This is a genomic window from uncultured Roseobacter sp. (assembly GCF_947499265.1).
GTDB lineage: Bacteria > Pseudomonadota > Alphaproteobacteria > Rhodobacterales > Rhodobacteraceae > Roseobacter.
In genome coordinates, this window is the sequence record NZ_CANMNK010000014.1 from 1 (window position 1) to 57209 (window position 57209).

Sequence of the window (57209 nt, forward strand, 5' to 3'; positions counted from 1 at the left end):
GCTGAGACTGCTGAGACTGCTGAGACTGCTGAGACTGCTGAGACTGCTGAGACTGCTGAGACTGCTGAGACTGCTGATCGGACAGCCTCCCACACAAACTCAAAAACACGCTCCGAAAACTCGCCATCCTTGGCCGAAACGCGACCACGCAACCCAGTGGTCGATACGCCTGAACCGACTGCGCCAACGGCGGAAGATACAAGGCTGGCCGGTGATGGCGCTGGCCCCCGGCCCGGCAAGCCAGGCGACGGCAAGGGTGACGGATCTTTAGACAGTGCGCCGCGCAAAACTTTGGATCACTCCGGATCAGAAGAGGCCCCCACAGCTCTGAATGAAACGAGCCCCAGTTTAGGCAAATCGGGAGATTTGGAACACCCGGAGGCTTATGGCGACGACACCCAGTCTATGGCGCGAGGGGCATCAGAGGATACAGCCCGCGATGATCGGCGAACCATCGCAACGCGCGATCTCAATCCAGGAGATACTGTTCCACCTAACCAATCTGTGGGTGCCTCGGCTCTGCGTGCCGTCGCGCCGACACTCAAGGCTGTCGCGGATGGTCTCGACGCAGAAAGTGGCCTTCACTGGCGCGCATTGTTCGATTTGGTTTGGCAAGCCTTGCCAAGGGCTGATGTGGGGGCGCCGGAAGCCTCATTCGGGTACTCACCGTCAAGCGTCGCAACACCGCATCGCACGGGCAGCGAAACCGAAGAGGCTTCGCCGATGTCTGAACCATCCATTGGGCCTCTAAGCGATCAAAACCTGGCACCGAAGGGCGACGCGCTGGGGACTGCGGATGATGCGGAAAATCGGCCCGCCGCGCAGCAAGCTGACCCTAAGACAAACCGCGAAGCGACCGCTTCGGACTCTGAACCCCAAAGCGCACCACTTGCGAAACCCGACTTGTCCTTCGAACAAGACGGGGAGGACCCCAGTCCCCTTTCGGGTTCAGAAACAGAGCCGCGCACGTTGGATCCTGAGCAGGAATTGCCGGGCAGCGGGATGTCTTCTCCGACCCATACCCCGGATGCGAAGGCTCTAGATGGGGCGGAGACAGCCCATGACACCGCAGTCGAAGACACCTCAAGGGGCGCTAGATCCGAAAGCCACATTCACCCGTCTCATTCTGAAATGGAGCGCGCATACGCACAGGCGATTATGGCTCTGGTGACCGCCCCGCGCGGCCCTGACGATACGTTTGAGGCGTTCTTGGCGCAGCGATTGAGTGTCCTGTTTCCAGACACGCGCAATTTGCGCAAGGCGTTGCGGCAGGTCGCAGTACGGTTGAGCTACGCGGATGGTACGTATTCTCCAGCCTTGCGACACAGAGCGCTGTCTACGGTGGAAGCCCTTCTTGTGAACGCAAAGCGCGACAGAGCAAAAAGTGGCAGCGAATCCAACGTTACAGACCCTGTAAAGCCCGTTTCGACAGAACCCGGACTAAGCTACCTTTCACAGCGCGGCGGTCTGGTTTTATTCCACCCGTTCCTGCCGCTTCTATTCGAACGTCTGGACCTCTTGGATTCCAAACGACGGCTTCCAAAGCAGCATGTGCCCATCGCCAGACGCGCGCTGCAGTTGATTGGCGATCCGCAAGCCGTCGAAGATCAGCCCACCGATCCTGTTGAGAAACTGCTTTTGGGTCTGCCGCAAAACTGGGCGGCGCCAACAGGCAAGGTGGCGGAACCGCCTGACCTGGCTTTGATCAACAGCCTGCTTGCCTCGGTGATTGAGCGTTGGGGTGCGCTGGGGCAGACGTCACCAGACGGGTTGCGGGAGGCGTTTATCCGGCGCAACGCGACGCTGCGCGCGCAGGAAGCCTCTTGGGTGCTGCGTGTTGAACGTGGCCCGTTTGATATGTTGCTTGATCAGTTGCCATGGAGCTTTGGGACAGTTGCCCTGCCCTGGATGCCTGAGCCCTGCACCGTGAATTGGAGGGAGCAAGATGGCTGACGCCCAGGTACACCGCTTGCCTGACGCCGCACAGGTGACAGATCACGCCCGGGCCATCAGCGCGGAGCTGTCATGGCTGGCGCAGGTGATCGATGGTCGGCTGAAGCATTTTTTCGCCGGAACAGAGACTGAATTCGCATTGCAGTCCCCGCCCGATTTGCCGCCCGCATCGGCGTTGGCGCAGCTGATCAAACGCGCAAAGCTATCTCTGGAGGCGCGGTTGATATTGGCGCTGGCGATCGCGCCACATGTGCATTCCTCCATTCTTGATCCCTTTTTTGTCAAAAACACGCCCATTGATCGCGTGTTTTCGCAGTTCGGGGGCATCATCAATGAAAATGCCTTCCACCCCACGGCAGAAACGGCCCTGTTTCTGGTGGCCGGGTCGGACCCGACACAACGCATTCATGCGATGCATTATTTTGATGTCGATAACCCCTTGCGACAGGCGGCGGGGCTTGATCTTGGCACCACCTCCACCACGGTTTTTTCGGCCACGCTCCATCTTCCGGTGCACCGCGTTGTCGCCCTGTGCGAAGGATCCGCCCCAAAACCTGATTTTTCCCCAAGCTTTCCCGCCAAACGGCTCAAGACCGGGCTGGAGTGGGACGATCTCGCCCTGCCCCGTGATCTGCAACACAACCTGGGCCACATCATCGCCTGGTTGGAGAACAGGGAGCAGATTTTGGGTGACTGGGGCCTGTCGCGTCAATTGGGGGATGGCTTCAAGGCGCTTTTCTATGGTCCGCCCGGCACCGGCAAAACCCTGACCGCGTCGCTTTTGGGCAAACGCACCGGGTTGGACGTCTACCGCATCGACTTGTCGATGGTTGTCTCCAAATACATCGGCGAGACCGAGAAAAACCTCGGGCTTGTCTTTGACATGGCGGCGGAACGCGAATGGATCCTGTTTTTCGACGAGGCTGACGCGCTTTTTGGAAACCGTACCGCGACGACCTCTTCCAACGACCGATATGCCAATCAGGAAGTCTCCTATCTGCTGCAAAGGATCGAGGATTGTCGCAGCCTTGTGATCCTTGCAACCAACCTGCGTGGCAATATCGATGATGCGTTTTTCCGGCGCTTTCAGATGGCTCTGGGGTTCACCAGACCGGATCCGGAGCAGCGTCACAAGATCTGGTCAGGGCTGCTCGCACGCGTTCCCCTGGCCGACGACGTGGATGTGGACAAGATTGCGCAGGAACATGCGCTGGTTGGCGGATCAATCACCAATGTGGTGCGGCACGCAGCGATATCCGCCTTGCGGCGCAAGTCAGCGACGGTTTCCGCCAAGGATATCCGCAACGCAATCACAAGCGAAATGCGCAAAGAAGGACGTACAGCATGACCCCGTTGATCCAAAGGCTGTTGGCTGTCTTTGCCCTTTTGATCAGCCTGCTCCCGATGGGAGCAAGCGCGCAGGAGCAGGAGAGCGACCAGAGCTTTTGCCAGGCCTTGTTCAGTTCCCTCTCCGCCACCGATCTGTTCGACATCAAGACCCGAACGGTTTTGCCTGAGACCCTGAAAGATGCGGATCAGGTCACGCTTTTTGCAACGATGCAGCGGGGGTTGGCAACGTCGCTGCAGGACGCCAACCCCTTGCTGACCGATAGTACCTGGGGAAGCTACACCAGGGGTGGTCTGGCCCGACTGTGCGCCGAGATACCCGGTTTGACGACGGAAAACGGCGCTGCTGAAACGGTGAAACTGGCCGTCGAATTTGGTGATTTGACCTCCTATGCGCCGCTTTGGCGCGGACGCTTGACGGCGGTTGATAATTTCGTCTCGCTGACACCGGCCGAGACCCCCGATCTGACGCTCCTGCGCCTTGCAGGCACGCCTGCCATGACGGCAGTGGTGTTGCGGCCAAGCCTGAACGTTTCCTGTACCGGTCTTGCGGATGTTGCGCTGACCGATGATGCACAGGTGGCCTTTGACATTCTGGGGTTGGACGAGACACCAGAGGAGCTTTGTCAGGTCATTCCTGTTACGGGCGCGGGGACAAATTTTGTCGATGCGCTGGAGGCCTTTGGGCGGTTGGAGGCCGCCTTCCCCGGCGCGTTGGAGGATCTGCAAGACCCGGCTTTTGCGCGGTGGATGGCCAAGGATTTGCAGCGGCGCTTGTTCCTCTTGGCGGGCACAGAGCACACGGTTTTGTCTCTGTTGCAGGAATTTGAGACGGTGAAAACCCCTGACGCGGTGGCCGGTGTCGCGGAAGATCCGCCATCCTGCACGGTGGTATCTCAGCCCAGCACTCAGACCTTTTTCAGCTTCGATCAGCCGCAACTGGATCTTCTGGTGCAGACCGTGGACATCGCCGGATTGCTGGCGCCCCTCGCCGAACAAAGCTTTACCAATGCAGATCTGCTCAACACGGCGATCCGCGATCTGCTCAAGGATGCGCTGGACCTCTGCGGGCTGGATAGGATCAGCCAGCTTGTGTTGAGCCCTGAACAGTTGGGCCTCAGGTATCAGCTTGATCCGGAGCGGGTCGCCGGGTTCCAGCTGAACCCAGATCTGATCGATAGCGCCCCCATTCTGGCGCCCCTCACCGGCGTCAAGGTGGCCAATCGCGATGATCTGATCGCCGGGCTTGAGGTGAACCTGTCCAATGCGCTGACCGACGCATTGAACGCGCAGATCGAGGCCGCGGCAGATTTGCTCAGCGGTGCGGCGGAGGAGGTGACGGATACGCTGGATGTGGCACGCGTCGATCCGGAGAACTTCGAACCACTTGAATTGCCGCCGCTGCTTGGGATCACCGATGCCAGTGTAACCGCCGCCTTGCAGACGCTGACCAACGAGGTCTTTGCCCAGGCCATCTATGACGGTCCCTTCATCGTTGGGACAAATGTGGAACTGCTGAAAGCGGATGTCCGCGAACTGCTGCGCCCGCTTGTGCCCGATCAGGTCAATGAAATCGTGGCCCGCGACATGGCGCTGATCGATGCGGCGATCAGCAGTGACTGGCAGCTCACACAGGATTTGCTAGACGGGATCGTCGCGCTGCCCGACGTCATTCGCGCCGCGGGCGATGCCACGGCGGTAAATCTCGAAGCGCGCATGCAAACCCTCTTGGGCATAACCTATCCGACCGAAAGGCTTTTTCGCGCAGCACTCGATACCATCCCGCCTGCGACCGGCCAGACCGAAGATGCGCCACTTTCCAAGGAACTGGCGGCCCGGACTGTGGCCCTGGCCACGACACGGATCGAAAACACCGCGGATCCGCGTCTGACGGGCGATTTTGCCATTCCGAACTGCAATTGCATGCCTGAGCGGAACCTGCCCGGCAACAGCAATGTCTACGGCTTTTACCCCTTCTGGTTCTCTCCCCTTGCAGATGCTCCCGCTGAAAGCGAGGAGGTGCCGCCCGCCCCTGCCCCCATCGATTTCGGGCTGATCAGTCGGGTGGCATTCTACGGCTTGGAATTCAATTTCGAGTTTCCGGATGCTGCCGCGGGCGACCGGAACCTGCAGCTGAAAAATGTGACGCATTGGGTGAAGATGAAGCGCGACTTCATCAACAGCGCACACCGGCACCGCGCCGAAGTCGATCTCGCCTTTGATCTGCGCAACTGGGCGGAGTGGTCGGAGCGCGAGTTGTCTTATGCAATCGAGCGCATTGTGGATCAATCGGAGCCCATCGAGCGGTTTCGCGACCACTCACTCAATGGCATCAGGGATGCAATCCCGACGCTTTTTGACACGATGCAACCGGATGGCGTCACCCTGATTTTCGAGGATTATTCCGGTCGGCCCAATGACGATGTAAACGCCAGCAAAATGATCAGCATCATTGAGCAGGTGCAGAATGAAGTCAGCCAGCGCGGTCAGTCCGTGAACGTCGCTTTCGACTTCTCCCTGATCGATGTCTCCCCGAGCGAAGCGCTGATGAACGATCTGCGCGAATTGCTGATTGCCGGCGAAGATGGCGAGAAGACGGTCAACAAGATCCTCGTTTTCCTTGAACGGCCCACCACGGAGACCAAAAAGAACCTGCGCGCGCGCATGGACCACGGCGATTTTCGCGGCACGGAACGGTCCACCGTGTTGCGCAGCATCATCCCGGTTCTGCCCCCTGCCGCGCATGAATTCGTGAAACAACGCCCGCTTGACGATCAGGACCCAGATCCGAACAAAGAGGCCTTCAGCCAGTTTGTCGATGACGTGGTTTATTTTCAGGATAACTTTGCAGGCATCGGTTTCTGGCCTGTCCCGCTGGTTGATGCGCCTGAAACGCCCAGACTGGCCGAGATCATCGCGTCTGAATGGAACGCGCCGACCCTGCCCGCGGAACTGGCGATCATACAAGGCACCTTTGATCAGGTCTGCACCTGGTCCTGCCCAAGACGCGCCTATATCGCGTTGGTCACGATGGCCGTTTTTGCGGTGGTTGCCTTGCTCACATGGCGGTCCTTCTACAGCGGATTGGTGGATAAGATCGCGTTCCGTCTGGGGTTTGTGCGCATTGGGGTGGCGGGTATTCTGGCGATGCTGGTCATCCTGACCGTCTGTGACCATAAGGCGGTCTGGCCCCAGGTCTTCCTGATTGCGCTGATCCTTCTGCTTTTGCTCACGCTGTTGTTCAATTTCATCCAACGTGCCCGCAACGGTCCCAAACCCTAGCTTTAGTGGCCTAGCAGCGCGCAATCCCTGGCGGGCAATGCCACGCTCGCGTGTCATCGAAAATCTGCTAGCCTGATGGTGTCCGGATGTTTCGAACCGCTGGAGAGCCGCATGTCGCTGACAGAAAAACCCGCAATCACGCCTGAACGCCTCGCGTTTTATGAGAAGATCGACAAGGAAGCCTTCACCCCGCTCTGGGAAGTCATGTCGAGCATCATCACCCCGGAGCCCAAGAGCGATTGCCATCCGCATCTCTGGAGGTTCGCCGATGCGAAAGCGCATTTACTGGAAGCAGGTGGCCTGATCAGCGCCAAGGAGGCGGGGCGGCGCGTTCTGATCCTCGAAAACCCCGGGCTGCGCGGGACCTCAAAGATTACCACATCGCTTTATGCTGGGCTGCAACTGGTCATGCCGGGGGAGGTTGCGCCAGCACATCGTCACAGCCAGACGGCATTGCGGTTCGTGCTGGATGGGTCCGGCGCGCATACCGCCGTCAACGGAGAGCGGACCGAGATGCGGTACGGCGATTTTGTCATCACGCCGCCCAATGCATGGCATGATCACGGAAACGAAACGCATGAACCGATGATCTGGCTCGATGGGTTGGACATTCCGCTGGTGTCCTTTTTCGATGCGTCTTTTGCGGAAGGGTTCGAGGCAGAGGCACAACCGGTAACGCGGGAAACGGGTGACAGTCTGGCGCGATTTGGAGCTAATATGCTGCCGGTCGACTTCGAGACAAAATCCGCGGCCTCACCACTCTTCAACTATCCTTACGAACGCTCTCGGGCAGCTTTGGAAAAGATGAAAGAGCAAGCGGATTGGGATCCCTGCCACGGGTTGAAAATGCGCTATGTGAACCCGCTTGATGGTGGGTATGCGATGCTGACGATGGCAACCTTCCTGCAGCTTCTGCCGAAGGCATTCCAAACGGCGGCCTATCGCGCCACGGATGCAACCGTCTTCACTGTTGTCGAAGGGACCGGGCGCAGCACCATCGGTGACAAGACCTATGAATGGGGTCCAAAGGACATCTTCGTTGCGCCCTCGTGGCACTGGATCAGGCATGAAGCCGATGAAGAGACGGTAATTTTCTCCTACTCGGACAGGGCCGCGCAAGAGAAGCTGGGCCTTTTCCGCCAGGATCGCGGCAACAATTGACGATAGGACTACCTTATGAGCAGCGCGCCCGTTGTTATTCTGCACACGGAAAATCCGGACCCGGCATTGCAGATCGCCACCGCCGCGCATCCTGATCTGGAGATCCATACCTGCGATTCATACGCCGCTTTGCCGCAGATGATTGCGGATAATGCTGCCGAGGTGGTCTATTCCGTGCGCTTTGCCGGCACGCCTGGCTTTCCCCGCGACGCCACTGTGAACAGCGCGACGATCCGCTGGTTGTCTGTTGGGGGGTCGGGCACGGATCATCTGGGCACATGGGACAGCAAACGGCTGACCGTGACCAATGCAGGGGGGGTCGCGGCGGATATGATGGCCGAATACACGCTAGGCGCGATGCTGCATTTCTCACTGGACCTACCGGGGTTCAAGCGCGCGCAAAAGGAACGCCATTGGAGCGCTGGAAAGGTTGAACCCATTGCAGGCAAAACCATTCTCATCGTTGGTTTGGGAAGGACCGGGCAGGCTATTGCGCAGCGGTGCAAAGCCCTCGGGCTGAGGGTTTTAGGGGTGCGTGCACGCCCCGCGCCGCTCGACCACGTTGATGTGGTGCAGGGCATGGCAGATCTGCCAGATCTTTGGCCGCAAGCGGATTTTATTGCGGTGTGCGTGCCGCTACTGGACAGCACCCTTGGCATGATTGACGCCACAGCGATCAAGATGATGAAACGCAACGCGGTTCTGATAGATGTATCCCGCGGGGGCGTTGTCGATCAGAAGGCACTGGCGCAGGCGCTTCAGAAAAACGCGCTCAAAGGAGCGGCCCTGGATGTATTCGAAACAGAACCATTGCCCGAGGACAGCCCGTTCTGGGAGATGCCGAATGTCATCGTAACCCCGCATTGTGCCTCCGTGTATGACGGCTGGGATCTGAAGTCGGTGCGCATGTTTTGCGACAACCTGACGAGATACCGGCGCGGCACACCGCTATTGAACATCGTTGATCCCGTACGCGGGTATTGAGCCTGCGCCACGCGCTTAGCGTCCTTTACAGACGATCAAACAGCCGCCCCGGCGCGTTAGAATGACAAGGCAGGTCCAACGCCTGCGTGATCGCGAAGATCATCGCCTGGTTGGAAGTGACCACCGGCTTGGCGAGCCTTGCTTCGATCCGTGCAATTGCCTCAACCGACCGCATATCGGTGCAGGAGAGAACAATCGCCTGCGCCTGTGGGTGATCTGCCTGCAGGGCAAGGTCATAGACCTCCGAGGGTGTCAGCGCACCCTGCCCGTAGTTTCCAAGATCGCGCCCGATATCGACACGCTGAACAACGTCGACGCCCTCTTGAGCCAAAAATGCAATCGCCTGATCGTTGATGTCGCCGACGTAGGGCGATGCAAAACCAACCCGCGTGATGGCCAGAGCGTTCAGCGCGATGATCAGCGACCCCGCAGCTGTAAAGGACAGCGCACCGGAGAGCTCCGCGATCCGTGTCGCAAGTTCGCGATCAAAGGTACGCCCGTGTGTCAGCGTCGCCGAGGTGCAGCCATAGAGCACCGCCGCCGGGCGGACACCGGAAATCAAGCGCAGGTTTTCCGAAATATCGGAAGCGCCGAGCCCAGCCATCTGATCGGAACCGGGTATTTCATTGATGTCGTACCCCCCCATTCGTTCGAAATGCACGGTGCAGCCGGGCGGGCACAGCGCCATCATATCCGGCTCCAGATTGCAGTTGGTAAAGGGCACAAGCACCCCGATTTTTGGCCCGGTGCGATCACTTTTCATCCGTGGCCTCCCGCACCAGAATATCGGCAACGGTCGCCATCACATCCTGCGTTCCGATCGTGACGCGCAAACAAGACCCAAGACCGTATCCACCCATCGCGCGCAGAACATATCCTTCGGCACGCAGGAGGGTATCCGCCCGGGTGGCGCGCTCGGCAGTGGCATAGGCGATCAGCACGAAATTCGTATGGCTCTCTGGAACGGTCAATCCGGCCTGCCGCAGCTGCTCGGAAAAACCATCCCGAATTTGCGCGGTCCGGCTCACGATCCCGCGCATATGCGCCTGATCGCGCATCGCTGCCGCGGCCATCTGTTGGCTGACACGCGGGACGTTGTTCGGGTTCAGGAGTTTGCGCACCTCTAGGGCGATTGTGCCGGGAAACAGCCCCCAGCCAACACGGGCAGATGCTAAACCGTAGGCCTTGGAAAAGCTGCGGATCACAATGGTATTCCCGCGCGCTACCAGCGCAAAGACCTCGCGCGGGTCCTGATCGTCAAATTCACCGTAGGCCTGATCCACCACCAACAGCACCGTGTCGGGCAAGCCATCGCGCAACCGGGAAATTTCCGCATTGGCGATCCGCGTCCCCGTGGGATTGCCGGGGTTGCAAATGAAAACGACACGCGTTCTGGCCGTGACTTTTTCCAGCATATGGTCAACCGAAACGGTGAAATCCGTTTCCGCAGCTGCAATATATGTTGCGCTAGCCTGTTGCGCGGCGGTGGCCGCAAAGAGATAGCCATATTGCGATCCGAGAACCTCATCCCCTGGTCCGGCGAAGGCGCGAATGACACATCCGATCAATTCCATCGATCCCGCGCCACAGAGAACCTGCTCAGGCGGGACTGCGTGCACCTCTGCAATGGTGCGGCACAGGTCCCCCCAATCCGGGTCGGGGTAAAGTGGTCCGTCACGCAGAGCCTGCGTTCCTGCATCAATCGCTGTCGGGCTGGGAGCGAAAGCGCATTCGTTTTGCGCTAGTGAGATCGCGGTGCTGCTGCCGACGTCGGCAAGCGCATAGGCGGGCATGTCCGCCACGGATTTTACCGCGCGGATCATGTCCTGACCCCGTAGAGCGCTTGCGCGGCCCCCGGTGTGACAACGCCACACTTCACATCAGATTGTATCGCCGCCCGGTCGCGCTGCGCAGGATCGCCAAAACCCCCGCCACCCGGCGTCTCGAAGATCAATCGTTCCCCAGCATCAACCCGCAGCTCGCATTTGCCCGGAATGTCATCCACACGACCGCTGACGCGGATACGCCCCGGTGCGCCGGATCGCCCGCCCTGTCGCCCCGCCGCCGGGTTTTCAAGACGTTCGACGGATAGGAAGACCAGAAAGGGCTGATCGATTGCGGAGGACAATTCGATCACCTGACCCAGACCCCCCCGATATTGACCGGCACCGCCTGAGTCGGGACGTAACTCGCGCCTCCAGATGGTGATGGGCGCAACGGCTTCGGCGATTTCGACCTGGCTGCCGAAGACGCCAGAGGGAAACGCGGTCGCCGACAGCCCGTCTGAGGTCGGGCGCGCGCCCGTACCCCCGTTGTGCACCAGTTCAATGGCAAATCTGCGCCCACCATCACGCGCCGCGTCAGCCGTGTGACGCATTGGCAAATCATACATGCAGGAAGCCCCTTCGGCGGGGATCAGATCGGGCAAGGCCTGATGCAAACACCCCAGCACAAGGTCAGGTGTCATTTGGCCCAGCGTATGGCGCATCGCTACCGGCGCGGGATGCTCTGCGTTCAGAATGCATCCCGGCGGCCCGGTCACCACGAAGGGGGCCAATGATCCTGCGTTGTTTGGAATATCCGGCCCGATGATACAGCGCATCGCAAATACCGAATAGGCCGCAGCATAGTTCAGCGGCACATTGATGCCTTTGGATGAACAGGGCGATGTCCCGGCGAAATCCAGATGCAGGCCGTCCTTGCGCACGGTCAGCGTCGCACGCAGGGTTAGGGGGACATCATAGCCATCCATCGTCATTTCATTGATGTATCGCCCCTCCGGAACCTGGCTGATGGCATCCAGCGTCCCCCGTCGGGAGGTTTCAATGATATAGTGTGACAGGCGATCAAGATCGCTGAGATCGAATTCATTCATCATCGCCGCCAGCCGGGCCGCACCCGCTTCACAACAGGCGATAAGCGCATAGATATCGCCCTCGTTGGCGATGGGTTCGCGTGAATTGGCCTGCACGATGTCCATCAACAAGGTGTTGACGGTACCCTGATCCACCAGTTTGCAGGGCGGGATCAACAGACCCTCATCGTAGACATCTGAGCCTTCAGGGCCCATCCCGAGCCCTCCCAAATCCACCAGATGTGAGGTGCATGACGTATAGCCAACCACATGCCCTTGCCGGAACACCGGCATCATCAGCAAAAAGTCGTTCAGGTGCCCCGACGCCAACCAGGGATCGTTCGTCATGTAGATGTCACCGGGTTTCATGGTCTCCGCCGGGAAGCGCGCGCGCAGGTGTTTCACCGCCTCCGCCATCGTGTTGATATGCCCCGGGGTGCCGGTGACGGCCTGCGCAAGCATCTCGCCGCGGGCGTCGAAGATACCAGCCGAAATATCACCGCATTCCCGCACAATCGGCGAAAATGCCGCGCGGATCAGGGTCTGCGCCTGTTCTTCGACAACGGCCACCAGGCGGTTCCACATCACTTGTAGGTGGGCGGGCGAGATATCAGTCACTTTGGGTCTCCCGGGTCAGAATGAGGGTGCCGCGCATGTCCACGTCCAGGGTGAAATCCGCACCCACAAATGTGGTTGTTTGCGGCTCTGCGATCAGCGCGGGCCCGGACAGATGGTCACCCGGTCTGAGCACCTCTCGCGGCACAAAAGCCGCTTCGCGAAAAACCCCGCTGACGTCGCAGAAGATGCGCTTTGTCCGGGTCGGCTGGATATGTCGCAAGCGGGGTTGCGCCGTGATTTCGGACAAGGGCCGCATGGGTGTCGAAAGATGCACCGACCAATTCAGAATCTCGATGTTCATACCGGGCACGGGCCGGGAAAACTGAGCGGAATAGGCGGTTTCAAACGCAGCAGTCAGCGATTTCAGATCTTCCGCTGAGATCGCGCGATCCGGCAGCGCGATTTCGATCTCATGCCCCTGCCCGTGATAGCGCATGTAGGCTGATCTGCGGGTGGTGATTGGTGCTTCGGCGTCACCCTGACGCACCACTGCAAGGGCTTCACGGCACATGTCCCCCAGCAACCTGTTGATCGCCGCAATGTCCATTTCTGCCAATAACGCGTAGCGGCTGCGCACGATCTCGAAGGACACAGGCGCAAACAGAAACCCCAACGCGGAGCCGACACTGGGGTTGGCCGGGATCAGAACCCGTGACACCCCGGCGCTGCGGGCCACGCGACATGCATGCAGCGGCCCGTTACCACCAAAGGCGATCATCGTGCGCTGGCTCAACACCTTACCGGATTCCACCGCATGAGTGCGCGCGGCACTGGCCATGCTTTCATCGACTATACGGCTCACCCCATCCGCCGCGCCGCAAGCATCCAGACCCAGCGGCATGCCAAGTGTTGTCAGAAGCACCTCCTCCGCTGCCGCCGTTTCGATTGCAAACTGACCTTCGGCAAAATTTTCCGGCTGAATATAGCCGAGGACCACATCCGCATCTGTAACGGTCGGATCACCCCCACCCCGACCAAAAGCCACCGGTCCAGGTTCTGATCCGGCGCTTTTGGGTCCGACCGTCAAACGCCCCAGCCGGTCCACTGCGGCAATGGATCCGCCGCCAGCGCCGATCTCGATCATGTCAATCACGGGGATGCGTACCGGCATGCCGGATCCCTTGATGAACCGGGCCGCCCGACCAATTTCGAACTGCCGGGAGGTTTGCGGCGTCGCATCATCGATCAGGCACAGCTTGGCCGTCGTGCCGCCCATATCAAATGACAGCACCGCGCCAAGATTGTTTTCCCTGGCAATCCGGGCCGCCAGGATCGCGCCACCTGCAGGACCGCTTTCAACCAGCCGGATCGGGAACTGGCCTGCCGTGTGCAATGTGGTCATGCCACCCCCCGCCGTAATCATCAGGATCGGGCACCGCAGCCCTTTTGATTTGAACGCAGAGGCAAAGGCGTCAAGGTAACGGGCCATCAGCGGCTGGATATAGGCATTGGCCACAGTGGTGCAGAGCCGGTCAAACTCCCGCGCTTCGGGGCTGACCTCGGAACTGATGGATATCCGCAGATCCGGGCGCACATCCTGTAAAAGGCGCCGCAACCGCTGCTCATGCGCGGGGTTTGCATAAGCATGCATCAAGCAGATTGCCACCGCTTCGGCCTTGCAGTCATCCAGCTTGGCGATCAGATCCGCGATGCTGGCCTCGTCCAGGGCGATCAAAACCTCTCCCGAGGCGGACATGCGTTCGCGCACCGTCAACGCGCGATCCCGGGGCACCAGGAAATCGGTCTTTTGCAAATTGATATCATATTGGCTGTAGCGCCGTTCGTAGCCAATTTCGAGGATGTCGCGAAATCCTTCGGTCGTAATCGTCGCAACCCGCGCCCCACGCTTTTCGATCAGCGCATTGGTGGCCAGGGTGGTGCCGTGGATGAACCCTATGATGTCCGTCATGCTTGCAGTGGCGTCCGCCAACGCCCGCGTTGCGCCAAGGAGGGCACCTTCTGCCGGATTGTCATGCGTGGTCAGTGTTTTGGTCGAAGCGATGACCGCATCCGCCGCGTCAACCAGCACGGTGTCGGTGAAGGTACCACCAATATCGATGGCAAGCCGCAAGGGCGCAAGAAATGTCATGTGGGATGGTCCGGAGTACGTTCAGGGGGGATCGGCGTTCAACCCGCCCTAACTTGCGACGAGATCACACCCCGTGACCCGACGCATCATCGGTGCGTAAACAAAAACTGTTTTGGCGGCGCTGTTTGTCATGCAATCAGTCTTTTTATGCTACGCCGATTAACGATGCCCAAGCTGGTATCTGTCAACAATAATCTGATGTCGGGGTGTTCAGCAGCTAAAGCACATGTCTAGTGCGTCAGATCTTTGGCATAGATGTCGTGCACCCATCGCGGTACGTGGCTCAAGACAAAAGACACCTGACCGTTTTTGAACGACAGCACCCGTTTTGGTGGTTCGTTCAGGGCTGAATTGTCAAATACATGGCCCACATCGCTTAACAGCACCGCCTGGCGGATCAGTGGCCCGTTGCGATCGTATCGTCCCCTGATCTTCTCCTCCGGTACGGCATGACCGCCTTCCCTGACCCGCTCGGTGACACGCGCCACAGACAAATCAGGATGTGCGACGCCCACATGAAACAGCATGATCCGGTAGCCAAGCGCCTTTGCCTGCTGGATCAGTTCCAGTTTGGAAGGGTGCGAAAAGACAGATTCCGTGGCGAAGCTCTTGCCCGCTTTGAGCAGTTTATCCCGCCGTTCCGCCGCCAATCGGGCCGCTTTGTAGGCGGCATCCAGATCGTCCTGCTGCAATTCATTGCGATGAATTTCATCGGCATTGATGAATGGCGCTGCAAAACCCGGTTGCACGCGCGTCTCGAAAAGAGTCGATTTGCCCGCGCCATTTGGTCCGGCAAGCATCACCAGAGTGGGTCGCTTGTTTGGGGTCACTCTTTGGCGGCGGATGCCTGATGCACCAGCTCACCCGCATCTGTCATACCGACGCCACGACCGAGCTGTTTGCGGTTTGCAAAAAACGCATGTTCCGCATCGCCGGGTTCTGCCATGTCCTCGGCAAATTGCGCAAACCAGACCTCCTGCTCTTCAGCAGTCAGATCATCCGGGGACAGCGCGGCCTCCAACGCGGCGCTGACATGCGCGTAGTCAAAGGCCGGTGATTGCTCGATCGCGCGACCGATGTTGATCCAATGGGTAATCTGCCCGGCCACAGACCGGCTTTGCAGGCTGGATTCTTTGCGCACATACCGCATCACATCATCGGCAAGCTTCACTGACTGGGCCATTGTGGTTCCTCCATCCAAGAGGTGGCAAAATGCTACCTTCTCTATATATGGCACCTAAATTACAAATGTCCAGTTAATGCCCCAAGCGTCTGTGCGCTCACGCTACCCACCTTAAATGACCGAACTCCGCTGGCTTTCCATCCCCATGGAGGCAAGCAGCGGCACCTGTTTCTGTCGTTTCTGAAAATCCTGCTTGCTGCGCATGCCGCGCCACTCCGCGAGAATCAGAGACTGTGCAACAGCGCCGCCAAGCGTTGATCCCGGTCCTGTGATGATAAAGAGGTCCGGCGCAAATTCACGGGCAGCCACTGAGACCGCGCGGGTGAAATCATAGCTTTCGGTCACCTGATGCCCCAGCGTGTAGTCCCAAAGCGCCCCGGTATTGGTGGCCCCCGGCCACCAGATGGCACCGCGCCCGTCGATCATGGGTATGGCCGGTTGTCCAAAACCGGTGACGTCGATCTGATCCCTGCCCTGTTTTGCGACGTCGGACTGCAAACCTGTGTGGAACGCCGCGTGGTTGGGCAAACGCATCGGAAAGCGATCCTGCGTGCGGGGCACTGCAGCTTCGAAGGCGGAAAGCCCCGCCGCGTTTCCGGCCAGAACCAGCATCCCACCCAGATCAATGGACAGGGCAAGAACATGGTCCGCTTGTGCGTTGATCTCATGCACCTGCGCCATCAGATCTGCCTTGCGCGCAGGATCGGCGCGCCAATCCTCACCAACAAAGGGATAGATCAATTGCCCACCGATCATCGCCGCCTGCATCAATGTGCCCATGGTATTGGCTAGATTGAAGCCAGTGTTCGCCGACACCGCCCCAGCGCAAGCCAGAGCGGAATACCACCCCATGGAGTTGCCAGTAACCGCAACAATCTCGATCCGGTCCCGGTCGATTGACAGGAAATCGCCAAGCGTGGCGGCATAAATCAACCCGGATGCATTGTCGCCACGGCTGTGCCGGGCGCTCGAATAGCGCGGCGCGCTGTCCAGTTCCGTCAACGTCGTTTGCCCCGCGTTTTCACGCAGCACATCAAAACCGGCCAGCATGTCCGCATCCGGGAAATGCTGTCCGAGGTAGCCAAGTTCGGCCTTGTTATAGGTCCCGCGACCCGGGCAGATCACCACAGCTGTTGTCATTGCGCGCCCTCCCAAAGCGCGTGCGCCGCCGCGATGATGCTGTCCGAGGACGGCATTGTCGCCGCATAGGCAGGTCCGGTTGCAATGAAGCTGTCTTCTGCCGCCAGACGGGCATGGGGCATTTCCGTACGCTCGCTCAGCAAAGCCATCAGCGCTTCAGACACCCCCCCCGTTCTGCGGGTTTCATCCACGATCAACGCATGCGAGCAGCCTTTCAATGCTGCCAGCAGCGCCTCCTCCGGCAAGGGGGACAGCCACCGCAGGTCAATCACCCGCGTATCAATCCCATCCTGATCCAGTACCGCTTGCGCCTGTCTGGACAGCAGATGCCCATTGCCAAAGCTGATGATGGCCAGTGGTCCGTCGCCTGTCACACCAACCTCCCCAAGGGCGATGCGTTCATCTTGCGGCGGATAAAGCTGCATCCACGCCCCGTCTCCAGCCGCTTGCAGATCACGCATGGGATAAAGCGCAATGGGCTCCAGAAATACCACCACGCGCTGCTCTTCGCGGGCCAGTCGCACGCATTCACGCAGCATCCTTGCCGCATCTGCCCCATGCGAGGGACAGGCCAGAATCAGGCCGGGGATGTCGCGCAGAACGGCGACCGAATTGTCATTGTGAAAGTGACCGCCAAAGCCTTTCTGGTAGCCCAGACCCGCAATCCGCACCACCATCGGGTTGGTGAATTGCCCGTTCGAGAAAAACGGCAAGGTGGCCGCTTCGCCTCGCAGCTGATCCTCAGCATTATGCAGATAGGCCAGAAACTGAATCTCCGGGATTGGCAGAAACCCGTTCTGAGCCATGCCGATGCCAAGGCCCAGAATGGATTGCTCGTCCAGCAAGGTATCGATGGCGCGGTCCGGACCAAACCGGGAGAGGAGCTTTTGCGTCACCCCGTAAACGCCGCCTTTGCGCCCCACGTCTTCGCCCAGCAGGACGACTTCGGGATGGGTCAGCATCAGATCGGTCAGGGCCCAGTTGATCAGGCGCGACATGATTTGCGGCTCCTGCATCGCTTTGAGGTCACCGCCAAACGCTGCGGCGCGCGCCTCAGGCGTCGGCCCATTTGTCGGACGGCAGGCCCGTTTGGGCGGGATCAGCGAGGCCATTACATCGCTGGCCGTCTGCAACTTCGGGCGTGTGATCACTTCTGCCGCGATGCGTTCAACACGCGCACAGGTGTCCTTGTAGATCTCGAGCGCCACTGTCCCTGTCAGCGCCCCGTTCTCCTGCAACAACCGCACCGCGTGCAGCAGTGGATCGTTGGCCTCGTCAGCCTCAACTTCATCCCGGCTGAGATAGGTTGTCGGCACATCGGCACCCGCATGACCATAGAGCCGCACGGTCCGGACATGCAGGAATGCCGGCTTACGCTGGGTGCGGACGTACTGCGCCGCCTCAGACGCCACCCGGAACGTGTGGTAAACATCCAGCCCATCGCAATAAAAATACCGCAACCCCGGGCGGTTTGCGAAACTGGACGCGATCCACCCTTTCGGGGTCTTGACCGAAATCCCAATCCCGTTGTCTTCACAGACAAACAGCAAGGGCAAAGGGGCATTTTGATAGGACGTCCAGGAGGCGGTGTTAAACGCACCCTGCGCCGTTGAATGATTGGCCGAGGCATCCCCGAATGAGCAGAGCACCAGGCTATCGGGCGCAAGCTGCTGATGTTCGGGCCGATGTCTGCGCGCGGCTCCGATGGCATAGGCGCTGCCGACGGCCTTTGGTAAATGCGAGGCGATTGTCGATGTTTGCGGCGGGATCATCAGCGGCTTTGATCCAAGAACCTTGTGGCGCCCACCCGATATCGGATCCTCGGAGGAGGCCGCAAAGCTCAGCAGCATGTCCCAGGCGGGCGACTGTCCGGGCACCTGCCCTGCCCGCGCAATCTGAAACGCCGCATCCCGGTAGTGCAAAAATGCCATATCTGTCGGACGCAGCGCAGCCGCCACAGCTGCCATCCCTTCATGCCCGGAAGAGCCAATGGTGTAGAACCCCTCGCCCGCCTTTTGCATCTTGCGCGATTGCATATCGAGCGCGCGGCTCAGGCATCCCGCCCGAAAAATCGCAACAGCAGTTTCAGAGGGCAGTGGCCCCGCCGCGCGCTGACCTGTCGGCAAATCACCCGCAGCAACGCGTCTGAGGAAGTTTTCGTGAACAATTGCGGCGCGGTCCATCAGAACACCTTCAACGCGTGCGACGGGCGCATTGACTGCGCACCAGCGCAAGTGTTTGGGAGATACTTTTCATTCTGATCACATCTGATTTGTCGGGTTTCCCGGACAATGGCATGTTTTTCAGGCGGATGTTATCGATATCCACGCACATTTGTTGGAGGGAATCTCACATGTTTGGCCCGCGACGCCTTTTGCCATCGATCCCGTCACTTCTGGCGTTGGAAGCCGTTGACCGGCTGGGAAGTGCGACAGCGGCCGCAGAAGAAATGTCGCTAACACACAGCGCCGTCAGCCGTCAGATCAAGGTGCTGGAGGGCCAGATCGGCATGCGTCTTGTCACGCGGGAGGGTGCACGGCTGAAACTGACGCCCGCCGCGCGGGACTACTGCGAAAGGGTACGGATCATCCTCGGCGATCTATCACAAAGCACGCTCACCCTGCGCGCCAACCCCTCGGGTGGCAGCCTCAACCTGGCGATCCTACCCGCATTTGGGGTGCATTGGCTGGCCCCACGCCTGAAATCCTTCGCAGTCGATCATCCCGAAGTAACGGTCAATCTGTCGACCCGCCTGGTGCCCTTCGACTTTGCACAGGAACGGCTTGACGCAGCACTGCATTACGGTGCGCGCGACTGGCGCGGCGTGAACTATCTCCCCCTTGCCGATGAGCATGTTCTGCCGGTCTGTGCGCCGGGGTATCTGAATGCGAAACCCCTTGGCCCCGCGGATTTGGCGCAGTACCCCCTGCTCCATCTCGCAACACGGCCAAATGCCTGGGAGGATTGGTTTCGCGCGCAGGGCGTGGACACCGGCAGCCTGCCGGGCATGCTGATCGACCAGTTTTCGACCATTGCACAGGCGGCGATCCATGGCATGGGCATTGCCTTGCTTCCTGATTATCTCGCACAGGCAGAGATTGGGCGCGGCAGGCTTGTGTCTGCCTGGGGCACACCCACCCTGACGGCCGGGCACTACTATCTGGTCTGGCCCGAGGAAAGCCCGACGAAACCACAGGTGGCGCATCTTGTTGAATGGCTGCAGGGGGTCGTCTAGGCCAGACGCCTCTCAGCCAAACCAAGGCGCACGTTGACCACCAGCCAATTTGACGATTCGCCGCAGTGGCGGTGACGCCTGAAAACCGCCCCTCGCACATTGCTGCGGCGCCGCGATATTCGACGCACAGCCCCTCACGCAGCAGATCAGGTCCAGATATCGAGCGAAAATCTTCCGGTCTGGAAAATTTTCCGACAAAAATACTCAGGAAGCTTGATTTTCTGCCGCGAAAAGTATCTGACTATTTTAGTAACCAATTCTAAGGGGGCTTTCATGCCACGTACCTCCCGGGTCATTGCCGCATCGCTGGCCGCGATCGCCCTGGCATGTGGACCAACAATTGCCGCCGCCACCGGGGAGTTGAACCTCTATTCCTCACGGCATTACGACACGGATGAGCGGTTGTACTCAGACTTCACCGAAGCGACCGGGATCACAATCAACCGCATCGAAGGCAAAGCCGACGAATTGATCGCACGGATGGAGGCCGAAGGCGTCAATAGCCCGGCGGATGTCCTTCTGACCGTCGATACGTCGCGGCTCGAACGCGCCAAGACTGCGGGCGTTCTGCAACAGATTGACAGCGCAGTTCTGGAAACCCGCGTCCCTGCCAATCTGCAAGACGAAGACAATCAGTGGTTCGGGTTCTCGCAACGTGCCCGCATCATCTTTTACGACAAAGCCGACGTGGCGGAGCCGCCGATGTCCTACGTCGATCTGGCAGATCCCAAGTACGCCGGGCAGGTGTGCCATCGATCATCCACCAATGTTTATTCGCAAACGCTGTTGGCTGCCGTGATCGAAAACTTCGGTGTGGAAGCGGCGAAGTCCTGGGCGCAGGGCGTTGTCGATAATTTCGCACGCACGCCGCAGGGCGGCGATACCGATCAGCTGCGCGGTCTGGTCTCGGGGGAGTGCGATATCTCGATCTCCAACACATATTACTTTGCGCGGGCGCTGCGCAAAGACGTCAGCGATCTGTCCAGTGACATCGATAAAATCGGCTGGGTCTTTCCCGCACAAAACGCCGAGGGCGCGCATGTCAACCTGTCGGGCGGTGGCGTGGCCAAACACGCGCCGAATCGGGACAACGCCATCCTGTTCATGGAATATCTGACCAGCGATCAGGCGCAGCAGTATTTCTCCGCCGGCAATGACGAATACCCCGCCGTGCCCGGTGTCGCCATCAGCGCTTCGGTGGCGAAACTTGGCCTTTTCAAAGCGGACACGGCGGATCTGTCGAAAGTCGCAAAGAATGTGCCAGAGGCCCAGAAAATATTCATCGACGTTGGCTGGGACTGAACATCCGCCCAACGCGCACACGAACCGAAACATCCAGAAGACCAAGCCCATTCTGTCTTCCCAGCCACCCAACAAGGGGCAGCCCGGAACACGCCAAAACCCGGAGGCAAAGATGACGAAGAACAAGAAAACAGATGACCAGAAACGAAACGCCTGCTGCCGGAGAGAGATAATGCAAGCCGCAATGATGGGTCTCGTGGAGACAGAGATCGCGCTTGAACATGTCTTTGACCGGTTGGGCCGAGGACTATGATGGCCTTGACACAAACCCCGCCCAAAGCCATCCAGACCACCCCGGAAACGGAAAACCTGCCTGCCTACAACGCACGTGAAATCGTTGGCAAAGGCACGCAGGCCCGCCTCGTTCTGGATGGTCAGACCTATTTCCTGCGCATCACCCGCGCCGGCAAGCTGATCCTCACAAAATGACGCCGGAACTGAACAAACGGGGCGGGGTCACCATTGGCAGCCTGTCCACCCTATGCCCTTGGGAAGCCTTGCTGGTCCGCGAATTGCGGCTGTGGTGCGCCGGGCCCTCCGGCCAGGCAGCGGTATGGCGTGACTACGCGTCGCATCTGTCCTCGGAGATGGCGGCGCAGGAAATTCGGGTGTTCGGCGATCTGATCACCCTGCTGTCGCGCAACGCACGCAGACCGTTGGTGCATCATTGCGTGGACTGCGACTGCCTCGGCGCTGATGAAGGCGTTTTCCTGCACATCGTAGGCGCCGCCAGCGAGGGAGATCTGGGGGACGCCGCGATGCTGGCGGGCCTCGTGGTTTTGCCCGCACATGCCGAACATGTTGCGCTGCTTGCCGCACAGGTGGGCACCGTCACACGCCGCATCAGCCGGTCCGCCGCGAAACACAAAAAACCCGGTGACGCGACAAATGTCGTCCGGCTTCACTGACCCGAATTCAATCTAGAGGAAAGCCAACCATGAAATTCAGACTATCAGCCATCCTGGGCACCGTTGCGGTCATCGCCAGCCCGGCCTATGCGGACAAGGCCGCGGTGCTGGACAATTACGCCAACATTGCGCTGGCCAAATACAGCGACAGCCTGACAACGGCGCAGGCCTTGCAATCTGCAGTGACCGCGCTGGTCGAGGCGCCTTCCGCCGAGGCGCTCCAGACCGCAAAACAGGCCTGGATCAGCGCCCGCGTGCCCTATCAACAGACCGAGGTCTACCGTTTTGGCAACGCGATTGTCGACGATTGGGAAGGCAAGGTGAACGCCTGGCCGCTCGACGAGGGCCTGATCGATTATGTGGATGCCTCCTATGGCGGCGCCACGGATGAAAACGAATATGCCGTGCTGAACGTGATCGCCAATCCCAGCTTTACATTGTCCGGCGAAACGGTGGATGCGGGCGAGATCACCCCTGCCCTGCTCGAAGGTGAGCTGCACGAAGCCGATGAGGTCGAAAGCAATGTGGCGACCGGCTATCACGCCATCGAATTTCTGCTCTGGGGTCAGGATCTGAACGGCCACGGCGCAGGCGCGGGTGCGCGTCCCTGGACAGACTATGCCATGGGCGATGCCTGCACCGGCGGGAACTGCGACCGCCGCGGCGACTATCTGAAAGCGGCCACGGATCTTCTGGTTTCGGACCTTGAATGGATGGTCACGCAATGGCAGGACGGCGGCGAAGCCCGCGCCCAACTCATCGCAGACGAAACTGCCGGGATTTCCACGATCCTGACGGGCATGGGTTCGCTCAGCTACGGTGAGCAGGCAGGCGAGCGCATGAAGCTCGGCGTTCTGCTGAACGATCCCGAAGAAGAGCACGATTGCTTCTCCGACAACACCCACAACAGCCATTTCTACGACGCGCTTGGCATTCGCAACGTCTATCTGGGCAGCTATACGGCGATTGATGGCACCGTGGTGTCGGGTCCCTCGCTGGCCGCGCTTGTTGCCGAAGCAGACAGCGCCGTCGACGCCGAATTGCGCGCGAAACTGGACGCGACCATGTTGGAAATGTCGCAGATGAAGACCGCAGCAGAAGCCGGTTTTGCCTACGATATGATGCTGGAGCGCGGCAATGAAAAAGGCGAGGCGCTGATCATGGGGGCCGTCGATGCTCTGGTGGATCAGACCCGTTCCATTGAGCGGGCCGTTGCGGCCCTTGGGGTCGATCAGATTGCCTTCGAAGGGTCCGACAGCCTGGATGATCCCAACGCCGTTTTCCAATAACGGTTTTGCGCAGGGTGTTCTTCTCCCCTTAAATCTCTGCGCAAACCACCTATTTGGGTGGTGCCACGCGCCGGTCTCTGATCGCTTCGACCGGCGCGTGTTTAACGATCAAATGACTGTCCCCCGCCAGCATCTGCAGCAGCAAGGTTCATCTCATGCCCAAGACGCCCAGCCCCTGTATTGACGTGTGCAAATACAAACGTCAGGGCCATTGCATCGGGTGTTCCATGACCAAAACGCAGAAATCCATGTTCAAAGCGTTGAAGAAAGACAGCCACCGCACCGCATTTGTGCAGATGTTGACGGCGCAACAGGACCAGCTGGGCGCATTCAAGCATTGGCAGAAAGCTTACCGCAAAAAGCTGACGAAACGAAAAATCGCGGCAGAGGATATTCTCTAACCGCGATCTTTATCGGTCTGGGACCGGCGTCTAGCTCAGATGTGCCCGCAGGAACCAGGCAAATTTCTCATGCTCCTGTCCGCGCGCAATACACAGATCTTCGGTCAGCGTGTCGCCATGGGAGGCCGCCAGCTCACCGGCACCGGCGAGCGTGCTGGCCAGCGTGACCTGCGCGTCCATCATCATGCGGATCATTTCCTGATCACTGGCGTGACCATCGTGTTCTTTGATCTTTGAGCGCTTGAGCATACCCGCCAGCGTGCCTTCGGCGTGTGCGTCAATGGCCCGAACACGCTCCGCAAGATCATCCTGCGCGACAAAATGGTCTTCATAGATTTTCTGGAAGAGATCGTGCAGCGGGCCAAATGCCATGCCCTTTACGTTCCAATGAAAATTTTGTGCCAGCATCGTCGTCACTGCGGTTTCGGCAACGGACTGGTTCAAAGCGTCGGCAATTTGTGTTTTAGCATCTGGTGTCAATGCGGCTGCAGTCTGCGTCATCTGCGCTCTCCCTCGATCTATTGGATGTCGGCTGGCTGGCGAAGTGCTGGCTGGCTGTGACCGAAACATAGTGCCTGATCACGGCTTGCCAAGCCTTTTTTAGAATTATTCTAATTCGGAGTGAATTGCTCGGAAATACGCGCCAGCAAAAATCCGATGTAACGCCGATCATGCGCTGCGACGCGGGACCGCAACAAAAAGGTCAGGCTGGTGGCATCGGCGGTGCTGATCGCCCGCAAACACTGCATGAGCCAGGCCTCGTCGAATGATAATTCCGCCACACCCGGCCGATACCAGACAACGGATTTGTTCAGCGCCGACCCAAGGCATTTGACAAGCGTGGCAACAAACGTGCGCTTGGCGTCCTCGCCGTCCAATGACAACAGCGCACAGGCCTCGAAAAGGTCCGTTCGGGCCGCTGCCCTGCACCCCAGCGCGGTCATCCGCAAATGGGTCAGAACCTCGCGCGCGCTGATATCCAGGACCGGCGGCGTACCCTTCTGCTCAGCAGGAAATACCGAAGCGGGGGTCTGTTGCGTGATGGGCATCATGTCGCAGCTCTTTTTTCGATTGTGACGGGTGGGGGACTCGCCAATGATAATTCCTGAGTATAGTTATAGGGTATATCGGAGAGCGCAATGATTCATAAACAAAACGTGCGGGCATTTTGTCTATTTGGCGCAGCGATCCTGGTATCACCCGCCTGGGCGACCGACCTGCAGGACCTGCACCTCGACGTCATCCCCCGCACCGATGAGGAACGCGCCCGCATCCAGTCCATCATCGCGCCGACCGAGGATTTCACCCAGGCAGAACAGTTCGAAGCGAATGCCGCGGGTGCCGCAACCGTGCGCCCCACCACCAACTCGAATGCCTTCAGCCAGCCGTCGGGCAACATCTCTTTTGAACGGGAACTGGATTTCAAGGTCGGCAATGGTCTCTTCAAGAAGCTTTGGGTGTCGTCGCCCTCCTCCACCCTTGCATCTGATGGATTGGGCCCGCTCTATAACGCGCGGTCCTGTCAAAGGTGCCATTTGAAGGACGGGCGCGGCCATCCGCCCGAGAACCCGCAGGATACCGCAACCTCCATGCTGGTGCGGATCTCGGTTCCGGCTGACGCATCAGCCATCGCCGAGATCGAAGACTATATTTCGAGCGCACCCGACCCCGTCTATGGCGGCCAGATACAGGATTTCGGCATTGCCGGACACCCCGCCGAGGCACAGATCAACATCCGCTATACCGAGATGCCCATCGAGTTGTCGGAGGGCGAAACAGCATCACTGCGCCAGCCTGTTCTGCAGCTTACGGATCTCGGCTACGGCCCGCTGCATCCCGAGATAATGACCAGTGCCCGCGTCGCGCCGCAAATGATCGGGCTTGGCCTACTGGACGCGATTTCAGCGGCGGAAATCCTTGCACGGGCAGACCCGCAGGATGCGGATGGCGACGGGATTTCCGGGCGCGCGAACATCGTCTGGTCCACGGTTTATGACCAGCCGATGCTTGGCCGCTTCGGGGTAAAAGCGGGCATGCCCAGCGTTTGGGAACAATCAGCGGGTGCCTTTCATGGCGACATTGGCATTTCGTCCACCTTACACCCAACGGGCTACGGGGACTGCTCGCAAAAGCAATCCAAGTGCCGTACCGCACCTGACGGCAATACGCCTGCCCACAACGACGCAGAAATTTCCGACGTTGGCCTGGAACTGGTATCGTTCTATTCGTCCAATCTGGCGGTACCCGCGCGCCGCGACGTGGATGATCCACAGGTTTTGCAGGGCAAGCAGGTCTTCTATGAGACGGGATGCATCTCCTGTCACACCCCCAAACACGTCACCCACCGGCTGGACGGGCAACCGGAGCAAAGTTTTCAGCTGATCTGGCCCTACACCGATATGCTGCTGCATGACATGGGTCCGGGCCTGGCAGACAATCGCCCCGAAGCCCGCGCCACCGGTCAGGAATGGCGCACACCGCCACTTTGGGGCATCGGCATGACGCAACAAGTGTCCGGACACACCTATTTTCTGCACGACGGGCGCGCCCGCAACCTGCTGGAAGCCATCCTCTGGCATGGTGGCGAGGCGGAAGCAGCTAAATCACGTGTCGTCGAGATGCCCAAAGCAGACCGCGACGCCCTCATCCGCTTTCTGGAGAGCCTATGACCCTTCGTAGTGTCACATTTTGCTGCGCCCTCATCCTTGGTAGCCCCGCTTTTGCCGATTTGATCGCGGTGCGCGATAACCACATCCTGCCCCGATATGCGGCGTTTGCCGAAGCGGCGGGGGCATTGGAGGCTTCGGCGGAAACAGATTGCACAGCAGCCGCGGTTATGCCCGCGTATCATGCGGCGTATGACGCCTGGATCGGCGTCAGCCACATCCAGTTTGGACCGATTGAGGCGCACGGCATCGCCTTGTCCCTTTCCTTCTGGCCGGATCCGAAGGACCGCACTGGCAAAGCGATGACCCGGCTCATCGCCGAAGTGGACCCGGTGGTTGCGGACGCGGAAGCCTTTGCCCAGGTCTCGGTCGCGGCGCAGGGGTTTTCTGCACTTGAGCGCCTGCTCACCGAGCCGCAGGCAAATGCCGATTATGTGTGTGCCTACACGCAGGCGATTGCAGGGCATATTGCACAAGCCGCGCGCGACCTGTCCGCCGACTGGCAAGGTGATTTCGGTGAAATCTTTGTCACCCCCGGCGCGGCAGGCAACACCACCTATCTCAGCCCCGGAGATGCGGATCGCGCGGTCTATACCTCGCTGTCGACGGCTCTGGAATTTATGCACGATCAGCGGCTAGGCAGACCGCTGGGCACGTTCGACCGACCGCGCCCAAATCGGGCGGAAGCGCGACGCTCGGGACGCAGCGCCAGACATGTGGTGCTGAGCCTGGAAGCCCTGCAAGAGATGACAAACGCCTTTTCCGAAGCCCCCCTGCCCGAGGTTAACAGCGCCTTCACAGCGGCCATTGACCGGGTGCAAGCTCTCGAGGATCCCTCCTTTGCAGGGGTCGCTGTGCCTGCTGAACGGTTCAAGATCGAAGTGTTGCAACGCAATATCCGCGATCTTCAGGTGTTGATCGCGGATGATATCGGGGCCGCCCTTGGCATCAGCGCTGGTTTTAACGCGCTGGACGGGGACTAAGATGCAGACGCGGCGCAGCTTTATGCAGGCAACGGCGGCAGCAGCCACTTTTCCGACGACCAGCTGGGCAGCAGCCGGGGCGCCAACACATCTGAGTGCCGCACGAAAGAAGGATGGCAGCTACCACCTTGTGGGGTTGCGCAGCGATGGCGAGATAGCCTTCACACGACCACTTCCGGGCCGAGGGCATGCCGCCGCGGCCCACCCGGAACGGGCCGAGGCTGTCGCATTTGCCCGCCGCCCCGGTACCTTCGCCCTGGTGCTGGAGTGCTCAGAGGGCGCTGTCTTGCAAAAGCTTCACGCCCCCGAAGGCCGACATTTTTACGGTCATGGCGCGTTTTCCCGAGATGGACGCAGGCTCTACACAACCGAAAACGAGATCGAAACCGGCGCCGGGCGCATTGGCCTCTGGGATGCATCCAACGGATACCGACGACTGGGTGAGCTGTCGTCAAACGGCATCGGGCCGCATGAGATCATCCGATTGCCCGGGACCGACACCCTTGCCATCGCCAACGGCGGCATCCGCACCCACCCTGACACCGGTCGGGAGAAGCTCAATCTCGACACGATGCAACCGAACCTAACGCTTATGAGCACGGAGGGAGAGATTTTGGAAGCCGCAGAGTTGTCCGCCTCCTTGCATCAGAACTCCTTGCGCCACATCGCCGGATTCAACGATGGGCGCGTCGCCTGTGCGTTTCAATGGCAGGGCGATGTCTATGACTCCCCGTCGATTGTTGGCCTCTACACACCGGGCGTCGGGCTTCAGCTGCTCGAAATGGACAGCGGGTTTCTACACGGGCTGGATGGATATGCGGGCAGCATTGCCACCGTGGGAGAAGACCAGATAGGCATAACCTTTCCCCGGGGCGGCGTGGCGCAGGTTATTGATTTAAAAAGAGAAACGTCAAAAATTTTGCGCCGGGCGGACATATGTGGCATTGCCCGCGCAGACCAGGACGCGCTGGCGACGGATGGTTTGGGCGGTGTGCAACGGATTGATGCCGGCAGCACAACCCCCCTTGCCCAGCACCCGCTGGCATTTGATAACCACCTGATCGCCATTGGATAACTCGCCTTGAATGGTGGGCGCGCATCGCCATTAGGCAGCCTTCAAGGCTTCGACATAGTCGCCCGGCAGATCGAATTCCTGCAGGACACGGGCCCGCATATCAGCGGACATCTTGCGGGCCGTTTTCGTGACAATGCCAAGCACTTTTTCATCCGCGTGTTTTTTGGAAAAATCGGCAAAATACCATTTCATGAACACCATGCAGATGGTGTCCTCCAACGCCTGCACCTCGGCATCCCTCTTGATGCCTTCCTTTCGCAGTAAAACACCCACGCGCGCGCAGTCCTCAGCGCCATAACCGGCATCCGCCATCAGACCTGCCAGCCTTTCGCCATGTGCACGCCCAAGATCGCGACGCCATTGCAAATAACCCGCCCGCCCTTCTGGATAGTCTCTGCGTTTGGACAACCACCGCTCGATATGCTGCCCCCGCGCCGCAATCTGCAACACCTCCGAAACATCTGTCCCAAACAGCCGCGCAAGCTCCGCGCTCATCCTTTGACCATAGATCAGACTGGCCCCATCCGGGTCTTTTGCATTCGCCGCATCGATCTTTTCCAATACTGCATTCAGCCTGTCGGTCATGCGTTTGCGCTCCAGTCTTGTGAAAGGGTCCCATCAGCGAACACGGTTGGTTCCTTGTCTAAGGCTAGCATAGTTATGCGTAATTGAAACACTATCGGAATCCCCTGCCCCGCCGAGAGAGCGAGTAGCTTCAAGAGGTCCGCTGCCGCCCGCCTAAGACAAGTTACGCCCCATCCAGACCGTTCGGGAAAGCGGGCAGGGTACTTCATCGAAGCTCTGGCTGCGCCAAAACCGGAGTGCACGCGGGTTTTTGGCGTTGGCACCGATATGAACGGCGGTGACCCCAAACTGCGTGGCAACGTCCACCCAGTGCTGCAGCAACGGGCGACCAATCCCTTGCCCCTGCAGCACAGGGAGCAGATTGAGATGAATATGCGCGGGAAACCGTGCCGCAACCTCCGCAGGCGCTGTTTCCGGTACATGGATCATATGACTGCGCCGCGCATCCGCCGACCAGGTGGCCCGAAGGGCTTGATCGGGCTTGGGATACTGCGCACGCAGTGACGGCCACCATTCAGCTTCGAGCAGCGTCTCGAAACGCGAGGTATCTGCCGTTCCGACGCAGAAGCCAGCAACCTCTTTCTCTCGCCCCACGACAAATGCCAGATCCGGCTCGAATCGCAGATAGGGCGCGGAGTAAATATGGCCCATCATCTTCGGATCAGCATAAAGATGGGTTGCATCGCCGCCAAGATGACCCGTTTCAAGCGATATCCGATAGAATGCGTCGGCATCGGCAGGCGTGGCTTTTCGGATTTCAATCACGCGGTCACCTCTCACTGCTCGGTGTGGTCAAACGGGCGCGCGCATCAAGCCCCCATGCCAAACCGGCTCCTCTTTACAACATTGGCAACCGATTCTTGTAAGACCGTGTTTCCCGAAATGGTGCCGTTTGTTCTGCGTCGGAACAGGGGGCTAAAATTCGGGGTGACAGCGTTGCGGGCAAGGTATCTTTCAGCCATTGGCTCCCCTTACCCCAAAAGGACCGTTTTCAAACCTCGACCATAGGAGACGCCTTTATGAAGACCAATTCTATCCGTGCCACCGCCTTGATGATCACCCTTACGCCGACGGCACCCGGGCCCGTTTCGCCTGAGGATCTGATCACGCAAATCTGCCCGGATGTCTGCGTTCGCGACGAGACGCTCACCGGCCCCATAGCTGAATTACGCCGGGCCTTGCGGCAGTCAGGGCGCGCGCTGCGCGTGTTGCTAAGGTCGCAGCGACGTTACGACCAAACGATTATCGCCCGCATTACCTGGAAGCGGGCGCACGCGCTGCGACTGGCGACTTTGTGGGTAGTATTGAAGCGGCCAATAATGGGCTTTCGCGACCGGCGGAGGTCGATCTGGACGACCCAGCAGAACAGCGCGCGCAAAATATTGTAGACTCTTTATTGGCACGTGCTGGCCGCTGCACCGAAACGCTTGTCAGCCACGAAGAAGGTGGTGGCCGCGTCGCCTATTACAATGTTGCAACACTCGGCTTGGCTGGGAAAGTCAGCGCCCCGCTGGACCGGCTGGAAGAGGTGATCGATGGTGGCTTTCGCAATGTCAGATGGGCACGACAGGAACCGTCTCTGGCATTCCTGCGGCGGGATACCCGCTTTGAAAAGATGATGCGCCCGTTTGGGCCATCGCCTTTTTCGCCGTTGCACCTCGGAGCATCCTGAAGTGGGTCGCGCGCGGTATTCAATCAGACAGGATGATCTTAACATATTGTTTTTATTTATATTTTATTCCGCTTTAGCTTAGCTACCTGTGGGTAACCGCACTGTACCCAGCATGAATTCTCCGGTTACCCACGGGTAACCCAACGCTTTACCGCGCCGTCACGCCCAGGCCGAGCGCTTCTTCGAAAGCCCGCACAGCGTCTTCGAGGCGATCTTTGGGGATGGTCGCAAAATCGCGCTCGCTCACCAGACGGCACTCCCCCTGACGAGCGGTCACCTTGGTCTTACCAACGAAGAATTCGAACTTCTGTTTCGCGGGAACCGTCTTGGGCGTAGCCGCCCGCACCCTCTTCTCGCTCTCCAGAAAACCCGACAGAACCCGGCTCTGCGCTTCGGGCGTGCTGCACTCTGCCAATTGCGCTCTAAGCTCCGCAGCTTTCTCTTCACTGCCGATCACCCGCGCCACGTCAACGCCAAGGTTCCGCGCGACGGCCTTGGGCCACTTCAAGCTATCGCCCAAAGTGGTGAGCAGAAAGACGAAGTTCCGAATGTAAGATCGCTTTGTCTTGTGCAGCGCCCCATAGAGACGATTGACCAATTGTGCTGGATCCGCTTCGTCGATCCCATCGTCCTGCGCGGCCGTGATCGCCACCTGGGCCATCTCGGCAAAGGTCAGATCCTCGCGCACAACGTTTTCTTCGACCATATCCACATAGCGCGAAATGCGATCCGATTGGCCCGGCTCTACCCGCGCGACGATTGTCGCGAAATCTTGCTCCCCCGTTTCGCTCAACAACTGCGACAGCGCCGTGAACCGTCGCCAGCCCTTTTTCAGCTGGTAGCGACCATCAGGCCCCGGATAGACCTCGACCGGCTCCTTCTGCCCGCGCTCGCGTATCGACGCTTTCAACTCTTCCATTTCATCCGAGGCAGCAACGGCTTCAAGCTCCAAGCGGTCCCGCGGCAAATCATCGGTCGCAATGTCACTGAGCGCCAGCTGAACGAGCACCCTGCCCTCCTCTTGCGCCGCTCGAAAAGCTTTAGCGTCCTCCGCATTTTGGCGGCGCAGTGCCACTTTGGCCTCCGTCGTCTCCTGCAGGCTTTCAGCCACATCTCGTACCGCAGCCCCCATAGGCCCCGGCGAACGCTCGCGACGGGCCCCGGTGGGCTTTGCATCAAGGGGTTCGAAGCCGAATTTATTTTTACTGCTCATTCTGCGGCCTCCTTTCGGGTTCCATTGTGTTTCCAGGCCGCAAGCACGGTTGTGCGAAATTCTGCGTAGGCCCGATCAAAACTCTGCCGCGCGCGCTTCCAGGTTTCCCGCGTCATCTGACGATAATCCTGCTCGTAGACGGACATCTGGAACCGGCCGGATTGCTCCACCGCGCGCGTCATTTCAATGGGGTTGGCGCAGACATCCGCGCCGAATACATTCTGGAACGCATCCATCATCGCCAGGTGCAACGGGTTCGCGCCCTCGTAGCGGGTCATCAGCAACCGAATATCGCTGAACTGCTTTGGCAGGGTGATGCCTGCGTCTGCCGCCAGCGACGCGAAACCCTCCGAGATGTCCGCCATCGCATCGCCAAGCTGTCCCAGATAGCTGGTTGTGCTGTCATATTCCCAATATCCGGGGCCCGACGGAATATAGAGGATGTCCGCGGCAAAGGCCGCATTCAGGGACTGATAGCCGATCGCTGGCGGACAGTCGAAAATGATGATGTCATATTGATCGTCCGGCAGCTCATCGAGGTAGCGCGAGACACAGCCAAAAAAGCTCCATGCTTTATGCAGCGACCGGTATTGTGCACTGGCAAATTCAACAAAGGCCGCATTGGCGCAGGACGGGATAATGTCGATGGTCGGCCAGCACGTCGGTTGAATGAAATCCTGAAACCGTTGCGCACCAATCGACCGCACATCATCCGGCAACTCATCAGAGGACGGGTAGGGGCAATCATCCGGATCGTCATATCCCTCCATGATCCGATCCGCTTCGCGGCAGAGATCTCGGCACATGATGCCCCAAACCGTATTCCACTCCTTGACCTCGGTTATCCCCATCGAGTGGGTGAGGGTGGCCTGTGGGTCGAAATCGACGCACAGCACGCGGTAGCCGTCGAGTGCTGCGGCATTGGCGAGATGCTGTGCCACAACAGTCTTGCCGACGCCGCCCTTGAAGTTCGAAACCGCAACCCGCATCGCACGCCCTTTGGGCCGCTCCGGTAACAAGTCTCGCCCCCTAAAACGCACCCTGCGGCGCAGCTCATTGATCTCCTGCAAAGAAAACCAGCGCTGTCGGCCATCTTCTTCTGTCAAACCCTGCGGCAGGGAAGGGTCTTCCGCCAGCTTCTTGCGCAGCGTATCTGCCGGCACATCGAACATGAACTGACTGATCTCCCAGATCGAGAAGGGTCGAAGCTCTTTCACCTCACCTGGTGAAAAGGTCGCCCTGCGCACCGCAGCTTGCTGAGCCAGGCTGCGTTCATTCATTGTCAGAAGGTCGTTGAAGTCTCTCATGGCGCTGCTCGTGTTTTTTGGAGTTGTTCGATGAATAACGGGATTTCATGATTTGAGCAAAAGGAATTTACGATTTCTCAAAATCCCGAATTTTCCCGCCGAACCAGTAGATTGCCGCATCTTACGAAATATTTGGTGACAGCCAGAGATTGATTTGCTGATATATGGTGTCACGAGGGGCACGATTTGGTGACAGCACGAATGTCACCCTTAACCAATATACCCTTTGAAATTGATATTTTTTGGTTTTTGCCGGATTGTCCCGTTTTTCGCGTCCTGTTGACAAAATACGGGATTTCAGCGTTTCTTAAGCCGTGAATGGAATCGGTCCAGAGAGATCGACATTCGAGGCGAACAGGATCGTAGAAGCAGTGGGCAGAAATTCAAAATGGAACCGCAAAAACTGACGGGACCGGAAGCCGGGCCCCTGAAATATGATGTGCTTACGGCCTTGTCCGTTGCCGGGCTGAATGGGTCGCAGACACTGCAGACCTCATTGATGCGTTTGATCGCATTGATCACGGCGCGCTACAATTGGCGTACAAATGAGCTTTCGGTTGGACAGCGTGACATAGCGCGCATGTGGTCGGTCAATGAGCGCACTGTTAAACGCGAGATGAAGCGGTTGACGCAAAGCAACCTGCTGATCTGCAAACGCAGCGGCGTGCGGGGCAGGGTAGGGGCCTACAGCCTCAATTTCAGACAGATCGCGGCGCTTTCAGAACCCTCATGGTCTTTGGTAGGGCCTGATTTTGATCATCGTATGCGCCAAAGATATGGCGAAGAGGAGGTCAAGGTTGTTCAGTTGCAGACCTATGTGCGACCAACCGAACCTGATCGCGTACCAAATCCCACACCCGGCACCTGGCAGAATGCGATGGCAAATCTGGCCCGGGAGCATCCCAACCTCTTTGAGGCATGGTTCACAAGACTGCGCTTTGTCCATTTCGAAAAGGGGGTGCTCCGCTTGAAAGCCCCCAGCATGTTTGTTCAGCGCTATATAGAGACACATCACATTCGCCTGCTTGCGGGTGTCGTGGAAGCGGAATTGGGGCCGATTGATCAGATCCAATTTGAATCATAGCGCACCGTAAAAGCCTATATGCAGATCGGTGTGATCAACTTTTTCACATGACGGGTGACGATGGCATAATTTTCGTGCTACGGTTGTATTCAAAAGGGATACATTATGGCTCATATTTTTGCTTCGGATCGGGCTCAGAAACCCCGGAATGCGGCCCAACCGGCAAGCCGGTCGGTGGCGGGTTCCCCTCTTGAGAACCTGCAACAGCACGCGGATGCCAGCCGTCACCCGCAAAATCTCAAGTCACTTCAGCGCGCGGCAGAGCCTGTTCAACGCATGGAAGACGAGGAAATGCTGCAAGGCAAAGCCAAGAACGGATCCTTGGCCGCCGACCCCGTGCAGTTGAAAGCTGGTGATGGATCGTCCCAGGGTTTGCCGGCTTCGCTTCAAAGCGGGGTTGAACAGCTATCCGGCGTCGACATGAGCGGCGTTCAGGTGCACTACAATTCTTCACGACCGGCGCAGTTGCAGGCGCATGCCTATGCGCAGGGTCAGGCGATTCACCTCGGGCCCGGTCAGGAAACCCACCTGCCGCATGAAGCCTGGCATGTGGCGCAACAGGCGCAGGGGCGGGTGCAACCCAATGGTCAGGTTGCAGGTCAGGCCCTGAACGATGATGCCGGGCTGGAACGCGAGGCGGATGTGATGGGCGCGCGCGCGATGCAAGAGGGAAATGCGTTAGAGCGTGACTAGGCGCTGTACGAAAACCTGACGCTTTCACGGACCGCACCCACGCAATGCCAAAGTACCTTCTTAAGCTTCTATCCTGTCTGTTGCCGATGCCTGCCTGCATCGCATTGTTTGTTTTGATCCCGGCAATCCTTGTTCCACAGGGTGCATCAGCGTCCTGCCAGGCGCCAGACGCCAGCGCCGACGTGGTGGTTGCCATCCGCAATGCCGAACCCTTTACCTCACGCAGCCCAAGCGGGCTTGATGAAGGGTTTTCCGTCGATATCTGGACCTCGATCGAGCATGAATTGACCTCAAACGGGTTGATGGCCAAAAGCGACATCATTCTATGTAACAGCATCGATGATCATCTGCGCGCCCTGGAGAGCGGCGCAGTGGATGTGGTCATCTCCCCCCTGACCATTACAGCGGAACGCATGCAGGGGTTTGATTTCTCACAACAATACCTGCAATCCGGTCTCACGCTGGCGCATCGCTCCACCAGCGCGATTGATTTCAGCGAAGCCACTGGTGTGATCCTGCAGACCATTTCGCAACCAGGGGTCATTCGGGCAATTCTGGTGTTCCTGGCGATCAATCTCGTGCTTGCTGTGTTGATCCGGGCGGCGTTGCGTGCGGGCGGCTCGGGGGAGGAGATCGACACCGGACTTGGGCATTGGTTCGACAGCATGGTTGAGGCCTTGGTCCGCACAATCGGTCTCAAAGGACTGTCCGACCAATTCCGGACCCGCTGGGGCCGACTGCTGGAAATTCTCATGGCGCTTCTGGGCACCGTGCTTTCCGCGACCATATTGGGTGTGCTGACCACGGCTTTTGTGGGGTCCATCGGCGGATTGGACGTCACACCGGCTGAGCGGCTGCCGGAAAAGCGCATTGCCACGCTAGAAGGGTCGACCGCTCAGGCCTTTTTGATCGCGCAATATCCCGAAACCGAAGAAAACACGACGCACTCCTTGTGTAGCGTGCCGACTGCGGCCGATGAGAGTGACACATGCCTTGTCTACCAGTCCTGGTCTGAGGCTGTGGATGCTCTGGACCGCGGCGAGGTAGAGGCCGTGTTGGGGGACTGGGTGGCGCTGACCTATTTGTCGCGGACCGATCAATATCTGGACAGGATATCCGTGGATTCAAAGGTCTACCGAAACGAACCCTATGGGTGGGGCGTTTCGCGTGATCGAAGTGATTTGCGCCGCGGCATCGACAAAGCCATGATCGAGCTCATGCGCGACCCCAAATGGCGCAAACGGGTTGAGGCCTATCTGGGCGTTGGCACCGTGGCCCCGAACTGATGCGTGACCAGGAGGATGCAGATATGGCTCCTGACCGTAAAGACATCGCTTCGTCGTACCACGCATATTTCACGTCTGGTCATTATGATCGTCGGTATCCCAGCCCGAACAAAACGACCTGGCAGCGCATTTGCGATATCGTATCGCCGTCTACCCATCTGGTGGATTTCGGCTGTGGCAGCGGCAGGTATCTGTTGCGTCTGCAGGGCAAGGTGGCACAGGCCGCAGGGTTTGACATCAGCCCGGCCGCCATCGCGCTCCTGAAAGAGCGTGCGGCAGAGATCGGGTGGGATGATCTGGCGATTTTGGGCCCGGCGCCGGACGCGTTGCAGGACTACATCGAAAGGGTAGGGGAGGCGGACGTGGTGCTCTGCCTTTTCGGGGTGCTCGGACATATCGAGGATGCGCAGGTGCGCCATGATGCGTTGCGTCAGATGCATCGTGCCCTGAAATCAGATAGCGGGCGCCTGCTGATATCAGTGCCTAACATGGCCCGCCGCTTCTTCGCTGAGCAGCGCGTCGCCGGTCCAGATGCAGGTGGCGCGATACATTACGAACGCCGCATGGACGGCACCCATGTGGTCTTGCCCTATCAGCTGTTCGATCCCGCACGCCTGTGTCGCGAGTTGGCGGCGGCGGGTTTCGAGTTGCGCAGTCTGAAAGCAGAGAGCGTTTTGCCGGAGAGCTGGCTGCTGAACAACGCGCTTGCACGCTGGGTCGACAGCGTCCTGACGCCGTTCTGCCCGGCCCGCTGGGGGTATGGCATCATTGCGCTGGCGGTGCCCGCGTGACCTGTCTGCTGCGGCTGTGCCTGTTGGGGCTGATGCTGCTCGCTGGACCGGTCCTGCCGCAAACCGCTGAAACGCCAGCCATAGAACGCCGGGCAGAGATGCCAGAGAACCCGCAGGGACGTCTGGATCACATATTGCGGCGCGGCACCCTGATTGTCGGGGTCAAGGATGACTATCCTCCGATGGGGTATCGTGATCCGTCCAACGGCAGGATCGTCGGGTTCGAGCCCGACATGGCCCGTGCGATTGCGGCGCGGCTCGGCGTGGCGCTGGATCTTGTGCCGGTAACCTCCAACAACCGGTTGGGCCGCGTCAATCAGGGGCAGATCGATCTGGTGATCGCGACCATGGGCGATACGGCGGAGCGCAGGGGACAAGCGGGGCTGATCCAACCCAACTACTACGCCAGCGGTGTTGCGCTCTATGGGCGCAGCGATCATCCCTATACCGATTGGGGGCAGCTGCGCGGACGTCCCGTGTGCCTCGTGCAGGGGGCATATTTCAACCGCATTCTGGATGACACTTACCTTGTGTCGGCGCAATACTACCCAAGCTCACGCGATGCCTTGCTGGCCTTGCGTCAGGACGCCTGTGTGGGCTGGGCCTTTGATGATGTCGCCCTTGTCAGCCTGGCAGCGGAAGAGGCCGATGCGAACTTTACCGTCAAATTGCCATCGATTCTGGCCACCCCTTGGGCGATTGCTGTGGCGCAAGGTGAGGAAACTGCGGATTGGGGTCTGTTCCTATCTGACCTGATGGCCGAATGGCATGCGCAGGGTAAATTCCTGGAACTGCAGGATAAATGGGGTCTTTTGCCAAACCCCTATCTGGCGACCGCGCAGGAAATATGGGCGCGGAGCGGGGAGGACGGGTTTTACTGCGCCCGTGATCCCGAGACCGGCGACTACACGGCGACCTGTGTCACCACGGATGTGCTGCGCACCGGCGCGCCGCCGGTTGATGTGCCGGCATGGGCCGAAGCGATCCAAAACGCGACGGGTTGGGATTTGTCCGTGTTGTTCGATGCATACGACCGCACGCGGCTGACCCGCGGACTTGGCATGACACTGGCGCTGAGCCTCTGCGCGATTTTAGGGGCGCTCTTGATCGGCATCACGCTGGGTCTGATCAACGCAGGCCTGTCACAGGCTGCGCTGCTGGGGCGCCTTTTCCGCGCCCCGGTTCTGGCGGTCATAACCCTGGCGCGGATGACGCCGCCGATCCTGCAGCTCTATATTGTCTTTTTCGGTCTCGGCGGGCTGATGAGCAATGCCGGTCACGTCACGCCCGGCGCCTTTGTGACGGCGGCGCTGATCTTTTCCTTCTACGCAGGTGCCACCAATGCGGTGCTGATCACCCACGGTCTGCAGCAGGAGCGCGCGGCGCACCCCGAGCTTGACCTCATACATGCTTTGCCAAAGGCTCTGATCCGGTCCTATGACGGGTTGGTCTCCACCTGCGTGAACATTGTCAAAGCGGCAGGCATGGCCAGTGCCATCGCCCTGACCGAGCTGATTGCAACGGTGAACCTGATCATCACCGAAGGCGGCAATGCTTCCGTGCTGATGAACGGGCTGCTGGTGCTCTATTTTCTCTTCGTCATGTCCGTGCTCTGGCTGTTCCAGCGGGTCCGGCGCGTGTTGCTGCGCGCGCCCGCGTCGCGGTCGACCGTGCAGGGGTTGAGCGAATGATCGATGTTCTGATCGACCGCACCCCTTATCTGGCCGGCGGGTTCGCGATGAACTTGCTGATCTCGGCGCTGTCCATGACCTTTGGCACGACCGTGGGTCTCGCGATTGGCAGCTTACGCGCGCGGGGTGGGTTTATTGGCAAACCGGCCCGTCTGGCCACGGATGTCTGCCGCAATGTGCCCAGCTTTGTGTTGATGTTCTACATGGCCTTCATGTTGCCCTCGGAGGTGGAGATCGGGGAGGCGATCTACAAATTGCCGCTTTGGCTCAAAGCCACACTTGCTTTGACATTTCCGGTGATCGGCTTCGCCTCCGACCAGACGGTGGGATATTTTCGACAGAAGTCTGCGGGTGTGCATGGCGCGCGCGAGACCTTCATCGTGGCCTGGGTGCAGTATTTCCTGATCATCATAATGGCCTCCGCAACTGCCTCGGTGATTGGTGCGGATGAGATCGTCGGGCGCGCCAATATCGTGATTGCCAGCGGCAACAGCCCGCTGTTTCTGCTCACCACATATATGTATGTGGCGCTCTGGTTCATCACGACAGGATTGATCGTGACCAGCATCAGCAAAAGCATCATTCGCTCTTAAGTTGGTCTTGACGAATAGTGATCGCCAAAAGATTGTTCACTCATGAGTTGATTTCTGCGGCAGCATGTCTACGCTGCCGTTACGGAAACTGTTTTGGGGGCTGTCGATGTCGGTCGGAATTTCTGGACCTGGCACATTCATCAAGACCATTGCGATGGGAACGACAGGCTTGTGATCGATCTTGCCTTGGGACTTGTGGCGCAACGCCTCAATAGCCATTTGGCGGCGCGCTACGGCGTGCAGGATGATCTGGTGAGCCTGTCGCCGCTGACCGATGCCGAAGGTAAACCGGCTGCGGATGCGCGCAACCGGCTGGTCCTGTTTCTGACCAACATCGCTCAGGATGCAACGCCGCGCACCGGGGCCAGTCGCGGCTCGGTGCAGGTGATGCAGGCGCAGGCGATCCATCTCGATATCTACTTCATGCTGGCCTCCGCCTATGACGCGGAAACCTATGCCGAGGGGCTCAAACTGATCTCCGCGGCGCTGACCTATTTTCAGGCCAACCCGGTAATGACACCGCGCAATACGCCGGACATGCCGCAGGGTCTGAGCCAGTTGAGCCTCGACATCTCCAATCTTCGCGTTGAAGAAATGGGCCAGATGTGGGGCAATCTGGGCGGGCGCTACGTGCCGTCGGTGATGTTCAAGATGCGCTCTGTGATGATCGACGCGGGCGTTGTCTCCGAAGTTGTGCCGCTGATCACCAGACCCGGGCAATCGGCCGGGCAGGGCGGGGAGGCATCCTGATGGCCTACCGATCAATCCTTACCCTGTCGCTGGCACATGAATATTACGGATCGGATGCCATTCCGTTGCAAGTCAGGCCCGCCGATGCGCCAGCTTTTGACAAGGCGGGGCTGTTGATCCGCCAGCGTGGCAACACCGTTCAGGTTCTGGCAGATGATGCCGAGGCCCATCCCGACACACTGTCGCTGGACGTGCTGACGCAGACGCCGGATGTGTTTGTGGTCACCAAGGGTGCTGACTGGCGCAATGTCCTGATGTTCGATCTGAGCCTCGACAAAGAGGCGCTGACCCTGGATCCGGATGAGGCCCAGGACAAGTTGCCTCAGCACCGTGCAGAGCGGCTTGTCCGTCTTAATTTTGCGATGGCCCCTGATGCGGCGCGATCCTTCGATCTGTCGTTTGAAGCCGTCGAAGCACTCTGGGCCTATCATGTGACCGGTGGGCAAAACATCGAAGACCTCGAGGTCGTTGACCCCAAGGCACATGTTTCCTTTTCCGCGCAGGGCCAGGTGATCCTGCCCAATGGTCAGCAGGCTTTTGTCATCCGCTCGGATGTGCCGGTGCCAGCCCGCGCCCGCCCGGATCAGAAATTCACATTACAGCGGCCCAGTGCGTTCGGGCCCGAAACACTTGTACCAGTCCTTCCCGCAGCGGGGATTTCGTTCAAACCGATCGAAGAAGAGCAGGGCGGCGCTGCGCGCCTGCAATCAGACATTTACGTCTCACTATGGTGAAGGAGAGCTGAAGATGGCCATGAAGACGCCGGGCGTTTACATCGTTGAGAAAAACGCATTCCCCAATTCGGTTGTGCAGGTCGCAACCGCCGTTCCGGCCTTTATCGGTTACACCGAGAAAGCGGTAAACGGTAACGTTTCCTTGTCGAACACGCCGTGGCGGATCACGTCCATGTCGGAGTTCCACAGCTATTTCGGCTATGCGCCTGACCCTAAGTTCGAAATTGTACCCTGGGCGGAATTCGATGACGTCTCGCCCCTGTCACCGGAAGGTGCCGCGAAGCCCGCTGCCCTGCCGCGTGCGAAATTCACCACCCAGGGCCCACAGGGTCAGGAAGAATACGAGCTCAAGCAGACCAACAAGGCCTATGCGCTTTATGGGGCGATGCGGCTCTTTTTCCAAAATGGGGGCGGGCCGTGCTACATCGTTTCCGTCGGCACCTATGCTGATGACGAGATCGACGCCAATAAGATCATGGCCGGGATTGCCCTGCTGAAAAAAGAACCGGAGCCCACGATGGTGGTCATTCCGGAAACCACGCGGATGGTGAGGCAGAATGCGGTCAAAGTGCAGCAGGCGATGCTGAAACACTGCGGATCGGATATGAAGAACCGCTTTGCGATCCTCGACATCTCAGGCGGGCATCTGGCGCAGGCCGATCCTCTGGGCAACCCGGTTGCGACGTTCCGCAATGACATCGGGATCAACGATCTGGACTTTGGCACGGCCTACTATCCGTGGCTCGACACCTCGATTTTCCAGTCGCGTGATTTCAACTTTGAAAACATCGATCCCAAAAGCCGCAAGATGCTCATCGGGCTGATGAAGCGCAGCGTCAAGCGTGACCCTGAAATCTCGCCCGAGATCGACCGCGTCGGCGCGCCGGTTCTGGCTGGTGACTTCACGCTGTCCGTGACGCGCGGCGGCACGGTGGCGGTGACCGAAAAGGATGTTGTGTCCGAGGATGATGACACCGGCGATGAAGATCTGATTTATCAGCTGGACGGCGGCACTGATGACATGGCCGGTGCGCTTAAAGTCGACGGCGCGGATGCGACAAGCTTTACCCAGGCGGATTTGAAAGCGGGCAAGGTGTCTTTCGTGCACACGGCGACCGCCGGAGCCAAGGGCAAGTTCGACCTGATCGTCACTGACAAGAACGGGATCGCGACAGATGCCAAGACCATCGACGTCGAAGTCGTTGGTGGGCTGCTTGATCCCGATGCCGTGGAGGCGGGGACCGCCGTTGAAATCGACGTACCCGCGGATCACCCCGGTGCGGATAAGGCAACCGTGAAGCTCATGGACTCCGACGATGCCGAGGGCAAGGCAAAGTCCCAGAAAGGTGTCGGTGACTGGACGGTCGGCAAGGCGGGTAAGGTGACCTTCAAGCCTGATCCTGAGTTTGCAGGCCCCGAAGCCGTCGCAAGCTACACGATTGTCGATGGTGACGGGGCGGAGACCGCGCCTGCTTTGCTGCGGGTTCTGATGGACGGGCCGGTCACAGGCCCGGTTTTCGACAATCCATCGGCTGCGACGATCGACAAGACGCTGCGCGCCACGGTGCCACTCTATACGGATGTGATGAATGAGATCACCGCCTATATGAACGGGATGCCGCCCGCGGCTGCCATGGCCGGGATTTACACCGCGGTCGATGCCAATCGCGGTGTCTGGAAAGCGCCGGCCAATGTGTCGGTGAATTCGGTCGTGGGCCCCAAGGTCAACATCAACCACGAGGAACAGGAAAACCTCAACGTTTCCACCACCGGCAAATCGATCAACGCGATCCGGCCGTTTGTGGGGGAGGGGACCCTTGTCTGGGGCGCGCGGACGCTGGATGGCAACAGCCTGGATTGGCGTTACATCAACGTGCGCCGCACGATGATCATGATCGAGGAATCAATCCGGCTGGCCTCCAAAGCTTATGTTTTTGAGCCCAATACGGCACAGACCTGGGTGACCATGCGCTCGATGATCGAGAACTTCCTCACGTCGGTCTGGAAAGCGGGCGGTCTCGCGGGCGCTGTGCCCACGGACGCCTTCAGCGTGCATGTGGGGCTTGGCGAAACCATGACGCCGGTCGATATTCTGGAGGGGATTTTGCGGATCACCGTGTTGGTCGCGGTGACGCGCCCTGCGGAATTCATCGAAGTGACCTTCATGCAGCAAATGCAGAAATCGTAAGACACGACATATCATAAAGGACGAAGAATATGGCAGATGATGGTTCCGCCCAGACACAGGCGGTTTGGCCGCTTCCAAAGTTCCACTTTCAGGTAAAGTGGGATGATACGGAGCTGGCGTTTCAGGAGGTTTCCGGCCTCGATATCGAAACCCAGCCGCTGGAATACCGGGCGGGCAACAACCCGGTGTTTTCCACGATCAAAATGCCCGGCATGCTGAAAACCGGTAATATCACCATGAAGAAAGGTGTGTTCGTCAAGGACAACGCCATTTGGGACTGGTTTGCGGAGATCAAGATGAACACGATCACCCGCAAGGCGCTGACGATCTCCTTGCTGGATGAAGCGCAGGCTCCGACGATGGTCTGGAAGGTGCAAAATGCCTTCCCGGTCAAGGTGACGGGCACCGACCTGAAGGCTGAGGGCAATGAGGTCGCGGTGGAGAGCATCGAGATCGCGCATGAAGGGTTCGTCATAGAGAACGCGTAATCTCATGCAATTGATGGACCCTCCCGTCGCGTTTCATTTCGTGGTGTCCTTTGTGGGATTGATCCCACCGGTGCCCGATATGGCGTTTCAGGAGGTGTCCGGACTGGAGAGTTCCATTGATCTGGAACCGCTGGTGGAGGGGGGTGAAAATCGCTTTGTCCACCAGCTGCCCAAATCGGTGAAACACCCCAATCTCGTGCTCAAACGGGCGGTGACAACGATGGCCAGTGGCCTGGTGCAATGGTGCAAATCCACACTTGAGGGCGATTTCTCCGATGCCATCGTGCCGAAGGATATGGTTGTGTCGCTCTTGAGCGAAAACCAGATCCCCGTGACAAGCTGGTCGATTGGGAATGCCTATCCGATCAAGTGGACGGTGAGCAATCTGGACGCCATGAAAAACGAACTGGCGATTGAAACAATCGAGCTGTCCTACACGACGATCAAGAGGATGATGTAATGGCGGTGGAAATTGGCAGTCTTGTGGTGCGCGGCACATTTGGTCAGAGCGCGGGGCAGGGGGGAGTGAGCCCGCAGGAGCTCGAAGAACAGCTGATGCTGATGCGTCGGACGATGATCGATGAGATGCGCGACATGATCGAAGAAGCACACCGCCGCGCGCAGGAAAGGTAATCGGTGGCCAAGCTCAAGATCATTCGCTGCAAGATCAACAATGATCAGATCGAGGAGCAATCCGGCGATGACAACGCCTTTGAAGCGACCATCAACCCCGAAAAATATACCCACAAACTGGGTCTGAAATACTCCGGGGCGTCGCCGGCAGGGGGCGCTGGTGCAATCGGCAAATCCGCGGCAATCACCAAGTTTTCCAGTACCGAACCGGAGAAACTGGATTTCTCCATCACCCTGGATGGCACCGGTGTGGTGGAGAGCACGCGCGAGACCACGGTTGCCGATCAGATCGTGAAACTGCGCGACATTGCCTATGATTACGATGGGGACACGCATGAGCCCAATCCGGTCAAGGTTGTCTGGGGCGAGGGGCTGGAGGCTTTCTTTGGGCGTCTGACGAGCATGTCCGTCGACTACACCTTGTTTCATCCGGAGGGTGCGGCGCTTCGGGCCAAGGTCACCCTGTCATTTGTCGAGGCCGTAACGGAGGCGCAGGAAGCGCGCGAAGCGGGCCGATCTTCGCCGGACATGACCCATGTGGTGCGCGTGCGCGAAGGCGATACACTGCCGCTTCTGTGCCAGAAGATTTACAGCGATGCCTCGCGCTACATGGAAGTGGCGCGCTTGAATAATCTCGACAATTTCCGGACGCTGGCGCCTAATACGCTTTTGCGCTTCCCGCCAGTGAGGTAAATCATGGCCGATAGCCCGACAGCGAATGCCGACGGTCCCGTTGGAGTCACGATCAAGGTGGATGGTACCGCAATTGCAGATTCCCTGATGGTTGCTTCGGTGAAGGTTTTCAAGAAAGTCGGGCGTATCCCTGAGGCTATCGTGACCATCGAGACCGGGTCCATCGCGACAAATGAGTTCGACGCCATCGACAGCACGGGTTTTGACCTCGGCAAGGAAATCGAGATTTCGGCCTATTACGGTTCAGGCACCCCCGGGGAGATCTTCAAGGGCGTGATCTACGGCAAGCGGATGCGCATTCGCAATCCGCATCCGCCGCGCATGATCCTGACCTGCCGTGACAAGGCCGCTGCGTTGAACGTGATCGAGAAAACCGCGCAGTTCATGGCCCAGAAAGACAGTGACGCAATGTCCCAGATCATATCGGATGCCGGGCTGACTGCGGACGTCAGCGCGACCTCGACCAGCGCGCGGGATCAGTTGCAAAACAACACGACAGATTGGGATTTCCTGCGCGCGCTGGCGGATCGCAATGGGTTCATCCTGCTTGCAGAGTCGGGCACGGTCACTGCCAAGGAACCGGATGATAGCGGGTCGGCGGTTTTGACCCTGACCCTGGGGGTAGACATCATTGACTTTGATGTTGCCGCCGATACCGGGCATTTGTTGGGGGCCGCTTCCGGCACGTCCTGGGACGATAGTGCGCAGGAGACGGTCTCAAAAGATGGTGATGCGCTGCCGACGCAAAACTGGGGCAATCTGACCAGCACGGCGCTTGCCGATGTGATTGGCGCGCAGGAGCATCATTTCGCGGTCCCCGATATAATTGATGCAGCGGATATCGGCGTTATGGCGTCCGCACGGACCCTGCGATCCTCTTTGTCGGCCTTGCAGGGGCGGTGCAGCTTTATCGGCAGTGCACTGCCCTTGCCAGACACGGTTCTTGAGCTCACCGGGGTGGGTGATCGTTTTGGTGGCAAGGCCTATGTGTCCGCTGTCGAGAACACTATCGAAGACGGTGAGTGGCGCACGGAAGTCACGCTGGGGTTGCCGGGGGATTGGCGCTCCGACACTTCCGATCTGGGAGGGGCAGATGCCGCGGGGTTGACCACGCCCATCCACGGTTTGCAGATCGGGAAGGTCGTCAAGATCACCGAAGACCCAGACAGCCGGTTGCGTGTACAGATCAACCTGCCGATGTTTGGAGAGAAGGATACGCTGGTCTGGGCGCGGTATGCAGCCCCCTATTCGACGGCAGATGCAGGCATTCAGTTCATGCCCGAAGTGGATGACGAGGTTGTTGTCGCCTTTTTGAACGCGGATCCCAATGCGCCGGTCATTCTGGGGTCACTGCACAATGGCACGAATGCACAACCCTATGCGCCGGATGATCCCAACACCTACAAGGCCATTGTCAGCAAATCGCTGATCAAGATTGAATTCGAGGATGAGAAGAAGATCCTGACGCTGGAGACACCAGGCGGGCATAGCGTCGTGCTGGATGACGACGGGCAAACCGTGACGATCACGGACAGCAACGGCAATTCCATGGAAATGGCCAGTGCGGGCATCACCCTGGACAGTCCCGGAGATATCACCCTGAAGGCCACGGGAAACATCGCCCTTCAGGCAACGGGCGATGCGACCGCCGAGGGGATGAATGTGTCTTTGACGGCCAATACGCAGCTGACCGCCTCCGGCAATGCCGGGGCAGAATTGTCCGCAAGCGGGCAAACGGTGGTCAAGGGCGCCATCGTGATGATCAACTAGGAGGACTTGCCATGCCACCCGCCGCCAGACTGACCGATATGCAGACCTGCCCGATGGTGACGGGTGTCGTGCCGCATGTGGGTGGGCCGATCATCGGACCCGGTGAGGCTACCGTGTTGATCGTGAGCTTGCCCGCGGCGGTTGTGGGCGACAATTGCACCTGCGTCGGGCCGCCTTCGACCATCGCCAAGGGGTCGGCCACAGTCATGATCGGTGGCAAACCTGCTGCCCGCATGGGCGATACAACCTCTCATGGCGGTGCCATTGTCCTTGGCGCCCCAACAGTATTGATCGGAGGCTGAGATGGCGCAGAACGATCCTTCCTTTTTAGGGCGCGGCTGGTCTTTCCCGCCTCGGTTTGATGGCCACACCGGGCAGGCCTATCTCTCCCAGGCCGAAGAGGACATTGTTGAGAGCCTGCGCATTCTGATGGAAACCCGCCCGGGGGAAAGGGTCATGCATCCGACCTATGGGTGCAAATTACACGACCTTGTCTTTGAGCCAATGAACGGTGAAACCCAGGCGGCCATCCGCGTTGCCATCACCCATGCCATCTTGTTTTTTGAACCGCGCATCACGCTGAAGTCGGTGTCGGTCGTGCCCAGTGATTGGGCCAACGGGGTTCTGCGGGTCGAGCTTGGATATACCGTCAACCAGACCAACACCCGTCACAATATGGTTTTTCCGTATTATATCCGAGAAGGCACGCTGGTTTCCGATTTGCCGATCCCGGTGGAGTAATCCGGATCGTGGCAGGCTTAAGCAACATAATTAACATTATAAAAAGATGCGGGCGACGTTCTTGTCTCGTCCTCACGACCACTGCTTTGGCGCTGACCAGTTGCGGGCCGATTGATGCCTTCAAATCCAGCGCAGTCGGTGAACGGTTGGGCTTGGCGCCAATTGTGCCCTGTGAAGTGACCAAACTTGAAGGCAAGCGCCTGATTGGTGCCTATCTGCGTCAAGTCACGGTCACCGAAGGCTATGACATGTTTTCGATCACCGGTGTGCCGCGCAACAGCGGGCTGCCGCGCAATCTGAATTTTGACGACAGCAAAATCCGGCGTTTGTCACAGCTCAGCGAGGGTGGCTTTAGCGGGTCTCGGCGCAGCACGATCACGCCCCGGGCGGGGTTCCCTAAATCCGACACGCTGCCTGCCGTTTACGATATGACCTACCGGGCAGAGCGCATCGATTATGCAGGTCCTCTTGTTGTGGGGACAAGTGCGGCGGGTTTCGAAATTCCGACCACGGGCCGGGCGCTTTATAGCGGTCCCGTCCAACTGTCTCTGAACCTCTTTCTCGAAGACGGCACCGTGGAATCCTCAGCCGCACAAGGCCGGTTCAACGCCGATATCGGCTATGGCTCTGGCCGGGCGCTTTTCACCATTTCAGCGCTGGAGACAACCGACGGCAACGCCCTTCCCTTTGAGAGCCTGACCTGGGCCAATCTTGGCGTTTGCGGCACCCGCGTGGTCAGCAGCGGTCAGGGCAACATCAAGGTGGTGACCGAAGAGGGCCGCAAAATCAGCCCGTTCATCACCGGGCGTTCTGTCGTTCCCGCGCGGTCGAATTTCGAGTCGATGCAATTCGCCAATCAGGATCGTCCGGCCCCACCAGAGGCCTTTGGAGGCATTTTTTCGATTGAGAGTGACGTAGGGACACTTTCAGCCGTATTCCTGTCGGATAATTCGCCCTAGGCGGGAACCTTTGTCTTGCGCCAAACCAATGGTTGCTGCACTCTACTTTCGGGGGAATTTAGGTTGCCGAATACGTTATTAACAGATGCCTCCGCTTGGTGGGCAATGACCTCCGACCTGACTACATGCTCCTAATTCCGCGGTTGTTGTGCTTAAAGACTGGAAAAACATCAAGGTAACCCCCGGTGCACTCGAAGGCGAACGGCTGCCGCAACCGCTGGAAGACCGCCCCCTGAATTTGCGCCCGTTGCGCTTGGCTGAAGCATTCTGCGCTGCTGGGACACACCTGGGTGCGCAGGACGCGTATATGCGCAGCGCTGCCGATATCGGACCCTGGGCGCGGTTGTTTCTGGCCGAACCTGCCTATGTTCTGGCCGAGCTGATTTCGTTTCATGCCGAGGATGCCGCGCGCCGTTTCGATGTGGCGCTTGAGGAAGACCCCGATGCGGCGCTTCAGCAAATCGGCACCTTGTCGCGCCGCCTGAGGGACTGGCTCATTCGGATCAAAGCCAGCCACCTGTCGCTTTTCTCCAAGCAGATCAATCAAATCGATGCAGAGGCTGATTTGACGCCCCGGTTGAACGGTCTGTCGCGCAGCAAGTCAAAGGATGTTCTTGCCGCTGTGCAAAGCTGGGGGATTGCGGCGCGGGCGCTCGAAGACAACCGGGACGCGCTGCACAAGGCCCGTGCCATCGAGACCGGGATGCGCGGAACCCATGCGCTGTTGCGCAATACGGTTGTCACCTTGCAACCCGTCGCAAAAACGGCCTTCGATGCGCGTATTGCGTCAGGCAACATGGACCCGACCCTAGGGTTGCTCATCGCTGAACTGAGCACGTCAAAGCTGGTGGACGCGCAGATCAACGACTTTCTGGACCGGTTCACGCAATATTACTATCGCGCGGTGATTGGACAGGAGCCAGAAGCCGCATCGCGCGAACGCGTCCTGCTGCACTTGCCCCTCAACCGAAGATCCGCGGTTCTTGAAAAAGGCGCGCCGCTGCAGGCGCGTACCGATGCCGGTATGGTCCAGAGCTTTGAAACAGAGGCGACCGTGGCGGTGAGCTCGGCGACCCTGTCCCGAACCGCCGTGCTCAGCTATGATATGGATCCACTTGTCTCACTCAATGCCGCTTTGAATGGCATAACAGGTGTGCGTGCCGAAGAATATGCGCCGGGGTCGCGTACCGACTGCACCCCTGTCTTTTCACCACAGACCAGCGCACCCGTCACCTTGGGCCTCGACGTTGCCTCGCCGATCCTGGCGCTGGCCGAGGGGGAACGCTGGATCGAAGTCTCGATCAATATGACGCGGCGCAGCGCCCTGCCCGCACAATCGGATCACCGGCCCAAAACGTTGTCCGACATCCGAGGGGACGGGCCACTTGATCCGGATCTGGTGCTGGCCCTGCGCGAAGATCCCGAGTTGGTGCAGGCCTTCAGCCCGTTCGATCTCGACCTCAGCATCGAAAGGATCGCGCGCAAAACACAGGCCCTGGCGGCAGAACGGCGCGTCACCCTGTCCCTGTCGCTTGTCTACGAGGTTTTGGCGCATCATGCGCTTGGGGTGGAGCCGTTGCGCGTGCTGCTGGGCCGGATTGTGACGCTCAGCCTGATTGAAAACCAGCCCTTTCCCACGGGGCGTTACTGGACCGCCCTGCGTGCCAAAATCGATGTGTGTCGCGCGGATCTGAGCGGCCAGTCAGCCACCGAGGCCGATGGCCCGACACACCCTTCCATGATTTTCGAGGCCTTCGAGACGGAGCCGGACGGGTCCTTTGTGCTGGGTCCGGAGGACGTTTTTGAAAAACTGCTGAGCGATGCCTTTGCCATTACCCTCAGCACCAAAGATGGCCCGGTACAGGCGACCGTGACGCAGGTTCTGTCCAATGTTCACAAGAGCGAAGGGGGCCTGACGCTCAAACTCAAACTGAACGACACTGTGGCCCCGATTGTCGCGCCGCCAGATGAAGCCGCGCCAATCCTGTCCATACGATACGCCGCGAACGCGCGGATCTGCCCGGTGTCTTTCTTTGAACGCTACCAGATCAAGAACTTTGATATGCGTGTCAAAGCGGTCGGGACGAAACAGCTTGTTGCGTTTTCGGATGACGCTCCGGTTGTGACGGATCAGTTGTTCATGCCCTTCGGGGCACGGCCCAAGGATGGGGCCTCTTTCTGGGTCGGGTCGGCTGAAATGGCCTCAAAACCAGTGACGGATGTGGGCATCGAGATTGAGTGGGCGGAAACGCCCGATCCCATTGGCGGTTTCGAAGGTCACTACGAAAACTACGCCAACACAAAAGAGGTCCCGGATCCGAAACTGGCGCTTGAATTCCTCAGCGGCGAGGGGTGGAAAGCACTGGGGCCCGAAACCACGCCCATGTTCGAACGTTCCGATTTGGGCGAGATGAAGAAGCGCTGGACCTTCGAGGGAGAACTGCACGCGCCTTCCGCGCCCGCAAATCGGACGCTTGGGCCGCAGGATTTCAGTGCACGCCAAAACGTCCCCTCGGGCATGGTGCGCCTGACGTTGAGTGACACGGCAAATGGGTTTCTGGCAGATGAATACCCAATGGCCTTGGTCAAGGCGATGCGGCCACGTGTTTTGCCGCAGCCCATCCTGCCGCCCCGACCCGTGCCGCCCGCCCCTTTCGTGCCGCGCATTGCCAAGATTTCGCTCTCTTACACAGCGCATGCGAAGATCGAAGTCAACGCACCGCAAACCGCCCGGATTGGCGAGAAAGTCGTTCAGGTTGGCCCGTTTGGTCAGGTCGAGGTTTTTCCCAAGCGCGCATTGCGTCACGTCACGCTCTTCCCTCCACGGCTTGGGTACGGGCATCTTTTCCTGCAGATTTCCGGCCCTGACGCCACTGGCCCGGTGACGCTGTTGTTGAATGTCGCAGACAGCGGGCATCTGCGCCGTGTGCCTGCACCCAATCCGATTGCCTGGTACTATCTGACCCCTTCCGGCTGGACGCCCCTGCCTGCGACGGCGATTTCGTCCGACAGCACGGCGGGCCTGATGCGCTCCGGTCTGATTGCGATCAACCTGCCTGAGGACGCAGTGCGTGAGACACCGGAAATGCCGGGCACCGGGGTCTGGCTCGCGGCTGTGGCGACAAAGCCCGATCTCAGCGCCTTTCCAAATGTCACCTCAATCGAATCCAATGGCGTTTGGGTGGTGCGCAGGGATGATAGCCTCAGCAATGGCTATGAGCCGCGGAGCTGGACGTTTGAGCCGCCCCAGGTGGGCATCGGTGCGCCCACTGAAATTCCGATCTTTGGCGCGGTGCGCCCGCCTGAAACGGCGCGGGATTTCACCGCGCGGGTCGGAGAGCGTCTGCGCCACCGCAAAAGAGGTGTCACACCCTGGGATGTCGAGCGGCTCGTGCTCGATGCCTTTCCCGAAGTTTGGATGGTGAAATGCCTGCCGCATCTGGACCGCCGATCACCGCAACCCGCGCCAGGTCGGGTGACCGTGGTTGCCGTGCGCAAGCCGCCTGTTCTGACCGCAGATGCACCGGCATCGCCGCAGGTTTTTGACGTGGGCACCCTGCAACGCATTCAAGATCACCTGGAAGCGCTCGGCCCGGAATTCGCGGAATATGATGTGGTGAACCCCAGCTTCGAGCGTTTGCACGTGCGCGCCAGTCTTGCATTCGATCACTACCGTGATGATGGCGCGATGGCGCAACGGCTCAAGACACATTTGAACCGGTATCTTTCGGTCTGGACAGCGCCAGAGCCGATGAAACGGTTTGGCTGGTCGCTCAATGTCAAGCTGCTGCGTGCGCATATCAACGCGCTGGACTATGTGCGCCGGATCAACGATTTTTCCGTCTTGCATCTGGCCGCGGATGATACCGGGCGCCACGTCCTGCTGGATACGGCGCAATCCGATACGCGCGGCCCGCACGGCCCTTGGATCACTCCAGCGCATCCCTGGAGCCTGCCGCTATCCGCCGCAGATCACGCATTGACACCGCTACTCACGCCACAGGACGACCGACCCACCCAAAGCGGGATTGGCAGGCTGTCCATTGGCGACATGCTCATTGTGAGCCAAAGGACGAATTCGTGACAAAACAAGACCGAACGACGCTCAAATCTTTTTTTCGCGAAGGGGCTTTGCCAACGGCAGAGCACTACCGCGATCTGATCGACAGCAATGTGAATATGGTCGAGGATGGGTATTCCAAGACCCCGATCGACGGTCTCAACCTGAATTCCGTGGGCACATCCCTGCGCGTCATGAGCCTCTATCAAGGGCTCAGCACGCCGACGCCGTCCTGGACAATCGAACATGGGCCAACGACCTCCGGGCAGGCGCCTGGCGCGCTGCATTTCAAACCGCATCTCGGGGCGCAGGCCAACCAACTGGACAACCGCACCCCTCAGACAAAGGCGCAGGGTTTCAGTCTGACGCGGGATGGGCGCGCGGGGTTTGACAATGAAAATCCGGCATGGCGGCTGGACATCAACGGGGTTGCCCGGATGGCCGGACGGGTCGGCATGCCCTCGCCCGACATCGCGCACATCCCGGCGGATGGCAAATGGCATGACATCACTGCGTCGATGACGGGCTGCCAGGCCTTTGAAGTCATGGCGGGTGCGGGTGCCGAGGTGAACGCGGGCCACTACGCAATGCTGCATGCCATTGCGATGAATGCCTTTCATCCGCGCAATCCAATCCTCAACTGGTTGTTCGGGCGCCGCCGCATCCGGTCGCAAACCGCTGTCTATGGCAGTTACGCAGACCGGTTGAAACTCCGGTGGGTGGCCACGCAGGAACGACACCATTTCAAACTGCAACTGCGCTCAAATGCGAATTACGGTGTTGGCAAAAACATCCGCTACTACCTCACGCGGTTGTGGTTTGATTCCCTCATGGAAGGCTCTCGCGGCAATGCGGACCGGGATGAGGGGTTGCTATGACGCTGGAGCCGCCTGCACCCATTGATTTTGATACGCTGAGTCGGACGGCGATCGGTCACGCGCAGGCGGCATCCGGCAACATCTGGACGGACTACAATATTCATGATCCCGGCGTCACTTTGCTGGAGCAGACGTGTTATGCGCTGACCGAAGTGTCCTTTCAGGCAACCCACACAACACCGGACCTGCTGACCAACGCCAAGGGCGCCATTCGATTTGATGAACTGTCTCTATTCCTTCCCGCAGAGACGCTTCCGGGCGATCCGGTCACGCTTTTGGATCTCGCTGCCGAGCTTGCTGAGGTGGTGGGTGCGGCGCGCGTTCTGATCTCGCGCGGCCCGCAAGTCGGGTTGCTTGATGCGGTGATCATACCGGCACCGGGCGCGCCGGGAACGGATGCGAAAACGATTACAAGGCAGGTGCTCGAAGATGTCACCCGGGCCTTCCGGGCGCGTCGGCCGCTGGGCTGTGATCTCAACAATCTGCATGTTGCCGAGCGCGCACCCGCGCAGCTTTCGGGTATCGTGGAAATCACCGGCACCGCAATCCCCGAGCGCGTGGCGGCGGAGATTTACTACCATATATCGGCGATCCTGCGCGGGCAGGCTGTTGGCACCGAAATTGCCGCGGGCGCGACGCGGCAGACGGTTTATGACCATCCGCAAACCTATCTGCATGCGCCCTCGGATCAGGACGGCAAGGTGCCGAACCTGGAAAACCACCTGACCGATTTGCGGGCGATCCCTGGTGTGTCGGACATCACCGATATGTCGCTTGCCCGGCAAAAGCCGACGTCACCGCAAGCCGAAGAGACCGCGGGTGTGCACTACCTTGATCTGACGGTTCCGGAGATTTCTTCTGATATCGATCTTGTGCTGACACTGAATGGCGTTCCTCTGACCTTGGACGCCAATCAAATCCTCGAAGAATTTGTGCGTGTCTCCGCAGATCATATTGCGAAGGCGCAGCACCATCTTGAAGCCGCGGATTGGGCACCGCCATCGCCGGGTCAGCGCCGGAGTTTTGAGACTGCGCCGGTCGATGCGCTTTTGCCAAATGTCTACCAGGCCGAGGCGCGAAAATCGCCAGAGGCGCAACTGCTTGAGCGATACCGTGCCGCGATCAACGCGCATCTGAAAGACATGTCCGTGACCCTGCGGGATCTGCCGAGCTTCCTGACAAGATCCACGCGAGAAAACACCGCTGACCCTGCGGTGCAGCGTGAACGCGTTGCATTGCTGGACTTCCTGATCGCCCATCAGGGTGAAGAAATGCCCAAAACCTTGCATGCGGGTCTTCATACCTATCGCACGGCGGCGGAGCGGGGGTCGTTCGGCATCCGCTGGCGACTTGATTTCCTGGATGCCCTGCCCCGCCTGAACCGGGGGCGGGGGGCCGGTCCGGAAGGCGGAAAGCCTGGCACTTTCCTGGAGAAATTCAGGCTCCTTGCCGATCTGAAACGCGGCAACGGCGAGGGTCTGGCGCGGGCCGGTCAGGATATCTCGCCATCCGGCGCAGATGGGTCTGCGGGTGTGGCGCCGGATTTTCCCCGTAGTGAACTCAAGCTGCCTGCCAATCCTTTTGACATGCTGATCCCGCGCAGCATATCTGCCGACCCTCTGTCCATAGATGCGCTGCGGGAGGCCAGCCCCTGGATTTCTGATGCGTCATGCCCTTCGGATCTGTTTGTGCGCGCGGCCTCGCCGAGCTGCTTTGTGGTGTCCGAAAAAGCGGATGGAACCTTTGGCGTTTTCTTTGACGGCGGGCATGCCACGCATCTTTTTACCTGCGCAGCATTTGAGACACACGCGGATGCCGCCACATTCACCCAGCGTCTCCGCGCCAGTTGGAAGCGGCAGCACATGTTTGCGGAAGGGGCCTATCTGGTCGAGGATATTCTGCTGCGCACCGCCGGGGTCGATTTTGCGCCGAACACGGCCACCCTTGTCTTGACAGGGTGGACCGCGCGCACCACGCAGCCAACCTATCGGTCCTATGTAGAGGGTCTGATCCATGCGCTTTCACCGGCGCACCTGCTGATTGAACCACTTTGGCTTGAGCATCAGGAAATGGTGCAATTCGAAGATTTGCACCGCCAATATCTGGCCGGCGATGTTGAGGCCAAACGCAGCCTGCGCGCTTTCCTGAGTGATCGGAAGTTGTCGCGATGAGTGCCAACCCCCTCAGAGAACCCCATGGGGCAGGACCCGTGCACGCCATCGGCACCATGGCCATTGACTTCAATGTCGCCTCAGGAACCGGGCCACTCGCGACGCCGGATGCGGTTTTGTCTCAGACCAGATTGCATTTGCTCACCACCCTTGAGGCCGTTCTGACAGAGCCTTCACTCGACGGAGTTGTTGCGCGGGTCGAGATGTTGGAAATCGACCTGGGCACTTGGCCGGAAAATCCAGACTGGACAGATGTGCGCCGTGTCTTTGCGGAAAGGCTCAGGGCGGCCTTGGACCCCTATTTGCACTGGCCAGATGAGGATGCTGTGCCTTCGGAGGCCCCAGGGACCCTGCCCCTTATATTGTCTGAAACCCATCAGACGGCTGGCCAATCCGGCCTGCGGGTTGATCCCATTCCGCAAGCAGAACCCGACCATACACGCCCCCTCAAACAAACTGTTTCCGTGGCATTTTCCGCGGTGCTGTTTCAGATGCAGCAGAGGTTGCAAGGGGTTTCAGATCAGGCCCAACGCATGGCAGTGACCCGCGCCATCCGCGCCATGACGCCCTCGTCAAAATCCGGCGGGCTGACCGAGACGGCGCTGCATGCGCATATCAGGACCGCCATTGGGTCCCTGGACGAAGAAACGCTTGCAGCATTTCGGGAATTCCTTTCGGATCATGGTCCTGCGCAGGTCGCAACACTCTCCGGGACGGCCGGCGGGCCGATCCGCGCGTACCCAACAGCAACCGTAGATCAGGCTGAGGATGGTGTTCACAACCGGTTGGGGCAATCGGGAACCACGGGGCGTTTTGGGGCAGACCATAGTGTGTCCTCTACTGGTTTTGTCGAAGCGAATTCGGCAGTAGAAACGGATGATGATCGTGAAGTTTCGCAAACCAAGCGAAGTGAACCAGGCAATGAAGCTCCGGAAGCGGGTTTCTTGCTGTCAAACGAGGGTTTGTCCGAACACCCATCATTGACTGGCGCGGAGGTCACCAGAAAAACCTACTTCAATGAGGAAAGCAGCGATCTTGCGCAGCTTCTGGTCGATCGGGTCGGTCAGCTTGGCGCAGTTGCAAAGCGTCTTGAGGCTGTCATCAAGGAGTTGTTGATGCGCTCCGGACACACACAGGCAGGTGCTCGTGCCGGGTCAATCGCTTCTCACCTTACAGCCCGCATTCTTGCTGAGGTGCATGAGCTTACTAAGGTGCACGAGGTTTCCTCTGACCGTCAGATCCAGAACCCCGACGCTTGGCAAGCAGCGGAGCTTGGGTCAGCATTTCCCAATCCCAATCCCAATCCCAATCCCAATGCCAAGGACAAGGCCGCCGCGCAGCAGAAAGCGGTGGCGGCGAAGCAAGAAGTACCTCCGCTTGATTCAAGCGATGATGCGTCGCCGAGAGATCAAGTTGCTACCTGGCCACACGCGTCGCGCTTGGAACATCCCGCAAACGTTGCAAACGCGGAGCCGGTCGGTATTGATCCGGCGGAGAAGCCGCCGATTCATTCTTACGATGGCCATGATGCGCCAGAGAGTGATGCTGATCTATGGATCCGGCTGCTGGTTGCCGCAGGACATAGCGAAGACGTTGCGATTGCGGCGCTCAACCATCTGCAAAGCGGCGGTAAGGCTAATGGTTTTTCCACCTTGCGCAAAGTAGAGAAACGCGATTTCAAAGCTGAGACTGCTGAGACTGCTGAGACTGCTGAGACTGCTGAGACTGCTGAGACTGCTGAGACTGCTGAGACTGCTGA

51 protein-coding genes are annotated in these 57209 nt (G+C 59.1%); 37 read left to right on the plus strand and 14 right to left on the minus strand.

Features of this window, described 5'->3' with window-relative positions; genetic code table 11:
* The 5 genes from Q1A63_RS24305 to Q1A63_RS24325 form a co-directional block, all read left to right on the plus strand.
* Positions 1-1953 (plus strand): contractile injection system tape measure protein (locus Q1A63_RS24305; protein WP_299632650.1); only part of this gene is annotated, 1953 nt, incomplete at its 5' end.
* Entirely contained in the window at positions 1946-3301 is a 1356-nt protein-coding gene (locus Q1A63_RS24310; RefSeq protein ID WP_298976555.1) for an ATP-binding protein, read from the plus strand. The genes Q1A63_RS24305 and Q1A63_RS24310, both read left to right, overlap by 8 nt.
* On the plus strand, positions 3298-6582 hold the full coding sequence (locus Q1A63_RS24315; protein ID WP_298976554.1) for a hypothetical protein: 3285 nt from the start codon (positions 3298-3300) through the stop codon (positions 6580-6582). Before Q1A63_RS24310 ends, Q1A63_RS24315 begins: the two co-directional genes overlap by 4 nt.
* A gap of 111 nt (positions 6583-6693) precedes the next feature.
* Positions 6694-7743: a gentisate 1,2-dioxygenase gene (gtdA, locus tag Q1A63_RS24320; protein WP_298976552.1), complete on the plus strand. Its 1050-nt coding sequence runs from the start codon at positions 6694-6696 to the stop codon at positions 7741-7743.
* 15 nt (positions 7744-7758) lie between these two features.
* Entirely contained in the window at positions 7759-8727 is a 969-nt protein-coding gene (locus Q1A63_RS24325; RefSeq protein ID WP_298976550.1) for a D-2-hydroxyacid dehydrogenase, read from the plus strand.
* A 25-nt stretch (positions 8728-8752) separates the two neighbouring features.
* Here the strand turns inward: Q1A63_RS24325 and Q1A63_RS24330 are convergent, their stop codons facing one another.
* The 8 genes from Q1A63_RS24330 to Q1A63_RS24365 all read right to left on the minus strand — a co-directional run bounded on the left by Q1A63_RS24330 (position 8753) and on the right by Q1A63_RS24365 (position 18794).
* Positions 8753-9490 (minus strand): Asp/Glu racemase, encoded by a 738-nt coding sequence (locus Q1A63_RS24330; RefSeq protein ID WP_298976548.1) that lies wholly within the window; start codon positions 9488-9490, stop codon positions 8753-8755.
* On the minus strand, positions 9480-10550 hold the full coding sequence (locus Q1A63_RS24335; RefSeq protein ID WP_298976547.1) for a histidinol-phosphate transaminase: 1071 nt from the start codon (positions 10548-10550) through the stop codon (positions 9480-9482). Before Q1A63_RS24335 ends, Q1A63_RS24330 begins: the two co-directional genes overlap by 11 nt.
* Positions 10547-12199: a hydantoinase B/oxoprolinase family protein gene (locus Q1A63_RS24340; protein ID WP_298976545.1), complete on the minus strand. Its 1653-nt coding sequence runs from the start codon at positions 12197-12199 to the stop codon at positions 10547-10549. The genes Q1A63_RS24335 and Q1A63_RS24340 overlap by 4 nt, the downstream gene beginning before the upstream one ends.
* Positions 12192-14288, minus strand: coding sequence for a hydantoinase/oxoprolinase family protein (locus Q1A63_RS24345; RefSeq protein WP_298976544.1), 2097 nt, complete (start codon positions 14286-14288; stop codon positions 12192-12194). The genes Q1A63_RS24340 and Q1A63_RS24345 overlap by 8 nt, the downstream gene beginning before the upstream one ends.
* 230 nt (positions 14289-14518) lie before the next feature.
* On the minus strand, positions 14519-15118 hold the full coding sequence (locus tag Q1A63_RS24350) for a zeta toxin family protein (RefSeq protein WP_298976542.1): 600 nt from the start codon (positions 15116-15118) through the stop codon (positions 14519-14521).
* Positions 15115-15471 carry a hypothetical protein gene (locus Q1A63_RS24355; RefSeq protein ID WP_298976540.1) on the minus strand — a complete coding sequence of 119 codons (357 nt, stop codon included), beginning with the start codon at positions 15469-15471 and terminating at the stop codon, positions 15115-15117. Before Q1A63_RS24355 ends, Q1A63_RS24350 begins: the two co-directional genes overlap by 4 nt.
* A 111-nt stretch (positions 15472-15582) precedes the next feature.
* Positions 15583-16611 (minus strand): ACP S-malonyltransferase, encoded by a 1029-nt coding sequence (locus tag Q1A63_RS24360; protein ID WP_298976538.1) that lies wholly within the window; start codon positions 16609-16611, stop codon positions 15583-15585.
* Positions 16608-18794: an alpha-ketoacid dehydrogenase subunit alpha/beta gene (locus Q1A63_RS24365; protein ID WP_298976536.1), complete on the minus strand. Its 2187-nt coding sequence runs from the start codon at positions 18792-18794 to the stop codon at positions 16608-16610. The genes Q1A63_RS24360 and Q1A63_RS24365 overlap by 4 nt, the downstream gene beginning before the upstream one ends.
* 170 nt (positions 18795-18964) lie before the next feature.
* Between Q1A63_RS24365 and Q1A63_RS24370 the strand changes: the two genes are divergently transcribed.
* The 6 genes from Q1A63_RS24370 to Q1A63_RS24395 all read left to right on the plus strand — a co-directional run bounded on the left by Q1A63_RS24370 (position 18965) and on the right by Q1A63_RS24395 (position 23746).
* Complete coding sequence (locus Q1A63_RS24370; RefSeq protein WP_298976535.1) at positions 18965-19846, plus strand: LysR family transcriptional regulator; 882 nt, start codon at positions 18965-18967, stop codon at positions 19844-19846.
* 273 nt (positions 19847-20119) lie between these two features.
* Entirely contained in the window at positions 20120-21148 is a 1029-nt protein-coding gene (locus Q1A63_RS24375; protein ID WP_298976534.1) for an extracellular solute-binding protein, read from the plus strand.
* A gap of 249 nt (positions 21149-21397) precedes the next feature.
* Positions 21398-21577: a hemin uptake protein HemP gene (gene hemP / locus Q1A63_RS24380; RefSeq protein WP_298976532.1), complete on the plus strand. Its 180-nt coding sequence runs from the start codon at positions 21398-21400 to the stop codon at positions 21575-21577.
* On the plus strand, positions 21574-22056 hold the full coding sequence (locus Q1A63_RS24385) for a hypothetical protein (protein ID WP_298976530.1): 483 nt from the start codon (positions 21574-21576) through the stop codon (positions 22054-22056). The genes hemP and Q1A63_RS24385 overlap by 4 nt, the downstream gene beginning before the upstream one ends.
* Positions 22057-22085: 29 nt before the next feature.
* Positions 22086-23345: an imelysin family protein gene (locus tag Q1A63_RS24390; RefSeq protein ID WP_298976529.1), complete on the plus strand. Its 1260-nt coding sequence runs from the start codon at positions 22086-22088 to the stop codon at positions 23343-23345.
* 155 nt (positions 23346-23500) lie between these two features.
* Positions 23501-23746, plus strand: a complete 246-nt coding sequence (locus Q1A63_RS24395; protein WP_298976527.1) for a DUF1289 domain-containing protein — start codon at positions 23501-23503, stop codon at positions 23744-23746.
* A 30-nt stretch (positions 23747-23776) separates the two neighbouring features.
* On the opposite strand, the gene Q1A63_RS24400 is transcribed toward Q1A63_RS24395, so the two are convergent.
* Positions 23777-24247 (minus strand): DNA starvation/stationary phase protection protein, encoded by a 471-nt coding sequence (locus Q1A63_RS24400; RefSeq protein WP_298976525.1) that lies wholly within the window; start codon positions 24245-24247, stop codon positions 23777-23779.
* Between the two features lie 110 nt (positions 24248-24357).
* Positions 24358-24798, minus strand: a complete 441-nt coding sequence (locus tag Q1A63_RS24405) for a hypothetical protein (RefSeq protein WP_298976523.1) — start codon at positions 24796-24798, stop codon at positions 24358-24360.
* Positions 24799-24885: 87 nt separating this feature from the next.
* On the opposite strand from Q1A63_RS24405, the gene Q1A63_RS24410 reads away from it, so the two are divergent.
* The 3 genes from Q1A63_RS24410 to Q1A63_RS24420 are packed head-to-tail and all read left to right on the plus strand — an operon-like array spanning position 24886 to position 28470.
* Entirely contained in the window at positions 24886-26415 is a 1530-nt protein-coding gene (locus Q1A63_RS24410) for a di-heme oxidoredictase family protein (RefSeq protein WP_298976522.1), read from the plus strand.
* The gene (locus Q1A63_RS24415; RefSeq protein WP_299632651.1) at positions 26412-27395 is read left to right on the plus strand and encodes an imelysin family protein; all 984 of its coding nucleotides are present in this window, start codon (positions 26412-26414) and stop codon (positions 27393-27395) included. Before Q1A63_RS24410 ends, Q1A63_RS24415 begins: the two co-directional genes overlap by 4 nt.
* 1 nt (position 27396) lies before the next feature.
* The gene (locus Q1A63_RS24420) at positions 27397-28470 is read left to right on the plus strand and encodes a DUF1513 domain-containing protein (RefSeq protein WP_299632652.1); all 1074 of its coding nucleotides are present in this window, start codon (positions 27397-27399) and stop codon (positions 28468-28470) included.
* Between the two features lie 30 nt (positions 28471-28500).
* Here the strand turns inward: Q1A63_RS24420 and Q1A63_RS24425 are convergent, their stop codons facing one another.
* Both Q1A63_RS24425 and Q1A63_RS24430 read right to left on the minus strand, forming a co-directional pair.
* Positions 28501-29055, minus strand: a complete 555-nt coding sequence (locus Q1A63_RS24425) for a DUF4202 domain-containing protein (protein ID WP_299632653.1) — start codon at positions 29053-29055, stop codon at positions 28501-28503.
* A 153-nt stretch (positions 29056-29208) separates the two neighbouring features.
* Entirely contained in the window at positions 29209-29835 is a 627-nt protein-coding gene (locus tag Q1A63_RS24430) for a GNAT family N-acetyltransferase (RefSeq protein WP_299632654.1), read from the minus strand.
* Positions 29836-30074: 239 nt separating this feature from the next.
* Here Q1A63_RS24430 and Q1A63_RS24435 point away from each other — a divergent pair, with 239 nt between their 5' ends.
* A complete protein-coding gene (locus tag Q1A63_RS24435) occupies positions 30075-30443 on the plus strand; it encodes a hypothetical protein (RefSeq protein WP_299632655.1) in 369 nt (122 codons plus the stop codon).
* Positions 30444-30451: 8 nt separating this feature from the next.
* Positions 30452-30727, plus strand: coding sequence for a hypothetical protein (locus tag Q1A63_RS24440; RefSeq protein ID WP_299632656.1), 276 nt, complete (start codon positions 30452-30454; stop codon positions 30725-30727).
* Between the two features lie 148 nt (positions 30728-30875).
* On the opposite strand, the gene Q1A63_RS24445 is transcribed toward Q1A63_RS24440, so the two are convergent.
* Both Q1A63_RS24445 and Q1A63_RS24450 read right to left on the minus strand, forming a co-directional pair.
* A complete protein-coding gene (locus Q1A63_RS24445) occupies positions 30876-31940 on the minus strand; it encodes a ParB N-terminal domain-containing protein (RefSeq protein ID WP_299632657.1) in 1065 nt (354 codons plus the stop codon).
* Positions 31937-33247: an AAA family ATPase gene (locus Q1A63_RS24450; protein WP_299632658.1), complete on the minus strand. Its 1311-nt coding sequence runs from the start codon at positions 33245-33247 to the stop codon at positions 31937-31939. Before Q1A63_RS24450 ends, Q1A63_RS24445 begins: the two co-directional genes overlap by 4 nt.
* Before the next feature lie 388 nt (positions 33248-33635).
* On the opposite strand from Q1A63_RS24450, the gene Q1A63_RS24455 reads away from it, so the two are divergent.
* The 21 genes from Q1A63_RS24455 to Q1A63_RS24555 form a co-directional block, all read left to right on the plus strand.
* On the plus strand, positions 33636-34331 hold the full coding sequence (locus tag Q1A63_RS24455; RefSeq protein WP_299632659.1) for a DnaA N-terminal domain-containing protein: 696 nt from the start codon (positions 33636-33638) through the stop codon (positions 34329-34331).
* 105 nt (positions 34332-34436) lie between these two features.
* Positions 34437-35024, plus strand: a complete 588-nt coding sequence (locus Q1A63_RS24460; RefSeq protein WP_299632660.1) for a DUF4157 domain-containing protein — start codon at positions 34437-34439, stop codon at positions 35022-35024.
* Positions 35025-35068: 44 nt separating this feature from the next.
* The gene (locus Q1A63_RS24465; protein WP_299632661.1) at positions 35069-36310 is read left to right on the plus strand and encodes a transporter substrate-binding domain-containing protein; all 1242 of its coding nucleotides are present in this window, start codon (positions 35069-35071) and stop codon (positions 36308-36310) included.
* A gap of 23 nt (positions 36311-36333) precedes the next feature.
* The gene (locus Q1A63_RS24470) at positions 36334-37101 is read left to right on the plus strand and encodes a class I SAM-dependent methyltransferase (protein ID WP_298976505.1); all 768 of its coding nucleotides are present in this window, start codon (positions 36334-36336) and stop codon (positions 37099-37101) included.
* A complete protein-coding gene (locus tag Q1A63_RS24475) occupies positions 37098-38792 on the plus strand; it encodes a transporter substrate-binding domain-containing protein (protein WP_298976503.1) in 1695 nt (564 codons plus the stop codon). The genes Q1A63_RS24470 and Q1A63_RS24475 overlap by 4 nt, the downstream gene beginning before the upstream one ends.
* Positions 38789-39385 (plus strand): hypothetical protein, encoded by a 597-nt coding sequence (locus Q1A63_RS24480; protein ID WP_298976502.1) that lies wholly within the window; start codon positions 38789-38791, stop codon positions 39383-39385. The genes Q1A63_RS24475 and Q1A63_RS24480 overlap by 4 nt, the downstream gene beginning before the upstream one ends.
* Before the next feature lie 93 nt (positions 39386-39478).
* A complete protein-coding gene (locus Q1A63_RS24485; protein WP_298976500.1) occupies positions 39479-40135 on the plus strand; it encodes a DUF4255 domain-containing protein in 657 nt (218 codons plus the stop codon).
* Positions 40135-40869: a hypothetical protein gene (locus Q1A63_RS24490; RefSeq protein ID WP_298976499.1), complete on the plus strand. Its 735-nt coding sequence runs from the start codon at positions 40135-40137 to the stop codon at positions 40867-40869. The genes Q1A63_RS24485 and Q1A63_RS24490 overlap by 1 nt, the downstream gene beginning before the upstream one ends.
* A gap of 13 nt (positions 40870-40882) precedes the next feature.
* Positions 40883-43057, plus strand: coding sequence for a cadherin-like domain-containing protein (locus Q1A63_RS24495; RefSeq protein WP_298976497.1), 2175 nt, complete (start codon positions 40883-40885; stop codon positions 43055-43057).
* A gap of 29 nt (positions 43058-43086) precedes the next feature.
* Positions 43087-43545, plus strand: coding sequence for a phage tail protein (locus Q1A63_RS24500; RefSeq protein ID WP_298976495.1), 459 nt, complete (start codon positions 43087-43089; stop codon positions 43543-43545).
* A 13-nt stretch (positions 43546-43558) separates the two neighbouring features.
* Positions 43559-44005: a phage tail protein gene (locus tag Q1A63_RS24505; RefSeq protein ID WP_298976494.1), complete on the plus strand. Its 447-nt coding sequence runs from the start codon at positions 43559-43561 to the stop codon at positions 44003-44005.
* Positions 44005-44178, plus strand: coding sequence for a hypothetical protein (locus tag Q1A63_RS24510; protein WP_298976492.1), 174 nt, complete (start codon positions 44005-44007; stop codon positions 44176-44178). Before Q1A63_RS24505 ends, Q1A63_RS24510 begins: the two co-directional genes overlap by 1 nt.
* 3 nt (positions 44179-44181) lie before the next feature.
* Positions 44182-44871: a peptidoglycan-binding protein gene (locus Q1A63_RS24515; protein WP_298976491.1), complete on the plus strand. Its 690-nt coding sequence runs from the start codon at positions 44182-44184 to the stop codon at positions 44869-44871.
* A gap of 3 nt (positions 44872-44874) precedes the next feature.
* Positions 44875-46641, plus strand: coding sequence for a type VI secretion system tip protein VgrG (vgrG, locus tag Q1A63_RS24520; RefSeq protein WP_298976490.1), 1767 nt, complete (start codon positions 44875-44877; stop codon positions 46639-46641).
* A gap of 11 nt (positions 46642-46652) precedes the next feature.
* Complete coding sequence (locus tag Q1A63_RS24525; protein WP_298976488.1) at positions 46653-46943, plus strand: PAAR domain-containing protein; 291 nt, start codon at positions 46653-46655, stop codon at positions 46941-46943.
* Between the two features lies 1 nt (position 46944).
* The gene (locus Q1A63_RS24530) at positions 46945-47382 is read left to right on the plus strand and encodes a GPW/gp25 family protein (protein WP_298976486.1); all 438 of its coding nucleotides are present in this window, start codon (positions 46945-46947) and stop codon (positions 47380-47382) included.
* Between the two features lie 176 nt (positions 47383-47558).
* Complete coding sequence (locus Q1A63_RS24535) at positions 47559-48341, plus strand: hypothetical protein (RefSeq protein WP_298976485.1); 783 nt, start codon at positions 47559-47561, stop codon at positions 48339-48341.
* A gap of 307 nt (positions 48342-48648) precedes the next feature.
* Complete coding sequence (locus tag Q1A63_RS24540) at positions 48649-52425, plus strand: hypothetical protein (protein WP_299632662.1); 3777 nt, start codon at positions 48649-48651, stop codon at positions 52423-52425.
* Positions 52422-53279 carry a hypothetical protein gene (locus Q1A63_RS24545; protein ID WP_298976482.1) on the plus strand — a complete coding sequence of 286 codons (858 nt, stop codon included), beginning with the start codon at positions 52422-52424 and terminating at the stop codon, positions 53277-53279. The genes Q1A63_RS24540 and Q1A63_RS24545 overlap by 4 nt, the downstream gene beginning before the upstream one ends.
* Positions 53276-55450 (plus strand): hypothetical protein, encoded by a 2175-nt coding sequence (locus Q1A63_RS24550; protein WP_298976481.1) that lies wholly within the window; start codon positions 53276-53278, stop codon positions 55448-55450. The genes Q1A63_RS24545 and Q1A63_RS24550 overlap by 4 nt, the downstream gene beginning before the upstream one ends.
* Positions 55451-55989: 539 nt before the next feature.
* On the plus strand, positions 55990-57209 hold a 1220-nt coding region (locus Q1A63_RS24555), incomplete at its 3' end, for a hypothetical protein (protein ID WP_299632663.1).

Coding starts and splice junctions, on each gene's coding strand:
- Q1A63_RS24525 (WP_298976488.1), top strand. CDS start 46,653: ATGCCACCCGCCGCCAGACTGACCGATATGCAGACCTGCCCGATGGTG.
- Q1A63_RS24495 (WP_298976497.1), top strand. CDS start 40,883: ATGGCCATGAAGACGCCGGGCGTTTACATCGTTGAGAAAAACGCATTC.
- Q1A63_RS24345 (WP_298976544.1), bottom strand. CDS start 14,288: ATGACATTTCTTGCGCCCTTGCGGCTTGCCATCGATATTGGTGGTACC.
- Q1A63_RS24490 (WP_298976499.1), top strand. CDS start 40,135: ATGGCCTACCGATCAATCCTTACCCTGTCGCTGGCACATGAATATTAC.
- hemP (WP_298976532.1), top strand. CDS start 21,398: ATGATGGCCTTGACACAAACCCCGCCCAAAGCCATCCAGACCACCCCG.
- Q1A63_RS24470 (WP_298976505.1), top strand. CDS start 36,334: ATGGCTCCTGACCGTAAAGACATCGCTTCGTCGTACCACGCATATTTC.
- Q1A63_RS24510 (WP_298976492.1), top strand. CDS start 44,005: ATGGCGGTGGAAATTGGCAGTCTTGTGGTGCGCGGCACATTTGGTCAG.
- Q1A63_RS24540 (WP_299632662.1), top strand. CDS start 48,649: ATGCGCAGCGCTGCCGATATCGGACCCTGGGCGCGGTTGTTTCTGGCC.
- Q1A63_RS24355 (WP_298976540.1), bottom strand. CDS start 15,471: ATGGCCCAGTCAGTGAAGCTTGCCGATGATGTGATGCGGTATGTGCGC.
- Q1A63_RS24335 (WP_298976547.1), bottom strand. CDS start 10,550: ATGATCCGCGCGGTAAAATCCGTGGCGGACATGCCCGCCTATGCGCTT.
- Q1A63_RS24420 (WP_299632652.1), top strand. CDS start 27,397: ATGCAGACGCGGCGCAGCTTTATGCAGGCAACGGCGGCAGCAGCCACT.
- Q1A63_RS24530 (WP_298976486.1), top strand. CDS start 46,945: ATGGCGCAGAACGATCCTTCCTTTTTAGGGCGCGGCTGGTCTTTCCCG.
- Q1A63_RS24480 (WP_298976502.1), top strand. CDS start 38,789: ATGATCGATGTTCTGATCGACCGCACCCCTTATCTGGCCGGCGGGTTC.
- Q1A63_RS24465 (WP_299632661.1), top strand. CDS start 35,069: ATGCCAAAGTACCTTCTTAAGCTTCTATCCTGTCTGTTGCCGATGCCT.
- Q1A63_RS24325 (WP_298976550.1), top strand. CDS start 7,759: ATGAGCAGCGCGCCCGTTGTTATTCTGCACACGGAAAATCCGGACCCG.
- Q1A63_RS24330 (WP_298976548.1), bottom strand. CDS start 9,490: ATGAAAAGTGATCGCACCGGGCCAAAAATCGGGGTGCTTGTGCCCTTT.
- Q1A63_RS24395 (WP_298976527.1), top strand. CDS start 23,501: ATGCCCAAGACGCCCAGCCCCTGTATTGACGTGTGCAAATACAAACGT.
- Q1A63_RS24445 (WP_299632657.1), bottom strand. CDS start 31,940: ATGAGCAGTAAAAATAAATTCGGCTTCGAACCCCTTGATGCAAAGCCC.
- Q1A63_RS24415 (WP_299632651.1), top strand. CDS start 26,412: ATGACCCTTCGTAGTGTCACATTTTGCTGCGCCCTCATCCTTGGTAGC.
- Q1A63_RS24410 (WP_298976522.1), top strand. CDS start 24,886: ATGATTCATAAACAAAACGTGCGGGCATTTTGTCTATTTGGCGCAGCG.
- Q1A63_RS24425 (WP_299632653.1), bottom strand. CDS start 29,055: ATGACCGACAGGCTGAATGCAGTATTGGAAAAGATCGATGCGGCGAAT.
- Q1A63_RS24400 (WP_298976525.1), bottom strand. CDS start 24,247: ATGACGCAGACTGCAGCCGCATTGACACCAGATGCTAAAACACAAATT.
- Q1A63_RS24460 (WP_299632660.1), top strand. CDS start 34,437: ATGGCTCATATTTTTGCTTCGGATCGGGCTCAGAAACCCCGGAATGCG.
- Q1A63_RS24365 (WP_298976536.1), bottom strand. CDS start 18,794: ATGGACCGCGCCGCAATTGTTCACGAAAACTTCCTCAGACGCGTTGCT.
- Q1A63_RS24405 (WP_298976523.1), bottom strand. CDS start 24,798: ATGATGCCCATCACGCAACAGACCCCCGCTTCGGTATTTCCTGCTGAG.
- Q1A63_RS24550 (WP_298976481.1), top strand. CDS start 53,276: ATGACGCTGGAGCCGCCTGCACCCATTGATTTTGATACGCTGAGTCGG.
- Q1A63_RS24310 (WP_298976555.1), top strand. CDS start 1,946: ATGGCTGACGCCCAGGTACACCGCTTGCCTGACGCCGCACAGGTGACA.
- Q1A63_RS24500 (WP_298976495.1), top strand. CDS start 43,087: ATGGCAGATGATGGTTCCGCCCAGACACAGGCGGTTTGGCCGCTTCCA.
- Q1A63_RS24435 (WP_299632655.1), top strand. CDS start 30,075: ATGAAGACCAATTCTATCCGTGCCACCGCCTTGATGATCACCCTTACG.
- Q1A63_RS24505 (WP_298976494.1), top strand. CDS start 43,559: ATGGACCCTCCCGTCGCGTTTCATTTCGTGGTGTCCTTTGTGGGATTG.
- gtdA (WP_298976552.1), top strand. CDS start 6,694: ATGTCGCTGACAGAAAAACCCGCAATCACGCCTGAACGCCTCGCGTTT.
- Q1A63_RS24315 (WP_298976554.1), top strand. CDS start 3,298: ATGACCCCGTTGATCCAAAGGCTGTTGGCTGTCTTTGCCCTTTTGATC.
- Q1A63_RS24390 (WP_298976529.1), top strand. CDS start 22,086: ATGAAATTCAGACTATCAGCCATCCTGGGCACCGTTGCGGTCATCGCC.
- Q1A63_RS24370 (WP_298976535.1), top strand. CDS start 18,965: ATGTTTGGCCCGCGACGCCTTTTGCCATCGATCCCGTCACTTCTGGCG.
- Q1A63_RS24385 (WP_298976530.1), top strand. CDS start 21,574: ATGACGCCGGAACTGAACAAACGGGGCGGGGTCACCATTGGCAGCCTG.
- Q1A63_RS24455 (WP_299632659.1), top strand. CDS start 33,636: ATGGAACCGCAAAAACTGACGGGACCGGAAGCCGGGCCCCTGAAATAT.
- Q1A63_RS24450 (WP_299632658.1), bottom strand. CDS start 33,247: ATGAGAGACTTCAACGACCTTCTGACAATGAATGAACGCAGCCTGGCT.
- Q1A63_RS24375 (WP_298976534.1), top strand. CDS start 20,120: ATGCCACGTACCTCCCGGGTCATTGCCGCATCGCTGGCCGCGATCGCC.
- Q1A63_RS24360 (WP_298976538.1), bottom strand. CDS start 16,611: ATGACAACAGCTGTGGTGATCTGCCCGGGTCGCGGGACCTATAACAAG.
- vgrG (WP_298976490.1), top strand. CDS start 44,875: ATGGCCGATAGCCCGACAGCGAATGCCGACGGTCCCGTTGGAGTCACG.